Consider the following 57,671-nt stretch of genomic DNA (forward strand, 5'->3'; position numbering starts at 1 on the left):
GGAGAACCTAAATCGATATTACTCGGAAGCGGACCGGACAACCTGGAAATAGACGAAAAAGGTACCATATTCACGGTTACTCACCCTTCTGTGATGAAATTCCTAAAACATGCAAGCAATGGAGAATCACATTCTCCTACTAAAATATTTACGATTTCTCCGGACGATTCTATCAGAGAAATTTTTTCTAACTCTGGTGAATTGATCTCTGCGGGAAGTACTGCACTTTCATATAAGGAAAGGGTGTATATCGCTCAGGTATTCAACGATTTTATTTTACAATGCCAATTATAAGAACGTAATATTAGGATCGTTAGTCTAAGTTATAGATGTCGGAAGAAATCTCAAAAACACCGAAACAATCCGCCGCGGAAACCAGGCATATCGTTATGCCTGACCACACCAACCATTACGGTACCCTTTTCGGAGGGACCTTAATGTCTTGGATAGACTTGATCGCTGTCATGGTCGCTCAAAGGCATTGTGGAAGAGAGGCTGTCACTGCGAGTGTAGATAAACTGAATTTTCTTGAACCGATCTCTTTGGGTGATCATGTGATCCTAAAAGCTTCCGCGAATTATGCGGGGAGATCTTCCTTAGAGATAGGCGTGCAAGTCTCTAAGGAGAATCCGTATACCGGGATAGTGACTCGCGCAACTACCGCGTATCTCACATTTGTAGCATTGGATGAGAATAAGAAACCCTGTCCTATTCCTAAAATAAAACCGGAAACGGAAACAGAGATCAGAAGATACGAGAACGCGATCTTAAGACAAGAGGCAAATCGGAATCTTGTTAAAAAGATTAAGGATAACGGAAAAGTTTAATTATCTTCTGCGATATATCTCTGCTTCTACATTTGCTACTTTTCTAAGTGTAGAAGGTTCCGCAGTAATCCTGAATTTTCTGAATTTAGAGGAATTCTCTTCTAAATAAGCCTGAACGAATTCGTTTCTTTTCTGACGGTCCGAAAATACGAATGTATCGATTGAATCCAAGGTTTGGATAAAATCTTCTTTCGGGATAGGAAGTTCTCCAGGAATAAACTCAAGAATTTTCAGATTCGGATATTCTTTTCGAATATGGAAGTACGGATCCGGAATTGCTTGTAGATACATCTTTTTAGAACCTTTTAATTCCGGTCCCAAAACCTCATAGAATCTATCTTTTAGATCGAATTCCGGATTTCCGAATCCAATCCTTTTATAAGCATTCACTAAAATTGCTATATTGGAAAATACTAATATAGCTGCGATGAACTGAACCCTTCTGCTTCTGATCCTTTCAAAAAAGAATCCTCCCAAAGCGGACAAAGGAATACACAAATACATCACATAATAATATTCTGTGGATAAGATCAAAAAGAACAGAATGGAAACTGTCCAAGCTGAGAAAAAAAATGCCGACTTAGGTTTGTCCTTAATTTCTCCTCTTACCACCCATAACCCGTATGCAAGAGCCAGATAAAAGAATAGTCGTAATCCCGGAGATTCATATCCGCCCAATAATACTTTGATCTTCGTGATCGGAGAGAAAGACTGGAATAGGTCTTTTTTGCGTCCGAACTGTGCTCCGAACTGGTAGAAAAAAATTCCCCAGTCAGGATGGATCCAAATTCCCCAAGCGAGAATCGGCAATGCACCACCCAACCAAAACATCCAAACCTTCCATGCTTTTGCTTGGTGGATCAATAGTAATGCAGGTACTCCGAAAATCGCGCCGAATGGATGTGATAAAAATGAGATCCCTAAAAAAGATCCGGCTAAGAATGTTTCATATTGTTTGAGCGGAACTTCTCCTTTCCATCTTGCTTTTCTTGCAAGTACTAGTAAGGATAGAAGTGCCCAAAACAAACAGAGAGCTTCCATTCTCGCAGTCCAACCCACTCTTAAGAACAGTAGATCGGTGAATAATAGTAAGGAAGCGCCTAACCTTGCAATCGGAGAATAATCGAAAGTTTTTAGAATGAACCAGAAGATCCAAATACTCGCAACGGATAAGATTGCAGCGAATAATCTAAGAACTTCGAGGCCTTCTCCCCAAAATTTGACAACCAAACCGTTTAATAAAAAGAAAATCGGCGGCATCCAAAGTGTTTTGGTTTCCATTCCTTTTACTAAACCTTCTAGCACGTCTGTCCGGAAGAGTCCGTTCTTTGCAAAATCTAAGGAAGGAGAATAAAATAAAACTTCGTCAGGCCATACGGGTGGGAACTCCAACCCGGAGATCCTAAATATCAAAAGTGAAAGGATGGATAAAAAGAAAAGACCGATGAGTCCGTAAATTTCGGAAGATCGGTCTTCTGTGCTAGCGGGGGAACCCATGATACAAAGCGCCCCCGGCTGATTATTTTAAGGTAGCTAATGCTTCTTGTTCGGTTTCGTAGACTTCGAAAAGATCCAACAATTCCACAACGTCGAAAACTTTTTTAACGTTAGGAGTGATATTGCAAAGTTTAAGTTTTCGATTCTGCTTTTCTAGCTCCCGGACCATTCCAACAAAGATCCTGATTCCGGAAGAAGATATATAAGAAATATTTTGCAAGTTAATGACGATATCACCTGTTCCAGCTTGGACGTCGTCTAGAAGTTTTGCTTCTACCTCGTCCGAATGAGTGATATCCAGCCTGCCATCTAATTGAACTAGGGTATGTTTCCCTACTTTTTTCGTTTTAATTTCCAAGCTAGGCTCCGAGCGACGATCCATAAGATCAAATTCCGACAAAGAAAATTTCCTTTTTTAGTTACAAAAGGGGAACGGAAAGTTCGCCGTAGACTAAAATAGTGAGGAAATGGGGTTTTACAAGAATTTTTTCCCATCTCCTCTATTCTACTATAGTTGGAAAATCCTAAATTTTGAATATTATGCCGCTGATCCGTTAATTTCCTCCAATGGAAATTTTTTGAGCGGGACCTGCTTCGGTTTCTGCCCTAACAAATCCTTCAAGGATTTTTGGGAAGAAAGCCCCAACTGTTCCTGGATACTATCCAGGTCCCAACCCGCCTCAATCAGGTGAGAAGCTAAACTTCTCCTTAATCTAAAAACTGAAATCGAAAGACCCGTCATTTCCTCTAGCTTAGAAAACATTTTTTGAACGGTCCTGGGGCGAAGTTTGCCAATCCTACCCGAAAACAAAAAGTCCTCTCCCTGTTTGCCCTGAGAAATAAACCATAAATCCCTTCGTAATGAATACGGAATGGAAGGATTTCTGGGGTTTAAAGTTTGGGAATGATGGATCAATATTTTATGATGGGACCAATCCAAATCTTCCACTCTTAGGGAGACCAACTCGGAAAGTTGGAGCCCAAAAGAATACAACATTCTAAACCAAAGGTAATGGTTTTCGTGAGTTCTGGATGCGTTTAGAAGTAGCCGGATCTCTTCCTTACTTAAGGCTGGATTGTCCTCAAGCAGAGTTTTGGTTCTGCTTCTTTTCTCTTTTTTCATTCGAATACCCTAATGTGAACATATGATTTTTTTTCTCGGAGAATGGGATTCGTGAAAATGCCTGCAAAGTAGAATTCACCATTTCGATCGGCTAATCTGCGGAATAGTGATTACCGGGGGTTCGGAATATGGAAGGTACGGCGGAATATGGATTCCCCATTCCGCGCAAAGGGAGAAGTCTCCCGACTGTTCCCCGACTTTTCAAATCGTCATAAAATTGTTATCCGATCTTAACGATACCGGGGTTGGATACAAATATGAAATATTTCTGGAAGGCTGCCAAGTTTGCCCTTCACTGCCAATTACCCACTCCTCCTAAAGTTGCAGAAGAGGAGATCACAGTTAAAACGGATCAATTCGAAATTCCCGCAATTCTTTATACTCCGAAAGGAAAATCCTGCGGAACCATTTTAGCAGTAAATGGATTGGCCTACCTGGGAAATAAGGACCCTAGATTCGCGGCAGTTTGTAGATCCGCAGCAGCAGTGGGATATACGGTTATTTCTCCTTTGCTTGTAGAAGTTACTCAGTTCAGAATTCGAAAAGAAACTGTTGAAAAGATAAAAGATCTGATACTTCATATCTCTTCCGATAAAAAATATTGCCCGGACCAAAAACTGTCTTATATAGCTCCTTCTTTTTCGGGAAGTATGGGATTAATCGCTGCTTCCGATCCTGAAGTAGGAAAAAAGATCTCCTCAATTCTTACAATCGGTGCTTATTGTGATGTCCAATCCACTTTGGATTATGTGATGACTTCCGATGAGGGAGACGAGTATGGAAGGATGATCCTTCTTTATAATTTTGTAAAGTATGCTCTTAAATCCGAAAACCAAGAATTAGAATTCGCTCTTAAAGCATGTGTTCTGGACGGAAGTTTTTCCAGAGAGACATTGGAACTACCTACCGTTTTGGAAAACATCAGCGCTGAAAACAAAGAAGTATTTTTCAAACTTAGAGAAGATAAAAGTTTTAGAGAAAAAATCTGGAAAGAGATCGTAGCCAACGCAGGATCTCAAAGTTCATTTTTACAAGAACTTCAGGTAAAAGATAAACTTCATCTTTTAGATTGCCATGTTTCTATCGTTCACGGTTTGGGAGACAATGTGGTTCCTGCAAAAGAGGCCGTGATCTTAAAAGAAAATCTTCCTCGCAAAAAATCCAAATTGGTATTAACACCTTTGATCTCTCATGGAGATGTTGGAATTTCTTTGGCTCAGTTGCCTGCGATCTACGATCTAGTGCAGGGCTTTGCATTCTTCTTTAAGAATGCAAAAGTGAAAGAAAAAAAAGCGGCTTAATTCAAAAACTTTTCGTGTAAAAGAATTCGATCAGGTCTCGGATCTTATATGGTTTTTCGAGAAGATCATTAATCCCCAAAGCGGAAAGTTTTTCTTTAGTTTCATTTCCAAAATCTGTTCCAGAGACAAAAATTCTCAACTCCGGGCATTCTTTTTTGATCGTTTCCAAAAATTCCAAGGTTGAAAGAAATTCAAAATCCAGATCGACCACAGTTAAAACCGTAGTTGATTTGAATTTGTTTAATATTTCTCGAGCCTTTTTAGTATTATCAGCACTGATCAATCTGAATCCCAAAGATAACATTTGGTCTTGTAGGATTTCCGACAAATAAGGAGATTCTTCCACTATCAACATGATACCGGTAGAAGTTTGAGAACCTTTTCCTGTGTTTTCAACAAATCTAGAAGTTCTAGTTTTTGCTACTGGGAAAAATAATCGAATGCTAGTGCCCATTCCTAAATGAGAACTAACCTGCACCATTCCTTCATGGTTTTGCATGATCCCGTAAACCATGGACATTCCGAGTCCACTTCCTTGGGTCTTAGTCTTTGTGCTAAAGAACGGTTCAAAGATCCTTTTTCTGGTCTCTTCGCTCATTCCTTCTCCATTATCCGAAACTTCTATACAAAGATATTCTGCAGGTTCAGAAAGTGGAAAAGATTCTCTAATATTCGCACCCTGTACTTCAAATGCACGTATGGAGATTTCTCCTCCTTCCGGAAGTGCATCTCTTGCATTCAAACAAAGATTGATAAGGACTTGCTCCAACTGAGAGTAATCTCCTACGATTGTACGAAGTCCTTCTTTACATTCTTTTCTGAATTTTATTTTTTCGGAGAATGTAGGGACTAAAAGATCTACCGTTTCATTTACCAATTGGTCGGCTAGGATTGTTTTAAATCCTCCTCCTCCCTTTCTAGCTAAAGAAAGAAGTCTACGAACTATAATTGCTCCCCTTGCGGCCGCAGCATTAATAGAACGGGACATGTCCATAAGACTCGCAAATTTGGAAGACTCCAATTGCATTTTAGTCGCGTACCCTGAAATGATCTGAAGAATATTATTAAAATCGTGAGCGATCCCTCCTGCCAAAGTCCCGATTGTTTCTAATTTTTTAGATTCTATTAATTGGTCTTCCAGCTTGCGACGAAGAGTATCATCCAATAGATATCCTCGTATAGAATCTATACTTCCTGATTTATTGAATGTAGCAAAATAATTTCCAGTTGTATGGATAGGTAATCCATTCTTCTCCTGAAAAAATTCTTCATGAGTTTCTAATCTGGAGCTGATCTGTATTTTTTGTAAGAAGAAGGAATAATCATCGTAAGAAGGAAAAAGGTCCGCAAAATTTTTGAGAGAAACTTCCGTTTGTGTTTCGAAACCGAACATTTTTAGGAAAGAAGTATTGGCAGCCAGAATATTCCCGGAGCTATCAGTGATAAAGTTTGCAGAAAGATTTTCTTCGAAAAATTTTCGATATTGTTCTCGGCTCTGTAAAAGTTTACCTTCTATCCTTCTTCTTTTTTGCAGCTCCTTTCTGGAATCGCTTGTAGCCCTACCTGTGATCAAAGCAACTACGCATAATATCCCTAAGTTTACTAAGAAAATAAGTTCCTTATCATCTTTAAACCATTGGTAATGTTCGGAACGACCGAATAATACCGGAAATACCAAAGTGACGACCTGCACCCAAATATTTGCAGTCAAAGCCATTGTAATCCCGTATCTTAATGCGGCCCAAAGAACGAATAACGCGAATACGAACCAGTATTCTAAAGTAGGAATAATTGCACCGAAAACTCCGCAAAGTAAAAATACTGCGATAATTTCCGCGATCTTTCTCGGTTTTAGGTTTCTGAGTCTGCTTCTATCCCAGCTTGTTTCCCTATTTTCCCAAGCTCCTTCTGTTCTTGCCCAACCTTTGAGTTCCATCCAAGGGGTTGCCCATAACAGTATCGGAACTGAAACACTTAATGTATCGAATAACGTAGCGCTCATTCCCTGCAAAGAGGATATGAGTAACTTGTCTTGAGGAAGATCTCCGAATAATACGAGACCTTCTGCCACTAAATACCCGTTACATATTGCGGCGGGGAAGGCCACCCAAAGTAAAAAACGAACAGTCTCTCTTAGATCAGGAAGCCAAACTTTTCCTTTTCGTAATTTGATGAAGAAGAGCCAGGAAATTCCCACCGCAAGTACTTCCCAGAGACAATAGATAGGATATTTATCCACATCATGAAGTCCCCAAAGGTTAGCACTGAACAATGCGTTGGCATACATTGCGGGTAACGTGCGCGCCGGTCCCCACCAAAAACATAATATGATACCGATAGGAATAGGAAGATAAGATATGGAGATCCCTGTATCCACTTGGAAGGCTAAGGATGCCTTGGAAGCGAAATGAAATAGGATTAACGGAAGGATCCAAGTCCAATAAGGTAATGCCTTATTTTCGATATAGGGAGTTCTTCCACCGTTCTTTATGTCGGATAATAAATTCAGAACCTCGCCCCAGGTTCCAATTTTCCTTATTGTTTAAAAGGAATCCACTCTTTGCGGGAAATAGAGTCAAAATTAACGATTAGTTCCTTGAAACTTTTTGTTTCATGCAGGAAAAAAACCGCGCTATTCGTTGTTAAACGGATATTGATAGCGTCAAAGCGGAACTTAGTTCTGTTCTACAGGAGAAATGTCTATATGGATCCAATATTCGTCTCCATAATCGAAGAATAACTCTTCACCGGCTTTGATCTTACGCATTGCTTCGAATCTTGCAGTCTTCCAACGAGTGGACACCACTAATTTTACATTCGGCTTAGAACTATGATTAATATAACGAGTATAGTTGGACTCTTTACCTTCTCCATAGATCCAATGATCTTTACAGATCCAAAGTAAATATTTGGACTCACAATATTTAGCTGAGTTTGCAGACTTATCGTTAAGCACCCTACCGGTATAAAATCCGATAGTATCACCTTTGACTAAGTCTTGTGTGGAGAATAGTCCCATTCCGATTCCGGGTATCTCGGATTCCCTAATTTCGAAATCCCTCTCTGAAAATACTTGAGGTCTGCGAATTTTATATCTGACCGACATCGTAAGAAACACATCCACCTATTGGAATCGGAATATTAATCCAAAGAATCTTATGGCCTCTCTTTGTCTATCCGCAATTGATTTATCATATTTTTCTACTAAATGTATATTACTTTAGGTCCAAATTTTTTTATAGGCTTGTCTATCGGATATATGATGTAAACCTCTACTAAGATGGACAAACCGTATAGAAAGAACGTGGGAATGGTAGTCTTCAACTCTAAAGGAGAGGTTTTAGTAGGAGAAAGACTGAATTTTAAAGGCTCTTGGCAGTTTCCTCAAGGTGGAATAGATGATGGAGAAGATCCTAACTCTGCTGCTCATAGAGAACTTCTTGAAGAAGTAGGCATTCAAGACGCTGAGATCATCTATGAATATCCTAGTTGGATCAATTATGATTTCCCTGAGTCCTTACATTTAAGCTCTAATCTAAAAAAGTATAGAGGCCAAACCCAAAAATGGTATCTTCTATACTGGAACGGTAAAGCAGAAGACTGTGATCTAACGGCTCATGAGCAAGAGTTTGAAAGAGTTAGATTCATTCCATTCCAAGAATGTCTTTCGACCGTAGTCTCCTTCAAAAAAGATGTGTATCAAAAGTTAGTCCAAGAGTTCGAACCTAAGATCTTGGATTTTATGAAGAAGGGATCTTCTAGATGAGTGCAACATTTTATACTCCTCCCGGTGGACCTCCTCCTCCCAGCCCTCGTCTTAGAGAATTATTCTCAAAAGTTGGAGAAGATCCCATTAGGGAACTTGTTTCCGTTTTCTATGATCAAATAGCTGTCAGCGAAATTCGTTGGATGTTTCCGGAAAATCTAGAGGAGAGCAAAGTAAAGTCGGCTGACTTTATGGTGCAAGTTCTAGGAGGTCCGCCCTATTATGTTCAAAAATACGGGCCTCCAAAAATGAGAGCTCGACATCTTCCTTTTCCGATCGATGAAAAAGCTAGAAGAGTCTGGCTTTCCTGTTATCGCAAAGCGATAAAAGATTGGGAAGCAGATGAAGAATCTAAAGAGATACTTTGGCAGTTTTTACAGGATTTCTCCTCTTGGATGGTAAATAAGGCTTCTTCTCAAGAATGAGGGAGTATAATTTAGTTGTAGGAGTTCCAATAACTGAATGGCTGCAAAAAACGAATCTAGAGCAAAAATTAGGATCCGAGGAACCGTACAAGGAGTTGGTTTTAGATATTTTGTGCTACAAAGAGCGCAAGAATGCCGACTCAAAGGTTACACTATGAATCTTCCTACTGGTGAAGTAGAAGTAGTTGTAGAAGGAGACAAAATTTTTATCGAAGATTTGTACAAAGCAGTTCAAAGAGGCCCTTCTAAAGCAAAAGTAACGGAAGCTACAATTCAATGGGAAGATGCTAAAGGTACGTTTAGGACTTTCGAGATCAAACGTTAATCTAATATCCCCTTTGGGAAATCAATCCGGGCCGATCGGATAAATTTTACTGACGAAACCTGGATTTTTTCGGAGAATGACTGTATGCAAGCGAAGGATACATATAAAAATAAATTTCTGAACCTTGCTCTCTTCCGAATCCTCGGATCTATCTTTATCATAACTATTTTACAAAACCCTATCTTCTCAGTCACTCCTACTCCTGTTTCTTTTATGAGTCCGGTATATGCCGTTCAAGAAGACAAAGGTATCCTAAGACTTATCACTATTTCTTCTATCAACGGAAAAACAGGACTGGTTTATACGGGCACCCAAGAAAAAGGAATTCCTGTTTTTAGAAAACAGAACTATATTCTTTTTAAAACTTCCAAAGATCTGAATTTATTGAACTTAACGAACTCTAAAGTTAAGACGATCCAGGGAACAAGAGATGCATTTCCAGGTAATAGCGGATTTTTAAAAGATAAATCCATTGTGATCTTCTCCAGAAAAAATGGAGATCGATGGGAAACCGTATTATACGATTACGAAAAGGAGAAGGAGATAAAATCTCTTCCAGGTTATCAACCCTATGTTTCTCCTGATCAAAAAAATCTGGTATTGATCGGTAACGAAGTACGTTACTCCGAACATGGAGAAGATTCTCTTAGAGTTCCGATCCATAAATATTCTCTCGAAACTTCCGAATTAAAAACTCTAGCTTGGATAGAAAGTGGAAAATTACAGATCACTGATGTATATACGGTTACGGAAGATCTAGTTTTAGTACGTGTAGCAACGGAGAAGGAGAATAGGTTGTATAAACTTCCTTCTTTAACCGGAGAACTGATCAAGTTCTCGGATCCGTTTTATCCTTTTCCTGTAAACCCTCAGTCCAAAGAACCAAGAGAAAATAAAGAACAAGTAAATATCAGCTTTAGTCCCGATGGAAAAGTTTTGTCCTTCACCGAAAGAGCGGACGGAAAATTGGGAAACATAGTAGTTGTAGATCTAAAAACAAAACAAAGATATGATTCTTCCTTTGTAGGTTGTTTTCCTGTGGTTAAAAACGGATCCGTTTACTTTTTAGGGGATCCTGAACTTGTAAAACAATCGAAAGATCAGGAATACAGACCTTATAATAATTATACCTTATACGAATTAGATTATAAAAAAGATAAGATCCGCTCTATCACTCCTATTTCTGGAAAAGTAGAACTTCTAGAATAGTCCTTAGAACTTTTCACGCTCGTATTATCATTATGATGCAAACTCAGGTGTTTCTGGAAGTTTTCCTTCTTCCTTTTCAGTTGATACCGCAAAGATCCCAAGCGCAGTAATCACACATAATGCTCCTGCAAACATGAATGCAAGATCGTATTCCCCTTGTACAGTTCGGATATACCCCGCTCCGAATGCAGCAACAGCTGCTCCGATTTGATGGAAGGCAACTACCCAACCGAACATCAATCCTACTTTTTCTCTTCCGAATATTTTAGCGGTCAATGCAACCGTAGGCGGAACAGTAGCAATCCAATCTAATCCGTAAAAAACTGCAAATATAGAAAGTTTGTTCGATTCAGGATCAAATGCTTGAGGTAATAATAGTAAGGAAATCCCTCTTAATCCATAATACATAAATAACAGAATTTTGTTATTCACTCTGTCGGATAACCAACCTGATCCGACTGTTCCGATCAGATCGAAAATTCCCATCAATGCCAAAAGCCCCGCCGCTCGTACTTCTGGAATTCCATGATCAGAACATGCCGGAACTAAGTGAGTTCCAACGAGACCGTTTGTACTGGCTCCACATACAAAAAAACTTCCTGCAAGAAGCCAGAAGTTTCTGGATCTCAATCCGACTCTTAATGCGGAGATCGCTTCCATGAATGGATTTCCGGAAACAGGTAAGATCCCTTCTTCTTCACTTTTTGCCCCATAAGGTAAGAGTCCGGATTGTTTAGGAGAATCTTTCATTAAGAAGAACACAGTAGGAAGAAGTATTCCTAATATAGAAGCCACAGCATAGACTGCGTTTCTCCATCCTTCTTGTTCCGTAAGAGAAGCTAAAAATGGAAGAAAGATGATTTGCCCGGTTGCAGTGCTTGCAGTCAGAATTCCCATGAGAAGTCCTCTATGAGAAACGAACCAACGATTGACCACTGTAGCTCCTAAAACTAAAGCCGCCATTCCGGATCCAAATCCGACCATCACTCCCCAAAGAACTACTAATTCCCAGTTTGTCCGCATAATCGTTGTTAGCAGAATTCCTGAGATCAATAGTCCGAGTGCAAATACCATAATTCGTTTTATGCCAAAACGATTCATGAGCCCCGCGGCAAACGGTCCTACAAGTCCGTATAATAATAAGTTCACTGAGACCGCAAAAGAAATGGCGGATCTATTCCAACCGAATTCTTTTTCGAGAGGAACGATCAGAATTCCGGGCATGGACCTCACCCCAGCGGCAACGATCAAAGTAAAGAATGTAACGATCAAAACGATCCAAGCATAATGAAAAGAAAAACGTTTGCTCAAAGTTATGCCTCTATAAGTCAGACCGGGAGATTTTTTCGAATTCCCAGTCTATGATTGGACTATACTACTATTTAAAAGTTAAAAATTACGTTCATTCCTTTCGAGGCTTTCCAATATAAAAAAATCTTGCTCGTTCTTTCGAAAGAATTAGAACGATCCTCTCGCAGTGAAGAGGAAATCATGAAAAAAATCCTAACGTATTCTTTATCGGGAATCTTAGTAGTCGTTCTAGTTCTTGCAATATTCTATTACGCAACTTCCGGACCTGGAGAAACGATGAGTTTCCAAGATCCATATCATACGGAAAGACCTACCGCCCAAGGTTCTAAATTAATGGTAGCAAGCGGTCATCCACTGGCTACCAAAGCAGCTTTGGAAATTTTGGAGAAGGGTGGAAATGCGGCAGATGCAGGAGTGGCAGCTCTTTTAGTTCTGAATGTAACCCAAGGAGAAGAGGCGTCTTTTCCTGGCGTGGCCCCTCTACTTTACTATGACCAAGCTGATAAAAAAGTACATAGTTATATTGGAGTTGGGACTGCACCCGCAAAAGCTACGATAGAATATTTTAAATCTAGAGGGCATGAATCCATCCCAATGTTAAAATATTCTTCTCAATTGGTTCCCGCATCTCCTGATGTGATCGTTGCATTACTCAAAAAATACGGCACAAAATCTTTTGAAGAAGTTAGTAAACCGGCAATCCAAATAGCTGAAGAAGGATTTCCTGTTCATAGGATCTTAATGAGAAATCTGAACATAGGAGTTCTTAAAAGATTAGGACTTAAATTTTTACTTCCATACAATGCAAAAATTTATGTGGGAGATAAATGGTGGAAACCACTTCATCCAGGAGAAAGATTTAAGAGACCTGCGTTATCCGCCACACTAAAAGAGTTGGCAGAGACGGAAAAGGCCGCTTCTTCTTCTGGAAAAAACCGCGCTGAATCTCTGGATGCTTTGAGGGATTATTTTTATAAAGGACCGATAGCGGATAAAATCGCAAAGGCTCATGAAGAACATGATGGCACCATGGCTAAGTCCGACCTGGTAAGATACAGCGCCGACTGGGAAGTTCCATTACAAGGAAATTATGGGCCTTATACGATCTTCTCCAATCGAACTTGGAACCAAGGTGCTGTCGTTCCGATCGTTCTACAAATTTTAGAAGGTATTGATCTAAAATCAATGGGCCATAACTCTAAGGAGTATGTTCACACTGTGATCCAAGCTATCGAGTTAGCTATGGCGGATCGCGAAAAATATTTCGGAGATCCAGCTTATGTTTCCGTTCCGGAGAAGGGTTTACTCAGTAAAGAATATGCTGTAGAAAGGAGAAAACTTCTACAATCTAAAGCGTTCGGGAAAACTCCTCCATCAGGAAATCCATTCTTATTCGAATCTCCTGCAAACGCTAAAAAGATTGCGTATCAAAAAGAAAATACTCTTGCTAATAATGAAGGAGCCTTTTTTGATCTTACTCCAAGTTTTTGGGAAAGAACGGAATCGGGAAAAATAGGAAGAGATACAACTTATCTAAGTATTATCGACTCCAAGGGAAATTCTTTATCCTTAACTCCGAGCGATTTCCCTCAATCTCCAATTATAGAAGGTGATATCACATTAGGGATTAGGATGACCCAATTCCGTTTAGACCCAAATCATCCATCCGCTTTGGTTCCGGGTAAAAGACCAACAATTACGCCTAACGCGTCAATGGTATTTAAAGACGGAAAATTCTGGATGAGTTTCGGGACTCCCGGCGGAGATATGCAAACTCAGGCAGTCGTCCAAGTATTCTTAAATTTAGTCGTTTTCGGAATGGATCCGCAAGAAGCAGTGAGTGCCCCTCGTTTCCGCTCCTTAAACTGGCCAGATGCATTCTCCCCTCATAAATATTATCCGGGAAGAATAGAATTAGAAGAAGATATCTATAAAAAAGAAGGAAAAGCTCTCGAAGCTCTCGGTTACGAAGTCAAAGAAAGAGAAAAATGGGAATATGATTTTGGGGCTCCTTGTATTTCTTTAAAAGATCCTAAAACGGGGATTTTATATGGCGGAGCCGACCCAAGAAAAGAATCCTGGGCGGAAGGAAAATAAAAGAGGTAAGAATGAAAAAAAGAAGGCTTGGAAAAACGGGGATGGTCGTCTCCGAAATTTGTATGGGGACAATGACTTTCGGTTCTAGTTGTGACGAGAAGGAAGCACATCGAATTTTAAACAAAGCCTTCGATTCGGGTATAGATTTTTATGATACTGCCGAGATCTATCCTGTTCCTCCTGAAGCGGAGTATGTTCATGCTACTGAAAAAATTTTCGGCAATTGGTTGAAGACTAAAAAGAGAGAATCCATCCTGATCGCGACAAAAGTCTGCGGTCCAGGCCACGGATGGTTCACTCCTCCTGTAAGAGAAGGTAAGACTGCATTAGATCGCAGAAATATCAAAGTAGCGATCGAAGGAAGTTTAAAAAGACTCGGGACAGATTATATAGACTTATACCAAACTCATTGGCCTGATCATGATTTCGGATTCGAAGAAACATTGGAAGCTTTGACCGAATTGATAAACGAAGGTAAAGTCAGATATATAGGAAGTAGTAATGAAACTGCTTGGGGGACTATGAAAAGTTTAGAAGTTTCCCGCACGAACAAACTTGCAAGATATGAATCCATCCAAAACAATTTCAGTATCTTAAATAGAAGATTCGAAGACGCTCTTTCTGATATTTGCAGGAGAGAACAGATCAGCCTTCTTCCTTATTCCCCTTTAGCCGGTGGAGTATTGACCGGAAAATATAACGGACCAATTCCACCTGAAAATGCGAGGTTCACACGTTATTCAAAACTTCCTACAGAAAGACAAAGAAGAATGGCACATCGTTTTCTGAATGAAGGTACTCTCGCTTCTACAAAAGAACTGATAGAGATCGCTAAGGAAGCAGGAATCAGCGTGACTGCTCTTTCAGTAGCTTGGTCCAAACAGCACGATTATGTTGCTTCTACAATTATTGGAGCAAATACAGTGGAACAATTAGAAGAAAGTTTAAAGGCAACGGATCTAATCTTGTCCGACGATATTTTGAAAAAGATAGATGAGGTTTCTAAAAAAATCCCTTACCCTATGGGATGATCAATGCCCTCTCCAAACTTCTTCTTCGGAGATTATCTCATTTTTTTCTCCAACGAAATTAGGAAATGATTTAAAAAAGCCGGTGATTAGATAAGGGATCACGTCGAACATCGGCCCTGATCTACCTTCTCCTTCCACGTTTGCTTTTAAAAGAACGCTGGAAGGAAGTCCTCTATAACGTTTTCCATCATAGATCACTAGCTTAAAGATCACATCGTAAAAGTTTTCGTAATAAGGGCTTCCACCTGAAATCCTAGAATTTCCGAAATTTCCCATAAATGCAAAAGGAGAATATCCTCCTACACTTCCTAAAATAGGCACTGCAGCTAATCTACTGGAAGTCCCACCATAAGAATGATATCTCATCCCCCTTGCACTAGTCCATCCCCCGAAAGCGCCAAGGTCAGTTTTATGATCGATTACACTTCCCCTCGGAAATATTAATATATCATAATGTATTAATTGGTCTGCTCTAGAGATATCTACCTCTTTGTAACCCTTCTCCGCTAATTTTTCCCGGATCAAATCCTCGTTTTCACGAATGATAATAGGAGGAGCTTGACCGAAAAAAGGAAGAAATGCGTAGGTTTTTTCGTAGTACCGAATATGATCCGATCTTTCCACCTCTACCTGTGATTTTACTTGGAGAGGAGAGCAAAAATTGCTGCCTAATAATAGCAAAAGGATCAGAACTCTCATGGTATTATATTCTTTCGACCGGATCGAATTAGATTTTACTCCTAAATCGGATCGTTTTCATTTAAAAATCGATCGTTTTGTCTAAAAGTTTTGGAAAACGGACCTTAACGATTCCCAATCATCTGTTCTAGATCTTCCGCTTTTCCGAACAAAACTAAAATATCTCCTTCCGACAAGACTAGATTCGGAGAAGGAATTCCTAAAACTTCTTCGTCTTTTCGATCCGATTTTCTTCTGGTCTTTTTGGGCCTTTTGACTGTGATCAAATTTAAGTTCCAGTCTTCTCTCAGTTTGGCACCTTGGACTGTTTTACCTTGCATATGTTTTGGGACCGTAGCTTCTAAAATTCTATAATCCTGCCCAAGTAAGGTAACACCTTTAACGCTACTATTCGCAAGTTGTTCCGCCATAGAGTGAGCAGCTTGTTCTTCCGGGTTGAATAAGTTCTCGATCCCCAACATTTGCAGAACTCGTTTGTTCAAATCGGATTGATAACGAGCGAATATATTAATTGTACCGATCTTTTTTAAGGAGTCCGCAGTCACGATCAGATTTTCGAAATTATCTCCGATCGCTAAGACAACTGCATCCATTTCATCCAAACCATGTTCTTTCAATTCTGATTCGTCCGTGGAATCTATCGCAACGCAGTAGGTGGAAAATTCCCTGATACGATCTATTTTGTTTTTATCCTGGTCGATTGCTGTGACTTCTTGTCCGTCTTCATATAATCTTTTTACAAGTTCGATCCCGAAATCTCCGAGGCCGATGACTGCGATCCTTTTCTTTCTCATTCGAACTTTCCTTTAGCCGACCACGACATATTCTTCAGGATACCAATATCGTCTGGGTTTTGGTTTTGGGACAAAAGCCAATAATACCGTTAGAACCCCGACCCTTCCCACAAACATCACAACACATAAAAGTAATTTTCCGGGGGCCTCAAACTTAGACGTGATCCCTCTGGAAAGGCCAGTGGTCCCATAAGCGGAAACTACCTCATAACAAATATCTAAAAATGGTAAAGGTTTCTCGAAACAGATCAGAAATAGGATCCCCATAAATATTATAAACATGGAAAGTACAATCGCAACAGATGCTCTAGAAAGAGAATTTTCCGCGACTGTTCTTCCAAAAACATCCACTCTTTCTTTTCCAGTGAAAAATTGATAAAATTGTAAAACCGAGAGCGCCAATGTAGAAGTTTTAATCCCTCCTCCCGTTGAGTTAGGAGAAGCACCCACCCACATCAAAAATAAACTTACGAATACCATCGGGATCCCCATGGAAGAAATATCCAGAGTATTAAATCCTGCGGTCCTTGTGGTAACTGAATAGAATAAAGAATGAAATACTTGGTCATACCAACTCAAACCATGCAAACTAAAATTCCTTTCAAGTATCCAGTAGGATATCCAACCGAAGAGTAATAAGAATAAAGTAGTGATCAGGATCAGCTTAGAGCCCAGAGAAAAACGATGCCTAAAAGATTCCCCATCAAATCTGATCTTTTTTAAAAGCTGATTTACGGTAGGAAAACCTAGACCGCCGAATACGATCAAGATCATCAATATGGAAAGAAATGAATAAGATTCCCTAAAATAAGGTTCCGCTAATCCTTTTGGAAAAAGTGCAAAGCCCGCATTACAAAATCCTGTTATAGAATGAAACACAGATTGAAAAATAAGTTCTTTTTGGGAAAATCCAAGCTCTTTAGGAAATGTTAAGTATAGAAAGATCGAGCCGATCCCTTCTATCGCGAATGTTTGGTAGGCAACTTGTTTTAAGATGGAACCTGCCCTTCCTATAGATTCTTGGCTAAACAAATCCTTAACGATCAACTTTTCAGTAACGGAAACCTGGCCTTCTAAAACTAATGCAAAAAATACAGTCAATGTCATTAGCCCTAAACCGCCTAGTTGGACAAGAACCATCAAGATCACCTGCCCTGTTCCGGTTAAATCCTGGGAAACATCTATCGTGCTTAAACCGGTAACGCATACCGCACTTACCGCAGTAAAAAATAGATCCACTAATTGAAGCGGTCTTGCCTCAGCTCTAGGAAGGCATAATGCAGCCGTTCCCAAAAAAATCAGGATCGCAAAACTTCCTGTCATCACCAAAGAAGGAGAAATTTTTCCGAGAGAAAGTCTGGCTCTTCTTAAAAAATGCGCAAACCCACCGAATGCTAAGGTCAATTGGCTTAAGGATAAAAATAAAAGTACAACTTCTTCGGTTCTTTGTTGGGAAAGAATAGATTCTATTTTTTCTTCAAAGAAGAACTGTAAAATAACTAAGAAGACTACAAACGTTTCTATCTTGTGGAATTTTAAATAAGCCTTATACGGAGTTAATGTAAATAGAAAGCTTAAACATTCGTAAATTACTAAATACCAAACTATGGTCATTGTAACTAAACGAAGTGGATGGATCCATTCGGGTGGATAATAAAATCCGTATAGAAAGATGAGTATAAAAAGGGAGATAACTCCCAAAACACCGAATATAAATCTTAAGATAGGTTTGATATTCTCTTCGAAGAAGAGCGAGATCCTTCCCCATTCGGAAACTAATTTTGTCCGCAACGCAGGATCTAAAAAAGGATTCATGTTCTATCAGAAACGAGTATTGAAAAATTCGAATTCCATTCTATATTCGAAATTTCTGGAGTATAATCCATATCCCGGGATCGCTCTAGGATGTATCGTTTCGGAAAGTTTATCAGGTACAGTTGGATTCGGAGTAGGACTTTGAGGTTGGTTTTCCAACTTCATGCGGTCGTAATCTCTTAAATCCAACCAAGCATTTGTAAGAGCTAGGGTAGAAGCTACTCCGAATACGATCCATCCACCCTCAAACGTTTTTTGATAACCCGGTTCCGCAGCGGATAACGCACCATAAGTCACACCGGCAGCAATTGGTAATGTCATAAAAAATATAATCGAAAAACGACGAAGTCTAGATTCAGTATAAGGTTGAGGATCACTGCCGAATTCTTCTAATTTTCTTTTGCGATCTCTTGCTTGGTCCTGCTGTCTTTGTAAAGCCTCGACATTCACTTCTCCAGTGACAGGATTAAAAAGCCCATCGTCGCCCCTCCCTTGCACCGGATTAGTAGTTCTTCTGGTTCCTTGGCTTCCGGAAGAAGTAGGTAAACCTGTCTGAAAAGGAACCTGCACGTTCTTAGGACTTACTAATGTCGGTTTATCCATTTTAGGAGGAAGAGAATATTCTCTAAACCCATCCGGAGATTTTTCATCTTTATAATTTCTTAAATTATAATCGTATGGATCCGAAAAATCACTTTGGTTCTGGGAAAATATCGGAAAAGAAAATACGAAAAGTATAAGAAGAGCAAAGAGCTTGTTTAATCCGGAAAAAGATCTCATCTTTAAAGAATTGCTCCTTGTTTAAATTCTATCCTTCCCGAAAGAATCTCGGATGTATATTGAAAAGAATTCTTTCTGATCTTTTCTAAATATTCAACATCCAATCCTAAACTTTCTGCCTTATCATATTCTTCTTTAATATTAGTTCCGAAAATTCCAGGATCATCGGTAGAGATCGTAAATTTTAAATCGTTACGAGCGAATCTAACTAAAGGATGATGAGCTTTATCCCGGACCATTCCAATATACTCATTGGAACTAGGGCAGGACTCTATAACAGCATTCGTATTTTTGATCCGATCCATACAATACTCTTGAAATGCCTTTGTTTCAGAGACCAGGTTTTCAGTAACGGAAATTTCTAACTTCTCCTTATGTCGGATCGAATCCAACTCGGATTCCAGTCTTTTTTTAGGAGGTAATTCTCCGTATTTGGAAATTTCTTCCCAATGATCTAATTGGAATTTGAGAGTATCTTCTCTTTCAGAAACCGGTTCTATTACTTTTTTTCCAAGATAAGCGTTCGGATCTAAACCTACTGCAATTGCATGTCCGAGTCTATGTGCTCCCCATTCCGCAGCCTCTAAAACCCAGCGAGATGCAGATAAGAGAGTTTTGTCTAAAAAAGACTCTCCTACATGATAAAGAACGGTAAGTGCAGTAGAAGTTTCTGCAATATTATCTTTTTGCACTTCTTTCAAAAATTCTCTTTTACCTTTAGGTGGGAAACCTTCTTCAATATAACAAAAATCTAATCCGACTAGGTATTTTTTAATGATAGGATCTTTTTCCATCATTTCTTTTAACATCTCGTATTCTTTAAAAACTTCCCCATCTCTATGTAAGGAAACTACTAAGCGGGATTTTGCCTTTTGGGAAAGTTCTGATTCTGCTTCTTCAAAACCCTCACAAGCGGCTAAAGTTTTAGAATAAATCCCCTCGTAAGTATCGAGCGGAGAATACATGATACGATATTCTCCGTATACTACACCTTCTTCATATTGATCCTTAGTGATATGTTTGGAAACAAATTTGATCTCTTGTGGATCGAATTTTGAAAGCGCAATGATCAAATTAAACTTTGCTTGGAATTCAGGAAAAGGGCCTTGGTGATTGAATAAATAGATTTTTTTAAAATCTTCCAAAGATTTATAATCTTCGAAGAAGGTTCCAGTATTGATGGACTTTCCATAAAGTTCTTGGAAAGGTTTTGTAAAAATTTCCCAACGAGGAGATGGATTGCTCATTCCCATCTGCCTAAGAAGTTCAGGCTTCAGACTACCGTATAGATGATTATGAAGGTCTGCAAATCCTAGATTCGAATCCATATATTCTTCTACGCTTTTAAGTCATCCTAACTCTAACGTTACCAGGATAAACCGTTTTTCATGGAAAAAATGTTGTTTGCACAACCCTTCTTTCAAAGCTGGAAACTACTTGGCCTCTTTATATAAAAAAATACTCAAACTATATCGCCCTAGCCGATTGAACGTTAAAATCCTTTCCTTAGCATTACCTGTTGTTTTCGGAATGCTTAGCCAATCTTTGGTTTGGATTACTGATACAGTTATGGTCGGATATCTTGGCCAAAATGCAATCGCGGCAATAGGTATAGGCGGGACCAGTTATTACACTCTTGTTGCATTCCTGATCGGATTTTCAATGGGAGTTCAGATCATAGTCGCGAGAAGATTTGGAGAAGGTAAAAGATCCGAGATAGGAAAAGTAGGAGTTTCTACACTTTATCTTTCCGTATTGTTAGGATCTTTCTTATCTATATCCGGACCATGGATTTCGGAATGGATTATGTTTTGGATCGGTCCGGAAAAAACAGTCAACGCACTCGGAACTGATTATTTATATTTTAGATTTATAGGCAGTGGGTTTTATTTTTTAGGATTCTGTTTTAGAGGATTTATGGACGGTCTTGGATTAACCAAGGCAGGTTTTGTTTCCATGGCGGTGACCACTATCGCAAACATAATTTTTAATTGGATACTGATCTACGGAAACCTGGGATTCTCTCCTATGGGAATCGGAGGTGCCGGACTTGCATCTTCTATCGCAGGATTCGCAGGACTTTTAGTATTTCCTATATTCTTTTTTTATTATAAATTAGGAAAATATTTCGAAGGAGTAAACCTTCTTCCAAGCAAAGAACATATAATCGAAATTTTCAAAGTGGGAATACCTCCCGGTTTTGAAGAAGGATTAGTCAACGTTGCATTCGTAATCTTCTCCAAGATACAAGGATTGATCTCTATACTTGCAGTTGCAGCTTCCAATGTCCTATTTTCTACATTAAGTTTTGCATTCTTGCCCGGATATGCATTCGGAGTGGCGGCCACAACAATCTTAGGACAGGCAATGGGAGCTAAAAAATACAAACTAGCGTATCATTCTGCATTTCGCTCCGCATTCATCTCCGCTCACGTAATGGGATTTATAGGTTTATGTTTTATCTTCCTGGGAAAAATAATCGTGTATGCGATGACCAGAGATCAAGCCTTAGTGGAAGAATGTTATCCTGTGCTTTTATTATTAGGAGTTATCCAAATCGGAGACGCATATCATATGGTGATCGGCGCTGCCTTAAGAGGAGCAGGATTGCAGAACTATGTCTTTAGGATCTATATTTTTCTCACCTATCTAGTAATGCTTCCATTGTCTTATCTTTTCGGGATCGTATGGAAAGGTGGAACCCTTGGGATCTGGGCAGCTATATTCGTTTGGATCTCTTCACTTTCTCTAATTTTCATCTATGAATTCAGAAAGAAAAATTGGATAAAAGGGACAGTTTAAGCCCGTTGTTGGAAATCCCACAAATACTGGAATTTCAGACCAGTTTGACAATCTAATCCTTCTTGCCCCAATAACAAAGCCGGGGTTTTTGGTTCCAGAATGAAAAAGGCGCTAATTACAGGGATCACTGGACAGGATGGATCCTATCTTACCGAACTTCTTTTGGAAAAAAAATACGAAGTACACGGGATCGTCCGTAGAACCAGCTCTTTAAACCGAGATCGGATCGAACATCTAAGAGGAAACCCTCACCTTTTTCTGCATTATGGAGACTTAACCGATTCCAGTAACCTAAACAGGGTTTTGGAAAAAGTCCAACCTGATGAAATTTATAATCTTGCAGCTCAATCTCACGTAGGAGTTTCTTTCGAAGTTCCTGAATACACTGCAGAAGTTGACGCAGTCGGAACTTTAAGAATTTTAGATGCGATCAAACAAACCGGAGTAAAATCCAGATTTTACCAAGCTTCTACTTCCGAATTGTATGGAAAAGTTCAGGCAGTTCCTCAAGACGAAAAAACTCCATTCTATCCAAGATCACCTTACGCAGTCGCAAAATTATATGCATACTGGGCAGTAGTAAATTATAGAGAAGCATTCGGATTACATGCTTCTAACGGAATTTTATTCAATCACGAATCTCCAAGAAGGGGAGAAAGTTTCGTAACCAGAAAAATCACTCTGGGAGTCGCTGGACTTATTTCAGGAAAAGGTGGCCCGATCCATTTAGGAAATATAGACGCAAAAAGAGACTGGGGATATGCTCCGGATTACGTAAACATGATGTGGATGATGTTACAACAATCGGAACCGGATGATTACGTAGTTGCAACCAACGAAACGCATACAGTCAGAGAATTTATAGAAGAATCCTTTAGACATCTGGACATCCAAGTGGAATGGAAAGGAAAAGGAGACCAAGAGAAAGGTTATAATAAGAAGGACGGAAAACTTTTAATCGTAGTAGACCCTTCTTTCTATAGACCAACCGAAGTGGATCTTCTGATCGGAGATCCTGCAAAAGCAAAAGCAAAACTTGGTTGGGAACCTAAGGTCAAGTTTAAAGAACTAGTAGAGATCATGATCAAAGCGGATTGTAAAGCTGCCGGGATCAATATCTGAACTGAGTCGATCCTATAAATTTTCAACCCCAACGGAAGCTCTCCATAAGTACCAAGAAAAAATAGTACGATAAGGAGAATATCCCGAGGTGAATTCTAAAATTTCTTTTTTAGAATTCATTGGGATCCCATAATTATTCTCAATCGATTTTCTTAAGATCAAATCGTTATAAGAAAAATGATCCCAACGATCCAAAGAAAACATCAAAACCATTTCCGCAGTCCATGGTCCGATACCTTTAATGCTGCAAAGAAGATCCAAAACTTCTTGGTCATCTAATTTAGAAAGTTTTCTATCGGAAATACTTCCATCTAAATAAGCTTTAGAGATCAATTTAACGGTGTCTATCTTTGCGAAAGAAAGACCTGCCTTTCTCAACTGCGGTTCGGAAAGTTTGACAAGAATATCCGGCTTAGGGAATTGTTTTCCGTTTCCGTAATATTCTTTAACCCTATTTTCCATTGTCCTTGCAGCCTTCACGGAAAGCTGTTGGCTTATTACCGAACGGATCAAAACATAATAAGGGTTTCCCATCATCTTATGGGTACAAGGTCCTACGGTTTGTATGATCTTTTGGGTGGTCGGGTCTTTTTTCTTGAGCCAAAGGACCGCTTTACGTAAGCGAGCCTCTCGGTCTGAATTAGGCACGTTTTTTGATCTTAGCGTCTATCTGCGATTTTTTGCGGAATGCTTGTACTAATTTTTCCAACTCTACAAGATCCGTGCAGGAAATTTTTCCCTGATCCAATTTGATAAATTTGTTTTTGGAGATCAGATCCAGAACCAGGTTCTCATCCTTAGGATAAGTTAATCCAACCATCTTGATCAAGTCTTTAGTACCGATCTCGAAGTTGTAGGTGGATTTAGGAATGACTTTAACTCTATTTTTCTCCACAAGAGTGAGCAATGTATCAGCGACCCTTCCTTGAGGATCTGAAATAAGCAAGTTAGCAAGCTGTTTATAAGCGGTCCAAATCCTTTCGGAAAGAAGAGTGATCAGCCTTGTTGCCAATTGAGGTTGAGCCTTAACCATTCCCTCGAAGTTGGCTTTATTGATCGCAAGCAACTGCACTTCGCCCCAAGCAATTGCGGAAGCGGATCTAGGTTTATTATCTAAGAGCGCCATCTCTCCGAAAATATCCCCGCTTTGTAAAACTGCGAGGAGCACTTCGTTAGAGTCCACGATCTTGGTAATCTTCACTCTTCCATGTTGGATGATATATAACTCTCTTCCAGGCTCGTGCTCGCAGAAGATCATCTCGTTATCTCCGTAAGATCGGTTAAACTTTGTATAATCGATCGGAGGAGGAGCAACCGGTTGATTAACGGTTTGTAATTTCAGTTTTGCCTGAGTGGCAAATTGACCATTCGGAAGATATTGCAGATATTTTTGGAAAGCATACGCAGCGTGAAGAGTATTCTTTTGGTTAAAGTAATACTCACCGATCGCGAACAATTGATTCGGATCTTCTTCTACAGCAGTACGGAAAGACAGACGAGTGATCGTAGAGTCGAACTGTCTGAGTTTCATGGAGAAATAGCGAATGATCTTCATCGCTACCGGAGTATTTTTTTGGATCAGAGTTCCGAACTGATCGTAGCTAACCTGAATTAAGGAAACATCAGTAAGAGCTATAGCGGATTCGATCTGAGCGTGCTGACTCATCGCAGCAACCACTCCGAAAAAATCCCCAGGTCCCAAAAGTTGATTCGGGTCCTCACCTACTACTTGGTTTTCGCGGGTGACCCTGACCTTGCCTTGTCGGATGATAAAGAAATTATGGGCTTCTTTCTTGCCTTCGACGATGACATAGGACCCTTTCGGGTAATTCACGATTTGAAAGAAGCCGTTGGACATACTTACCAGAGATTAAAAAATTCTTCCGTGGGAATTCAACTATAAACTAGTATCGGCTCGCAATGAGGGAATTCGGACTTAAATCCGAGTATTTCCTTATTTTTCGCGACAAGATTCCCCTTCCGGAGAAGATTCTTCCCCATCCGAAAGTAGATCGATACCGGAAAATTCCAGGGCGGCTTTTTCTGCCATAGCTCTGGAGTAAGATTGTCTACAAATTGAGGAGAAAATCTGCTTCGCCTGGTCGATTTCTCCCATCTTAGCCAGTAGGCGCCCGGCTTCCAAGTAGGATTCTAGTCCAAATTCTCCAGTCGGTTCCATTTTATAAAGGTCCAGACTCACTTCTAAGGCTTTCTCAGGACGATCCAACTTTAGAAAACAATCTCTGAGAAGGCCAAGTACCCTGTTTTTTTTAGGATTCCCGGGATAGAGAACCAGGAAGTTGCGAAGACTTTCCGCTGCTTTGTAAAAGCGACGGTCCTTATATGCTTCTTCGGCGATCCTAAACAAAATATCAGGATCAGAAGGTCCTTGTTTGGAATGATTTTCCCCTTGGCCGAATGCGGAGAAGGAGAATGAAAAAAGTAGAAGGAATAAGACTAGGATTCGGGAGAAACCAAACACTTTTGAAGAAGCGTTTGAGGAAAAGGGAAAATGTGTGCCCTTAAAATAAAATCCGGAAAACAAGAGTACCTACCAGAGCTAAGCTCTATATAGATTATCAGTCATTTTCCGGATTTTATGAATTACTTTTTTTTATCTATTTTCTTCCGGTGGAATTCGCAGAGGCGATACAACCTGCCAGTAGACGGATTTTTTTTACCTACTTTAGTGCCGCAGACGATACAAAGACCTTCTTTCCTTCTCCTCTGGTAAAGGAGCTGAACCCTCTCCGCCCCAGACAGGTTGTATTTACTAACCTGAATGCGAAATCCTTTATAGAGGTAATTACCGATCGCTTCAACAGCTTGAGTTTTTACCCCGGCGATGATCTTTTCCAAATCATCGTTAGTGACTTTCTTTGGTTTCATAAATGTTAACTGACGTAACAACAGTTATATTCTTACAAAGATAGTAAAGTGTTTTTAATTTTCCGTATAACACAGCATAAAATTTTTTGACAAAACTTGTATTAGGTTACTGTTTTTTTAATAAATTTCTTCGTCTTAGGGAGCCTCTGTTTCGGCTAACGATTAACAATTAAAATAATCGATTATTTCGCCCGGGGCAACGTTAAGTCGTTTTACACCAATTCTCAATAAATGTGGAAATTTATTTCCAAAGCTCTGACATATAACGGATGTTCCATTAGACGATTGCAGCGAAACAAAAAGACTTAAGCTAACGTTGAAAAGCCGAGCCTTAAGGGATAAAGAAAGGGTTATTATAACTATCCAAAAAATCGTTACACGAAGGCTCGAACGCCAAAATTGCATTTTTTAACGATAGATTTTTTTCGGAAAATAAGTCATATTATATGGCAGATCGGTCTTGGAATTACTATGAAAACAAATGTTCATATATTGATGATCTTTCTGGCCTTCTTCCAACTAATATCTTGTTCCAAATCGCCTCAAGAAAAAGTAAAAACTATACTTTCAGATGCGCAGTTAAACGAAGAAGAAAAGATCAAAATGGCTGCGTTCGCATTATTCGGCGAAAGATTGAAAGAAATTGATCTAGTCAAAGTCCAGGACGAGAAAGGGGCTAAATTCGAAGTCTATTTAGGATTCGGCGGAACTTCTGCACTTACCTTCCTGGGTTCGGAAAAATATTCGGATCATATGAAATTGGAATTAGCTCTCGGAGCTTATAAATTCCTGCAATCTTTGCAGGGATTTCGTTTCGGAAAATATAGAATGAGCCTGATCAAACCATTCTTCATCAAAAATGGAGAAGCAAGAGGCGCAGAAGAATTCGAGATCTATAGATTCAGAGCGGAAGGAGAAGATCTGAAAAATGTGGCCGGTTTCAAAGAGACTGACGCATTCTCTTCCGATAATTACGATGTTCCTTCTGAAAAGGTAATAACAGTTTTAAAAAATATGATAGATCATTGGCAGGTAGAATTGGACCAATTTGCAAGAGTGGAGATCAAGTAAGCAAGGATCTCATTCTTTTAGGATAATTCGTAAAGATCCCATCCACTCCCAAATCGATTCCGAACTTTAATTCTTCTTCCGTATTCAAAGTATAAACTAAAACCTTAAATCCTTCTTTCTGGATCTTGGAAACTGTTTCCTTATCCAAACCCTTTGCAGAAAGATTCAAACTGAATGCATTTAATCTAAAACCTAGATCCAATGCTTCCATCCAAGAGGAAGTTTCTTCTCCGATCAAGATGCCGAGTTTTGCCTCTATCGATAATTCTCTAAGCCTCACTAAAGAATCCCAACAGAAAGAAGAGAATAATGTTTTATAAAAGAGAGAATTTCGTTTTGTATAGTCGATCAATTCTTGTTCGATAGGAGTTTCGATCGGGATCTCTTCATAAGCGCCGGATTTGATCTCCACATTTAAGCCGATATTTTTGGACTTTAAATAATCCCAGACTTCCCAAAGATCCGGGATCTTCTCCCCTTTAAACCTTGGATCTTTCCAAGAGCCCGCATCCGCCTTGCGGATCATATTGAATGGAAGTAGTTTCACTTCTCCCTTATGATCTGTGGTTCTATCTAATGTATCGTCATGAATGACTACTATTTTTCCGTCAGCAGAATGAATGATGTCCAGCTCTATCCAATCCGCCTTAAGCTCCCAGGCATTTCGGAAAGAACTCATCGTATTTTCAGGATATTCTCCACTATCTCCTCTATGAGCAATTACCCAAGGTTTAGGAAGAAGGAAAGGATCCGAATTCATCAGAAGGCCCAGCCCACAAAAAGATTCAAACCGAAGCTAGAGCCAGGTAATCTTTCCGAATTCTGATAAGCATACTTTCTATATAATAGATCTCCTATACTTGCAGTCCTATCAGAATAATAGAGATCTGAAACGGAGAATGAATTATGATAAGGAGCATACCAATTCCATACACCTTCCCATCCGAAAAATAGACCCGATGTAGTTTGGAATCTGAATCCTACACCAAATCCCGCATAATTCCTTGGACCGGAACTATAAGAATCTTTTTCAAAACGATATGTATTTCCCGCTGATTCCCAATAAAGAGCAGTTTGGTTCTTTTGGTAATGTTCTCTTCCTAACCAAAGGGAAACAAAAAAAGGAGAATCCGAAATGAACCTTTGGACGAATAGCGCACCTCCCCAGTACTTCTCTTGGTGATTTCTCAACCTTCCATAAAAATCATGAGGCGGGAGAAAATAAGAATAAGCAGTATCATTATCAAAACGATTCACATAATTGTTAGTGTAACCGTTGAGCCCGATTGCCCATTGAGAATCCAACATCCTAGCGAATTGCAAAGAGTAATACTTTTCGGAGCGTCCGAATCCAAAACCACCGATCTGATTCTTGAATTTTTCCCTAAGTTCCGCCTGGCTTGGTCCGGAAGGAGTTTTTTCGGGAGGAAGTCCATTCATAGGACTGGGCTTTTGTTCTATAGTTTTATCCGGAGAAGGTTCCGTAGTTTGGGACCAGCCCTGAGAAGAAACGATACACAGAAGAAGAATAGATAAGATCTGAAAAAAAGACGATGCCGATTTTGGACGGAAGAACATCCCTAGCAAAGACACCCGAAAAAAGAAAATGTCAAGCAGTGGAAAATGAGGAAGGGGAAGAAATTAGCAGGCGAGGTTTCCCTTCGCCCGCTCGATCGGAAATTAAACTTTTCCTTTAGCAGTAGCTTTGATTGTTTCAGCTACTTCAGTCAATTTTGCTTTTACAGCTTCTAATTGTCCTTCTGGAACGCGTTTTTTGATCTCTTCGGAGATTTGGTTGTACTTCTCAACGATCTTACCACGAGTTTCTTCGTAGTTTTTGCCAGCAACAGTGGAAACTTCTTTGATTTCATTCAAAAGTTTATCCACAGACTCGCGAATTTTTACAGAACCTTCAGAATTGTCTGCAGCACCTTTAGCTACTAGTTCTCCATAGGTTTTTTCTAAATCCACTTTCGCTTTGTCTAATCCTTCTTGTCCAGATTTCAAAAGTCCGATTCCAGCATTAAGAATGTCCAACAGTTGTTTTTCCATTTTTCTCTCCTTTTCCGCCACATTTTTGGTGCAGCGCACAATCCATTCGTATTGCACCGCACTATAGAGGTCAACCCCTAAATTACAAAAATTTAGAAAAAATTGAAAAAGAAAACTGGGTCAAATTTCGCCCGGTTGGACTTCCAGCTTCGGATATTTGAGATCCATATCTTCCAATTCCTTGCAAACTGACTTTGCAATCAGATAATCCCTATACCATTTTTTGTCGGAAGGAACGATCACCCAAGGAAAACGATCCTTTGAATGGGAAAATATCCATTCATAGGCATTCAGATACTTTTTAAAATTTTTATGAGCTTCTAGATCGCTTGGATCGAACTTCCAATTCTTTTCAGGATTAGATAATCTCTCTTCTATCCTTTTAATCTGCTCTTCTTCGGAGATATGTAAGAAAAATTTTAGGATATGAGTATGGTTTTCTTTGGATACGAATTCCTCGAAAGAATCAATAAACTCTAATCTTTCCTTCAGCCTATCCTTAGATAAACTTTCGTAAACGAAAGGAACCAGAATATCCTCGTAATGAGAACGATTGAAAATCTGGATCCAACCCTTCCCGGGAAGTTCTTTATGAATTCTCCATAAGAAGTCACGGCTCAACTCTTCTTGTGTAGGGGCCTTCCAAGCCTTGCATGTACAACCCAAAGGATTTAAAGCGGAGAAAAGTTTTTTGACGGTCCCATCTTTTCCGGACGCGTCCACACCCTGCAGAATAATCAGAAGTGATTTCTTTTTGCCTGCAAATAAACGGATCTGCAGTTCTTCTATCTTTTCCAATTCCTTGAGACGAAGTTCTTCCGCTTTCTCTTTGGAAATATCCTCGTCAGGTTCTGTGGAATATTCGGAAAGTTTGATCATTCTAACCTACCAGCGAGCGATATGATCTTCTGCCCAGCCCTGTCCGCTTTCAATCCTAAATTCACTTTTGCCGATCCGGAAAACACCGTCAAAACTTCCGATCATCTGATTCACTTTAGAAGCAATTAAACCCATATTAGAATATGCCTTTCTGTGAAAATCAGGAGTAAATACAAGTTCCACTGCTTTACTTTCCTTGGAATAGATCATCCAAGGTTTTTTAGGATCTTTTTTATCGAATTCAAAAGCAATCACGGAAGGAATTTTGTAAATTCTACCATTGATCAGAAGAGCATTTTCGGTGGTCCCTGTTCCATCTGTCCAGCCCCCACCTAGGTTCATTCCATACACTTCATTCCCACCAGGACGGTAAGACATAGAGGCCCAGTTCCATTTACTGAAATAAGGCCAGACCCCTCTTCCATAATCCAGAACTCCGAAAGAGGTTTTAGGTTGGAATTCATAAGATTTAGAGGCAGTAGTAACTTTTCCTTTTGCGCCTAATCCGAATAATTTATGAGTGAATTGAAAACGATTTCGATCCCAAGGAACCACAACATTTAAACTTTCCCATTGATTAGGAACTTCTAATATAAGATCGGCTTGGATCGACTTGTTTGTTCCTTTTAGGAAATCCACTTTGATCTTGTAATTTCCATCTTCGTCGATTTGGAAATCCAAAAACCCTTCTTTACCTTCGTAACGAGCATTGCTAGAAACAGTTTGCCCAAGTAAAGTTCCCTTGCCAAAAGGAGTGATTACAGTTGCTTCCTGGAATTCTCCGGTCCTTCTATCCAACCAATAACAAAAGATCACACCCGCGTAATCAATATCCGAAACAGTAAAGGAAGCCAAAAAGTTTTGGTCGTAAAAACACCAGTAATTCCATTTTTTCTTACGAAACCAGTGGCCTTTTACATTACATCTATGTAAGGGAGTTTTGGACCAGCCGATCGCATTCCGATTCACTTTACCGGAAGGATCACATAAAATGGTAGGTTGTTGGATTTCTGTTTCTAAGTTCATGCTCTCAAAGGACAATACCGGAAGCCTGTACTGACCCACAATCTAAATTTCTTTTGCGATTTTTCCGAGAGTCTGGATAGCGGAGATCACCTTAGGGCCCATTAAAACTCCTGCATTAATTCTGAAATTGTTCACATACTTACCTGAAAGTGAGAAAAGATTTCCCGGGACCAAACTAATCTTCTTCTTAGCAGCTTGGAATCTAAGAACTCTGGAATCTTTTCCTTTAGGAAGTTCTATCCAAAGAAGAAAACCTCCTTTCGGAACGGCAACTTTGGTCCCTTTCGGAAAATATTCTAAAAAAGAATCCGCATAAGAAAGTACCAAACCTCCCAACCTTCGTCTAAATTCTCTCAAATGTCTTTCATGAGCGAGAGACCCTATAAAATAAGAAGAAGCAAGTTGAGGGATCGCAGGCAAAGAAATTGCCTCTGCCAAACGAAGTCGTCTAGCATTCTCCACTTTTGTTTGATCACTGATCATCCAACCGATCCTAAGACCTGGATTTACTGATTTAGAAAGTGAAGAAACCTGAGTCACAATTCCTTCCGTATCTAAAGATAATAAAGAAGAAGGACGAATACCTCCGTTATGCTGCAAGTCTCCGTAAATATCGTCCTCAAGAATTTTCACACCATACTTAGAAGAAATTTTCAAAAGTTCTTTTTTAGATTCCAAAGGCATAAGACTTCCCGTAGGATTCGAAAAAGTAGGAATAGTAATCAAGAACTTAGGAGACTCTTTCTTTATTACGGAAATATAAGATTGAAGATCCAACCCTGTAATAGGATCCGTCGGGATCTCGATCGCTTTTAGTTTTAATTCGGAAAGGATTTGATACAAAACAAAGTGAAGAGGACTTTCTACCGCTACCTTATCACCGGGTTTTGCAGAAAGGCTAAGTGCTAAAAACGCAGCCTCCGAACAACCTAGTGTGATAAACACTTCTTCCGAACGGATCCTTCTTTCTTTACCGGAAGAACGGATCGCGATCTTCTTCCTGAGTTCTAAAATGCCGGCAGCATCGGAATATTTATAAACCTGAGAATCCTTTAAGGATTTTTTATATGATTTCTGCAAAGAAGAATATGGCAAAAACTGAGGATCAGGCACTGCCGCACCGAAAGGAATAAACCCAGGGTCCGCAAGTTCGGACATCAAAGAACTTACTTCTTCAGGAACGGAAGGATTCGGAATTCTTACGGGTTTTTCTAATTTATATTTAGGATAAAGTTCAGGCCTAGGAAGAACAAAATAACCGGATCTTTCTCTTCCGCTTATAAAACCTCTTTCTTGGAGAATCCCAAAAGCCTCCACAGCAGTAGAAAGATTACACTCTTCAAATAAACAGATTTTTCTAAGAGAAGGTAATTTAGAACCGGGAGGAAATTCTCCAGATTCAATCCTTCCTATTAAAGAATTTGCGATCTTAGAATATTTAGTAAGAAGTCTATCTGTATTGGTCATAAAATCGATTTCTGTATCTGTATGGTAATCTCAATATAATGTATAAACCAAATAAGAAGATGGGCAAGTTAATTCTAGAAAATGGATCCGAAATTTTCAGACCTTCCGCAAGGGCTGAAAAAACTCCTGCATCCGTTACCAGAGATATATTAAAAGTGATCGATACACCGGGAATGATCTCATTCGCAGGCGGACTTCCAGATGATTCTTTATTTCCTATCCAAGATTTAAGAAATATTTTCGAAAATTCCGTTTCTAAAAAAGGAGCGAAACTATTCCAATACGCGGACACTCAGGGACATTCCGACTTACGTGCTTGGATCTCTGATCGATATTATCCCGGCTCTTCCGCAGAAGAAATTCTTTTGACCTCGGGTTCCCAACAAGCGTTGGATCTACTCAGTCGTTATTTTATTGAAGAAGGTTCCACGATACTTTTAGAGAGACCAAGCTATTTAGGCGCCATCCAAGTGTTCTCTTCTTATGCACCATCTTTCCTAGGGATCAATTATGGAGAAGAAGGTCCGGATATGGAAGAATTAAAGTATGCTCTGGCTACTTCTTCCGGAAAACCCAAATTTTTTTACTGCATTCCTGATTTTCAAAATCCTTCTGCGTATTCCTATTCTTTAGAGATCAGAAATTCTATCTCAAAACTACTCTTAGAGAATGGAGTTCCGATCTTAGAAGATACCGCTTATAGAGAATTGTACTTCGAGGAGCAACTTCCGACTTCTTTATGCGAACTAGGTCCGGATCACACAATCTCTATCGGAACATTCTCAAAAACACTTGCACCTGGATTGAGAGTTGGATGGATCAAGGCACCTAAAAAGATCCTAAAAGATCTGATCATACAAAAACAATCCATGGATCTACATTCACCTAGTTTAAACCAAGAATTAGTTTATGGATTCGTATCTTCTTCCAAATATGAAGAACATCTATCTTTGATCCGGAAAACCTACCAAAACAAATCAAAACATACATTTGATTGTTTGCAGAAAAATTTTGGAGATTCCATTCCTTTACAAATTTCTAAAGGAGGACTGTTCTATTGGTTGGAATTCCCACAAGAGATCAATACGGATCTACTTTTCCAAAAATGTTTGGAAAAGGGACTCGCTGCAGTCCCAGGATCTTCCTTTTTCGTAGGCAAACCGGAAAGAAATCATTTACGCTGGAATTTCTCAAATGCTTCCGAAGAAGAAACAAAACTCGGAGTGGAAAGATTATTCGAAGTTTATACTGAGATACGGAGTATATTTTAGCTTTCTTCGAAAAAATACGAATCTAGTAGGAGATAGATAAGATTTCCGTAAACTTTAAATTATAACCACCAAGGTTCCCAGTCGGATTCCTTATCACATTTTTGGTCATCATACGTCGTCGCCAAAATTATACATTCCGAGAATTGTCGATTTTGCTCTTCAGTCGGTTCGTCGGACACCAAATATAAAGAACATATAAATTGAGAGTCGCTATGTATTTTTTCGGAATCACATACGTATCTTTTACTAACACCTGGACCATAACAGGAAAATAAAAAAAGTAAGTTCGCGCAGAGAAGGACAATCTTAGAAGAATAAGGTCTGGAGCTATATTTTTCTTTTATAATTCGATTCACTTTATATTCAAATAAAGTGTAACATGAAAAATAGAAGTTATTTTCGGGAAAGAAGAGGAAAAAATTTTCGGCGGGAGGAATCCCCCGCCGATATGGAGGTTCAAAAGGCTTTGATTAAGCAGTTTTTTTAGTTGGAGCAGCAGTCTTTTTAACTGTCTCAGTAACTTCGCTAAATTTTGCCTTGATAGCTTCGATTTGTTCAGCAGGAACTAATTTCTTAGCTTCTTCTGCAATCTGGTTATAAACTTCAAGTGCCTTAGCGCGAGAATCTTCGTAAGTTTTAGTAGCAGCAGTAGATAATTCTTTAGCTTCGTTTAAGAATTTGTCTACGAACTCGCGAACACGAACAGATGCTTCGGAATTGTCGGAAGCGCCTTTAGCTGCGAGTTGTTCAAAACTCTTAGTAAATTCTGCTTTCGCTTTATCCAGACCTTCTTGTCCACTTTTAACCAAACCAAGACCTGCGTTCAGTACATCTAGAATTTGTTTTTCCATTTTTAGCTCCTTGGCGCACCGTTGTGCGGCGCACAATCCATTTATAGTGCGTAGCACAAATAGAGTCAACCAAAAAACGAAAAAAAGTTTCAAAGGCGGATTTTTAGTCTACTTACGCAATAAAACGCCATTATAGCATATTTTTACTAAGATTTGGATAAAATCCGTTGTGCAAGGCGGATTTGCGCGGGGTTATTTACAGGTTATGCACATTTGCTAACCTCCGAATCTACTCTTTGCAGAAAACATAGCTGATCTTATTTCCTCACTTTGGAAAATTGTGCCCAGATAAAATGAGAAGATCCCTATTTTACTTATTAATACTTTTCTGTTTTTCGTCCTGCTTTCTTCACCATGTAAATATTGAAGGAGATATCTATGGGGCAAAATCCATTTTTCATAGTACTCCTTCAAACAAAGAGATCCTTCCAGTCAGACTCGATTTTAACCCTCCTACAAAAGAAGAGGTTATTAAAATGCTGCATGACAAAGGATCGAATCAAACTCCGACAGATGAATTTGACGGATACCTTTCGACGGAGATTATCTCAAAATTCCAAAAAAGCCAAAAGTTCCTAATATCATCAAATTCTAATATAAAAATCAAGATCGTTCCCATGGTGGATGATGTAAAACCTCCATTATTGACTATGATCGGTTTTTTCTTCACTATAGGAGCGTTTCCTGCAATTTATAGGACTTACGGATCGGTCTCTTTCGAATTGTATGATCAGGAAAAACATAAGACTATAAGAACATACAAGTATTCCGTAAACCATAGAATAATTTTCGGTTTAGCTCCCATACTATTGGGTCCCATTCTTTCAACGTTTACGGATAGATTCGATCACTCTACATCGGATAAAACCTATTCGATCATGAGAGTCGTATTTGCTCAGTTCGAATATGATCTATTCAAGGACATTCGAGAATCGAAAGAACTTGCTTCCCGCTTTTTTTCGACGAACGAGTATAATCACGCTCTAATCGTCACTTCAAAATCCGTTAAAGATGAGCCGATTATTTCCAGCATTTATTCCGAACTAAATAAGAATTTCATAAAATATGGAATTTCAATATTGGAAAGGAGAAGGTTGGATCAAGTTATAAATGAAATCCAGCTTTCCTTGACCGGAATAACGCAAGGACGTGATTATTCAAAACTGGGAAAACTTTTACAAGCCGATCGGTTAATTTTAGTCGAAGATCTGAATATAACTTCCGCAACCACCGACGTTTCAGGAAGAATAAATTTTAGCATCCGTTGTGTGGATTCCGATACCGGAAAAGTTATTTGGTCGGAAAAAATAGCCGAAAGTATACTTCTTTCCGATACGGTAGATACGGTAGTGAGTAATGTTGCTCGCAAATTAGTGCAAAAATTAAAACAAAGTGGCGAAATATAATTTTATACTAAAAAACGCCTCACAGCCTTACTGATCAGCTGTAGATTCATTTCCGTACTCTTTTTTAATCCGGAATAAAGTAGAAGACTCTTTTTTGCGACCGCAAGTCTTTCATTCTTCTTCTCTTCTAATGTAAGTTCAGTGTCGTAACCTTCCGTAATCGCTAAGATCACTCTTTGTAAGCTGATCCCTAAAAATTCTGTGAGTCCTTTTTTAGAACTGATCCGATCGTCTATTACAGAAATCTCATGTAATGCTTTTCGAATAGACTCTTTATCCTTTTCCCCGTTTTGGATGAGGTCATAAATTTTTTCGGAAAGAACTTCTCCTGTAGAAACTTGTACTCTGAATTCCTTTAACTCGGTGCGGATTTTGTTTAATTCTTCCGATACTTTTTTGCCGTCGATCTTAGAAGATAGAAGGACCAGGATCTTCTCTTTGATCTCAAAAACCTCTTTTGTATTCGAAGGATTTTGTTGAAACCATTCTTTAAATGTAATATTCTTGATACCTTCGAGCTTGGCTCCGTCTTTTCCCAGATTGGCCCAAGGGCGATCTTTTTGTCTTTCTTCGAACCATTTTTTGAAGATTAGAAGTTTCTCATTGGTCCTAAGTTTTTTCCCTTCCACAGATTCGATCCACTTAGGGGGTAAAGCGGTCATTTGTTTATAATTATGATGCTCTCTTCTTTGGGTTCTGGATTCCAAAAAATTCAATCTTTCTTCTAAGATCGCTCCTTTACAATGTGCCTGAGAACCGGGAAAAGAAAGGTCTTGCCCCAAAAGTAAAATGGATCTCGCATCCATCTTCTCCGCAAGACTAGCTGCATTTGTAGAAACGGAACCTCCGAAATCCACTGCCCCCAACCCATTTTCGGAAGCATTCTCTAAAAGTTTGATCCAGGGAAAAGGGGAAGAAGTCAGAAAATGATTTTTACCTATATAAGGCATTCTTAATGAATGATAGGAGGTAGTGGGATCGAATATAAATTTTGTATTTCCGGAATATCCTTCTAGATATTTCGAATTTAAGGGTTGAGGATCCACACTAAATACAAGATCCGGATCTATTCCCGATTTTTGTAGGATAAGAAGTGCCGTATCTACTGCGATCAATAGAAAATTTTCTCTATATTCTTTCAGTTCTTGTAAGGATAGATAGAGAGAAGGCCCAGCACCACAAACAACTATATCCACCTTAGATTTGCATAAATCGAATAATCCGTTTATAGGCTGCATATCCACAAGTTCAGGAAGATTCCGGATAAAATTCCCGGTCCAGACCTTCTCGAATCTGGTTAATGTAGCAGTGTTTACGTCTTTTTTATGAAAGAATGTCTCGGCTAAAAATCTAAGTTCTTGGTATTCTTCCTTCTTCCATTGTAAACTTCCTCTATGAGGAATAAAACTTACGGGATAACCTGAGATCCCCTTAAAACCTTCGTAAAATGCGGATTCTTCGTATGGAGGAAGAAATATCCTTAACTTCCCGGAAAGGATCATGGGAGAAAAATCGAAAAGCGAAAATGCCGCCTTGATAATCTCCGGAAAAGGTTCCATCCATACGCATATTATTTTATCAAATCCTAATGTATATTGTATGGAATAACCGAGACCTGCTCCGAAAAACAGAAACGCTCTTTCTTCGTCACCTTTTTTCAGATCCACAAGTTGCCTTTCAGCTTCCTTACGCGGATCCATAGAACTATGCAAAAGGACATTACCGATCTTTAAACTAGGATCTTCCGTTTTTGTAGGAACAATCTCAAAATCGATCCGGGAAGATCCAATCCTCTCAGAGGCTTCCGGCGCGAAGCTGCGGAGTGAGGCCAAATTTTTTTCAAGTAAATCCGACCTAAATTCTTTCATTGGAAGAATACGTTTATCCTTTTACCTTCATAAGATGAACCAGGAGAAGGATCTTGTTCATAGCAGAAGCCGCTTCCGTGAAGTTTATAAGGAACTCCCAAAGGAGCTAATAATTCCACTACTTCTCTTTTACTTCTTCCAACCAGATCAGGTATACGTTCTGATTTTGCAGTAAGAGGTTTTCGTTCCAACTTAGGAAGATTAACATTAACCGTTCTTTCTCCCTGTTCTATGATCGGTATAATATTCTCCACCACTTCCCTGAATACTGGAGCTGCGAGTCCTCCTCCAGTATGGCTATCTCCTTTAGGTTCGTCAAAAAGGATTAACCCGACCACTTTAGGTTTGTCTGCGGGGAAAAATCCCAAAAAGGAAGCGGACCATAATCCATCTTGGTAACCTCGGCCGGAAACTGCCTTTTGTCCCGTTCCTGTTTTTCCTGCGATGGAATATTCTTGTATGTACGCATTTTTTCCTGTTCCGGCTTGTACAACTCTAGTCATTGCTTTCAATAATCTTTCGGTGGAATATTCTTTGATACCTACCGGAGTTTCTTCGGATTGGAATTCTTGTAGGACTTCTCCATAAGAATCAGTGATATGGGAAACTACTCTAGGCGTGATGAATCTTCCTCCGTTTACGATGGAAGCTGCAGATGCGACTAACTGGATCGGAGTTACTGAAATTCCTTGCCCGATCGCCATGAACATCGGAGTAGTCGGAGTCCATTTGTTTAAGATAGGCATATACCCGACGGATTCGTTCGGTAGAAGTCCGGCTCTATCTCCGAAACGGAATCGTTTCATATATTCATAAAGTACGTCGTTCGGTATCTTTGCGGCCGCTTTGATAATTCCTGCATTACATGAATATTGTAATATCTCTTCGAGATTCACTTTTCCGTGAACATGGGTACACTTGATCCTTGTCTTTCCATAATCCACATATCCCGGACAATCGAATTTTTCGTTGGGGTGTATTAAGTTTTCGTTAAGAAGAATACTTGCCAGGAAAATTTTCATGGTCGATCCGGGTTCATATACATGCCGGATCGCCCAATTTGTGTGGGAATATTCTTCGAAAGATGAATAACGGTTCGGATCAAAAGAAGGAAAACTGGCCATTGCCAATATTCTTCCGGTATGGATCTCCATCAGAAGTCCTACTGCTCTTTTTGCTCCTGCTTCTTCGAATCTTTTTCCTAAAGATTTTTCTAATTTGAATTGGATAAGTCCATCCAGAGTCAAATGTACATTCGCACCTCTTGCAGAATCTGCTTCAGTAGGTGTCATCAATTCTTGATTATAATAATATTCTAGACCGGAGAGAGCTTTATCATCGTCCATCCCAGTAAAGCCGACAAGACTTGCGGCTAAACTTCCGTGAGGATAAACTCTTTTAAATTCCCTTTCCCTTCTCACTCCAGGAAGGGCCATCTCCATGATACGACTTGCAGTTGTATCATCTATCTCCCTTTTCAAAAGAAAATATCTGCTTTTTTCTCTGATCAGCGACTCTATCTTCTCGGGAGGAATATCTAGATAAGGAGAAATTTGAACCGCAGTGAAATTCGGATCATAAACATTTCCAGGATAGATCCCGATGGTAGAAGAATCAATGGACAATGCCAATTCAATCCCTCTTCTATCATAGATAGCTCCTCTTAAGATCCTTTCTCCATTCTTGAATGCGATCTCTCTATCGTTAAAAAATACTAGATAACCTACTCTGACTAAAAGCCCGGAGAAGAATACACATAGTAGAACGAATAAGATGGTGAATCTTTTTCGATTGAGAAGGTTATAATCCATCAATGAATGAGCCGCTTTTATAAATTTCGGTCTTTTTCAGAATGATTAAAGAGCTTTTCTAGTACAAGTGAAATCCGAGGTGGAATAATGGTTTAAAAGCTGGAGATTACCTTCCCTCTCAACTTTTTGAAAGGAATTAGGCCATAATTTCTGGAATCTGTGGAGAATTCTCGGTTATCTCCCAAGACCAAAACGTAACCCGGTGGGATCCTACCTGAGTCTCCTATACCTATATTTCCAGAGACTCCGATCACGGGTAGAATAGATGCAGAAGGAGCTTGGGTCTTATAGCCTGAATTCAAGAAGGGTTCTTCTAAAGAAGAGTCATTTATCAAAATTCTACCTTCTGAAAATCTGAAAAAATCTCCGGGAAGTCCTACTACTCTTTTTAAACTTAGTTCTGCTCCAATCCCATCCAAAACTAATACATCAAATCTATCTACATCAGGCTCTAGAATATATAAAACCCAAGGACCGATCTGAGCAGGAAAACCCCACTTTTTGACCAAGACCCAATCGTTTTCTTTATAACTAGGCATCATACTTGTGCCGCTGATCAGGTAGAATTGGATCACAAAAATCCTAAAATATAATATGAAGAATATTGCAAATAAGATCGGAAAAGAAAGTTTGATCCAACGAAATACGGAATGCCTGATCGAACGGATTATATCTGAATCAAATTTCATTGTACTATTTCGTATTTATTGGACGAGACTATACAGTCTTAGCCTCGTTCTTATTTTCCAAAACTTTCGGTTTTTCTTTCCACCAGATAAAAGGTTGCTCTATCAGTAAAAAAATCGGCCAAGAAACCAAGATCGCAAAACCAAAACAGATGATAAAAAGTTTAGGAAGCACACTCAAGGTAATTATTGTTTCTCCCCTGAGAGCCCATCCGGTCGCAACCCCCATCAAAGGTATATTCCAAAGATAAACCGTAAATGTTATCCTAGATAATGGGCGAAAGATAGGTAATCCTAAGATAGTTTTAAATATACCTTCTTTCTGGATTGCCAGGAAGATAATTAAAGCCAAGGCGATATTGAAAAAATTATTAGCAAGAGTCAATCGAATGATATGATCCCAATCGAAAGAATAAGAGATCAATATAAACACGATCGCAGTGATTCCGATTATAGAATATTTAAGTTTTCCTAAACTTTCTCCTATCGGTTTATAATCCACATATTCCGCTAAAAGCATCCCGGCGATCATTGAATCGAATCTGTTCTCGGTCCAAAAGAGAGCCTCAGCATTCATTTGACCTTTGGAATATAGATAACATCTAGATAAGAAAGGGATAATATATATCATAGATAATATGATCACTCTGACTTTTCTAGTCTTAGAGAACAAGAAGAAAGGGCCCAAAACTACCATCAAAAAGTAGACCTGCTGCTCTAAGGAAATGTACCAACCAACATCCAAAACTCTGGGAAAGAAGTTGGATAAGAAGATACCGTCAGCCCAAACATAATCCAGCGCCTTCTGCCCTTTCGTTATCAGCCAAAGCAAGTCCGGACTAGGATTTTGTATATGTTTTAGGTTTTCCGATTGTTTATAAAAATAATAATAAGAAAAAGCTAATGCTACGTAATAAGCGGGAAGTATTCGTAAAGAACGGTTGATGATAAACTTTCGATAAGGAAAACTATTTTCTTTTTTATAAGATTGGAGTATACCTCCGTAATTCAGAAAGCCTCCCAATACAAAAAATACATCCACAATAGTGGTTTGGTTTTCCGCAAACCAAGATAACCAAAAAGGCATTTCTCCCATTGCTTTCCGTGAGAAAACCCAAAGATGGTTGGTCATTACCATCAAAATCCCGATTGCTCTGATTCCATTTAATGATTCTATTTCCCCTTTTTTAGAAGCAAAGATGGACAGTATATAGGATTTCATAATGAAGAGATTCTATTTCCTGAATTGAATTAAAAACTATTCAGGTATCTGCTAGCAAGAAATAAATCCGGAGAACTAAAGACCTCAAGTTACGATTTCATGGATATGATACGAAAAGAGAAGTATTTGTCTTGCTTGCGAAGAAAATCCGGATCATTCTTCTGTACATGACTTCTAACAGCCCGATCTCACAATATGTTTCCAGATTCAAAGCGGAGAAAGGAAAGATCTTATCCTTTCTTTCTGCGTTTCCTTTTTATGGAGAAGTCTTAAAGAACCATCAATATTACGAAACGGATAGGATGGCTCGAAATGAATTGTCCAAAAAATTGGATTCTCTCAAGGAACCTATTCGCAGGATCGAAGAAAATTTCGTCCGAGAAAGAAGAATGGACCTAATCGGTTCTACAGAGGTCTTACTTTCTGTCTTAGAAAGGCTCAAAAACGAAATTATTGGAGCAAGTTACGGTTTAAACGGATTAGGTGCCGGTTTCAAAGCGACCGAATCAGAGTTGGAAGCTTTGGCAGAATGGGATTATTCATTGATCCATCATGCAGAAGAATTATCCACAAAAGTAAAATCTCCGAACTTCCCTCCGGAAGTTTCAGTAGACACAGTCCGGGACTGGGTTAGTAGTTTTAGATCCGAATTGGATGAGTTCGATTCCGCCTTAAAAAGTAGAAAGGATGTCTTCTTAAAACGATAATCGAATTTTTGATTTGCCGAATGTTGAGTAGTGAATAATATATTTCCAAGGAGTTCTTATGGCATTAATAGACGTAATAAAATACGAAGGAAAACCGGGAGAGATCGTATGGAAGTTTCCCCGTAACGATATCAGTACCTTCGGACAGTTGGTAGTGAACGAAAGCCAGGAAGCTATCTTTTTTAAAGAAGGTAAGGCTCTGGATATTTTCGGACCTGGAACTCATACTTTAAAAACAGGAAACGTTCCTATCTTAGAAAACTTAGTGAACCTTCCTTTCGGAGGCCAAACTCCTTTTACTGCAGAAGTAGTTTATGTCAATAAGGCTCTTATCCAATTAAAATGGGGAACTCCTGCGCCCATCCAAGTAGAAGATCCTAAATACACGATCACACTTGGAGTAAGAGCAAACGGTGCTTATAATATCAAGATCGTGGACTCCAAAGCATTTGCGGTAGGAGTAGTCGGTGCAAGAGGAGCTTATTCACAAGACGAGGTGGATAGTTTCTTAAGACCAATGATCATCACTAGACTAAGCGATTTCTTGGCAGAAGTCGTTTTAAAATCCGGAGAACCGATCACTCGTCTTAACCAACATTTAGAAGAAGCTTCTTCCGCAGGAAAGACAAAGATCCAACCCGACTTCTCCAAGTACGGGATAGAAGTTTTAGATTTTTTTGTTCAATCCATCAATTTCGATCAGAACGATCCGAATTTCCAAAAGATCCAGAAAATTCTCACAGAGAAATTCGAGATCGATGCTCTGGGCGGAATGTACCAACAAAAAAGAATGTTGGATATAGGCGAAGCTGCAGCCAAGAACGAAGGTGGAAACGCAGGCCAAGGTATGTCCGCAGGTATGGGACTCGGAATGGGAATGAATATGGGGAATATGATGGCCGGTATGATGGGACAAAACAATGCCGGTGGGAATTCCAACCAGAACGATGCAACCGCGAGGCTCACAAAACTCAAGAGTATGTTGGACCAGGGCCTGATTTCTCAGGAAGAATTTGATGCCAAAAAAAAGGACATTCTAAATTCTATCTAAAGTATGAGCCTTACCTTCACCAAGTTGAAAGCGGAATTTCGCTGTATCAACGATTCTTGCGGAGCAACTTACGATCTGAATGATATCGTATACGAATGTCGTAAATGCGGAAGCCTTCTTCAGGTTTCCCATGATATGGGAGCTCTTAAAGAAAAATCAGGTAAGGAATGGAAGGACCTATTCGATTCCAGATTGGGTTCGGTAAAATTTCCGAACAGTTCAGGTATCTGGAACAAAAGAGAATGGGTTCTTCCTCATGTAGAAGACTCGGAGATAGTAAGCTCGGGCGAAGGTCTTTCTCATCTATTTAATTCTGAAAGACTTACAAAACATTTCGGCCTAGGCGGTCTCTGGATCAAACAATGTGGGATCTCCCACACAGGTTCTTTTAAGGACCTAGGCATGACGGTCCTTCTCTCTCAAGTAAAACATATGTTGAATAAGGGAGCCAAGATCAAAGCAGTAGCTTGTGCAAGCTCCGGAGATACTTCTGCGGCTCTTGCTTCTTATGCTGCTAAGGCCGGGATCCCTGCGATCATTTTCCTTCCTGCCGGAAAAGTTTCCCAAGCACAATTGATCCAACCTGTTTCAAACGGCGCAAAAGTAATCGCATTGGAAACGGACTTTGACGGTTGTATGAAGATCGTTAAAGAAGTTACCAAAGAAGCCGGTATCTATCTTGCAAACTCGATGAACAGTCTTCGTATCGAAGGCCAAAAAACAATCGCACCTGAGATCGTTCAACAATTGGAATGGAAAGTTCCTGACTGGATCATTATTCCAGGAGGAAATTTAGGAAACGTATCCGCACTCGGAGCAGGTTTCGAGATGGCAAAAGAATTAGGACTGATAGATAAACTTCCTAGGATCGTTTTGGCACAGGCAGAGAATGCAAATCCTCTCTATCTTTCTTATCTGAAAAACTTTGAAGAGTTCAGTCCAGTTGATGCGAAGCCTACTCTTGCTTCTGCAATACAGATCGGAAATCCTGTATCAGTCCAAAAAGCAATTCGTACATTAAGAAAATTCAATGGGGTTGTGGAACAAGCAAGTGAAGCTGAACTTTCAGAAGCTTCTGCCAAAACCGATCTATTCGGATTATATAATGACCCTCATACGGGAGTGGCAATTGCCGCTTTATACAAACTTATGGGCAAGGGAATTATAGCAAAAGGTGATCAGGTGGTCGTAATCTCTACTGCTCACGGTTTAAAATTCACAGAATTTAAACTCAAATTCCATGAAGGAAAAATCCCGGGAACCGATCAGAAATTGGTTAACGTTATTCGATCCTGTAAGCCTGAGGTAGGAGCCGTCATGGACGAAATCAGCGGTTTCCTACAATTGAAAGGTTAAAATTTTTCATTTTCCGCTGGAAATTCCCGTTCTTTTTTCCTGGGCGTTTTTCGTTTTTTTCTCGTAAGCCCGCCGGGGTCCATATAATCGAGAATCCAAATGTACGAGGGAATCGAGGAACTTCCTCAAGAATTCCTCTTCGAGGTCGAGACGGCCGTAAAAAAAGAAGAGCCAATTTCTATCATTACCTACGTCCTCAGTACCAGGGGCGAAAATAAGCTCAAACATATCATCCAAACCGTCCTTTCTAAATACAAAAGAGAGGATCTGACCGAACTTATATTTACTTCCGCAAAAGAGCTGATCGTAAATGCGACCAAAGCAGCAATTAAACGAGTTCTATTTAAAGAACTAGGTCTGAATATCGCGGACCCTTCCCAATACGATCTAGGAATGGAGTCTTTTAAGGAAAATCTAGTCAGTAGAAAATTTCCCTACTATCGTAGGAAAATGAAAGAGCACGGTCTATTTGTTAAAGTTACTCTGAGCTTCAGTTCGGACCGTATCATTCTATTCGTACAAAATAATTTCACTCTCGCAGTCCGTGAAGAGAAAAGGATCCGAGAGAAGTTCGTTCATTCTAAAGAATTTGACAATCTATTCGAATACTATATGAAATATGGTGATACCACGGAAGGTGCAGGTATGGGTATCACAATGGTGGAAATTTTGGTAGCCCAAAGCGGCTATGACCGCCATTTGTTTACGATCTATAGTCGCCAGGACGAAAATAGAACAGTGGCTAGAGTCGAAATCCCCTTGGATCAGAATTATGTGCCCAGAAGGCAAAGATACCAAAAATGGTTACAAGAAAAGGCTAGCGGCTTAACATGACCTAAAGTTCTCCTTACTTCAGTTAGGTCTTTAGCAATATGGAACAGAATCCTCAGACAAGTAAACTCCAAGAGCAGGCAAATCAAATGAACCTTGCCTTGGAATCCGTGCATACCGAAGAGCAAGCGATCGAACTTATCCAAGGAAAAATCAAAGACGCCTATCTTCTAAAATTAAGGATCGATGTAGAGAACAAAGCCGGCGTTGTTTTAGGATTATTATCCAGATATAAAAACGAATTTTTAGAATTATATTCCTTATTCTCCAACTCTTCCGTAATCAGAAAGATCAGAACCTTCGAAGATTTCGGCCAGATCTCTCATGATATCGCTGAAGCAGCTAGACAAGAAGCTCCCGATCCAGGTCTGTCCGACGCGATAGGAAGAATTCTTCATACTAAATTAACAAAACAAATATTAGAACAATATTATCCAATGTGGGATCGTAATGATACCGCAGCTCTAGTGAATATGCTGGAGAATCAGATCAAGACTACTATGAAGATCAATATGATACGTGTCCAAGCAGATGTGGAATACGTATCTAGTTTGAAATGTAGAGGCAAAAGTTTTTTTGCAGGTATTATCCAATCCATTCCTAAACCACCAGAAGAACCTGCTGAAGGTGCTGCTCCTGTAGAAAATTTAGATCCGGAAAAAGCCGCAGTCATGCGCCAGATCGAAACTATTCGAAAAGGTTTTGGAAGAGTTGTATTAGCTAAAACGATCTTATCCCCGGTTAACGGAATAGATTTCGATGATCTAAACGAAGGAGACAAGATCCTACTACAACTTCCTTCCGTTTCGCCCGAAGAAAAAGCTTTAGCCAAAACTTTAGGTGCTATGGACAAAGATGGAAACGTAAAACCCGTAATCGGTTCTTTCGTAGCGATCGCTTCCGGTAAAAACGAATATCATATTTTTGCAAAAGGTCCTGCAGGAGTTCTTTTACAAGCATTCGAAGAAAGACCAGTTCGTCTTGCCAGACCTAAAACTGCTGCGAATGCTCCTCGCCCTGCAGGTATGGGTGCAAAACAATCCGAAAGTAATAATACCCTCAACTATGCGATTTTGGTTGGAGTAGTTCTACTAGTCGGGCTACTTGCGTTTATTCTTCTTAAATAAACTGCGCGATCTGGATCAGATTCCCACAAGTATCATTTAAGACTGCGAGTTTTACAGGCCCCATTTGTGTCGGTTTCATCGTAAACTCAACTCCGAGTTTATTCAGCCTTTCATACTCTTTCTCTACATCATCTACACCGAAAGAAGTCCAAGGAATTCCTGCTTCCTTTAAAGCCTTTTGAAACGGTTTTGCCGGAGCGAAACCCATAGGCTCTAACAATAATTCCACTCCATCTCTTTGTTCAGGCGAAACAAGAGTGAGCCATCTACCTTCTTCCATTGGAATATCAGTTTTCTTTTCGAACCCTAAAACTTGTGTATAAAATTGAAGAGCCTTTTCTTGGTCATCCACCATCACGCTCATTACTGTAATTTTCATTCTGCATATCTTAAGGATATTGCAGAAATTAGGTCAATTTTTATGAAGAAGGTTTACTTCTCCAAAATTGCTTTTTTGTATTTGGATCGAAAGGAAGAAGGACTCAAACCGGTGAATTTTTTGAATAATCCTGCAAAAGAACTAGGACTTTCAAAACCTACTCCTTCACAAACATCTGAAACCGAAACATCTTTCAAAAGTAATTCTTTTGCATTTTTCAATCGAACGGAAATAAGATATTGGTGAGGCGTTATTCCGTAACAGGATTTAAACAATCGGATATAATGGAACTTGGATAAAAATGTTTTTCCTACAACAGAATCCAGATCCAACTTTGTATGAAAGTTTTGATCCATAAATTGTTTGGATCCGATTACCCTGTTGATAATCTCTTTTCTAGGATATAATTTCCGATCTAATCTTTGAACTTCTTGATTATAGAAAAGTTCAGATCCCATTATCCAACTACTAGATTCACCAGTTTTCCAGGAACATAGATCTCTTTTCGGATCTGTTTTCCGTCCAAGAAAACTTGTACCTTATCCAAAGATTTTGCAATCTTGATCGCTTCGTCCCCGGCAATCTCTTTTGCAGCCTTGAATTCTGCTCTTAACTTTCCGTTTACCTGTACCACGATCATTATCTCATCGTCAGTCAGATACTTCTCCTCGTAACCTGGGAAAGTATGGTAAGTTAAAGAATTTGATTTTCCCGCTAAAGACCAAAGTTCTTCCGCTAAGTGAGGAGCAAATGGAGCGATCAACAGTAAGAACGGTTCCAGGATCTTACGAGGTCTACGTTGGCTTGGAGTTAACTCGTTTACAAAGATCATCAACTGAGAAATGGCAGTGTTGAATGAGAAATTATTAATATCATCATCCACTTTTTTGATGGTTCTATGGAGTATTTTCAATTCATCTTCATTCGGTTCGATATCTTCCAAACGGAAAGATTCTTCTGCACCTGAATGATATAATCTCCAAACACGATTTAAGAAACGGAATACACCTTCTACACCTCTTGTGCTCCAAGGTTTTACCATTTCGAACGGTCCCATGAACATTTCAAAAAGACGTAAACTATCTGCTCCGAAATTCGTAACCACCTCGTCGGGATTGATCACATTTCCTAAAGACTTGGACATTTTTCTTTTGTCCTCACCTAAGATCAAACCTTGGTGAACCAATTTTTTGAAAGGTTCAGGAGTAGTTACATAACCTAGATCGAATAATACCTTATGCCAAAAGCGTGAATAGAGTAAGTGAAGAACTGCATGTTCCGCTCCACCCACATATAGATCCACAGGCATCCAAGCTTTTTCCAGATTCGGATCTACAAACTTGTCCGGGTTTTCCGGATCGATATAACGTAGATAATACCAACAAGAACCTGCCCATTGAGGCATAGTATTTGTTTCTCTGGTCCCGATCTCACCCGTTTCAGGATCTTTATGCTTCAACCAATCTCCCGCTAAAGCAAGAGGAGATTCTCCTGTTCCGGAAGGTTTAAATTCTGATAAATTAGGAAGTTCTAATGGAAGTTCAGATTCCGGAATTACCTTTGTAACTCCGGAAGGATAATGGACCAAAGGAATAGGTTCTCCCCAATATCTTTGGCGGGCAAATAACCAATCTCTGAGTTTGAATTGGGTCTTTCTTCTTCCTATCCCTTTTTTCTCCGCCCAATCAGCAGTTTTCGAGAATGCTTCCTTATATTTCAGACCATTAATAGAAACTTCGGAAGAAGAAGAATTGATACAAACCGATTCTTTAGAATCGAAAGCACCTTGGGAAAGATCTCCTTCAATGACAGGTAGGATATCCAACCCGAAAGCTTTTGCAAATTCGTAGTCTCTTTGGTCATGAGCAGGCACCGCCATGATAGCACCGGTTCCATAACCGTATAAAACATAATCACCAATCCATACCGGGATCTTTTTAGAAGGATCTGCAGGGTTTAGTACGTAAGCTCCGGTGAATACACCTGATTTCTCTTTAGAAAGTTCAGTTCTATCCAGATCACTTTTTAAAGCGGAAACCTTTTTGTATTCCTGTACCTTCTCCCATTGTTCTTTCGTGGTAATTGAGTCCACCAAAGGATGTTCAGGAGCAAGCACCATATAACTTACCCCAAATACGGTATCAGGACGAGTAGTATACACTTTGATCCCGTTTTGCGGAGAAGAAGGATCAAAAGGAAATATTAACTCCAAACCTTCACTCTTTCCGATCCAGTTTTTCTGCATTTCAAGAGTGGAACCCGGCCAAGAAACCAAAGACAGATCCTCTAAGAGTCTTTCCGCGTATGCAGTGATACGCATCATATACTGTCTCATCGGTTTACGAACTACTTCGTAACCCTTTCCAACCCATTCTTCTACTTCTTCATTTGCTAAAACTGTTCCAAGGCCTGGGCACCAGTTTACCGGGATTTCTGCCTGATATACTAAGCGAAATCCAGAAAGAATGGTTTCTTTCTTTGCGTTTGAAAATTCTTTCCAATCTTTAGCGGAGAAGGTCTCGAGGTCCTCAAATCCTTCTGAACCCTTGGATTCGAGCCTTTGGATCAATTCAGAGATTGGTTTTGCTTTAGAAGCCTGGAAATCATACCAGGAATCGTATAATTTTAGGAAGATCCACTGGGTAAATTTGTAATATTTCGGGTCTGTGGTCGAGATTTCCCTGTCCCAATCATAGGAAAGACCGATCAATTTGATCTGCCTTCTGAAATTGTCCACATTCTGTTTTGTAGTAATAGCAGGATGGATTCCAGTCTGCATTGCATATCTTTCTGCAGGGAGACCGAATGCATCCCAACCCATTGGATGCAAAACTTCAAAACCCTTCATTCTCTTATAACGAGAAATAATGTCTGTGGCAGTATAACCTTCAGGGTGACCGACATGCAATCCCGCACCCGAGGGATAAGGGAACATATCTAAACAATAGAACTTCGGTTTAGAAGAGCGTAGATCCGTTCGAAAGGAAGAATTCTTTTCCCAATAATCTTGCCATTTTGATTCAATTTTCCGAAACGGATAGTCCATACCGTGAAGTTTTTTCCTCCGGCCTAGAATCCAATTCTTTTTTGTTATACTGGAAGGCGATTAAAGAGCTGAAAATCTAGAACAAAAGGCCTTTCTTTCTTTTTAAGAAGAAAAAAGGCATTATAAATTGTTACTAGAAGAAGTGTTTTTAAATTATAGGGAACCAAAGAGTTAGATTTGGGTCCGAAATGAAGAAAGCCGGAGGGATACCGGCTTTCTCTGGGAGTAAAATTCTAAGCTCTTGCTTAGAAAACGGACAAAAATATTGGATAAGAATCTGACTTATTTACGTACTGAGTCAATAACCTTGATAAGTCGACGAAATGTTAAGTTCAAACAATCTCGACAGAGGTCGTACTGAAAGAGATTCGGTGTTTCTTTACCGCATCCTTTACATGTATATTGCTTACTTTGCGCTTGTGTAAGTTCCGCTTCTTCTTCGTTCAAATCCGTCACTGCTAATAATTGCATTTTGCTCCCAGAAAATTCCATCGATTGTCTTTTTATTTACGGAGTGTAAATAAGTCCGAAGATTGATTCTTGCTTTCGGAACTTCTCTCCGTACGTCGAGAGTTACTTTATAAAATCGGCTCACTCTAGAGTCAAAAAAAATTAGGTTGGAAGTTTGTGAAAATGACTGCAATTTTTTTGAAAAAAATTCTAAGCGCGGTTTTATTTGGAATAGATTTTCAAGTGCGGTTTTTTTCAGGTAAAAATTAATTTCCTGTCAAGTGCCGAGTTTAGGTCAGTCAAAACGAAAGGAAGGTGATAATTTGTTATCTATATCAGGCTTAAACAAGTCTTACACAGTTGCAGACCAAACATTTAACGTATTAAAAGATGTTTCATTCCAGGTAAAGTCCGGTGAATTCGTTGCTGTGATTGGGCCATCCGGCTCAGGAAAGTCTACGTTACTCGCTGTTTCAGCCGGATTAGATAAAGCTGATTCAGGAACAGTACTTTTGGATGGGATCTCCTTATTTGATAAGTCAGAGGACGAATTAGCAAAGATCAGAGGAGAACAAATAGGTTTTGTATTCCAAAATTTCCAACTGATCAAGACATTAAACGCTTTAGAGAATGTTTCCCTACCTCTTGCTTTGACGACAAACCTTTCGGAAAAAGTGATACATGAAAAAGCTATGTATTGGTTGGAGAAGGTCGGCATCGCACATAGAGCCCATAACTTCCCAAGCCAACTTTCAGGTGGAGAAGAACAAAGAGTAGCGATAGCTCGTTCTTTTATACATGACCCTAAACTCCTTTTTGCGGATGAGCCCACTGCAAACCTAGATAAGAAGAATGGCGAGAATATCATGTCTCTTCTGAAACAATTGAATAGAGACCGTAAATCCACTTTATTAGTTGTTACTCATGATCCTAAGGTTGCTTCGATGGCGGATAGGATCTTAGAAATGAGAGATGGGGTCATCTTAAGCGGTGCAAAACCTAAAGCTGCCGCTAAGAAGACAGTATCTAGGAAGAAAAAATGAATATTAGATTCTTTCTACGGGTAATGTTCAGAGAAATCTTTTCTAAAAAGACTTCTTCCTTACAGATTATCTTAGCGATCACAATCGGAACCGGTGCAGTTCTCGCAGTCCATTCGTATAGGGATCAATTTACTTCTTCTATTATCAGAGAAGCCAAAAACATTATGGGTTCGGATCTTGTGGTTACGAGCCCTTCTCCGCTAACCTCTGAACAAACAGCGTTTCTTTCGAAGGAATTGCCAAAAGGAAGCAAATTATCCGAATTAGTGCAGTTCCCTTCTATGCTTCGCAACCCGAATTCACAAGATTCTAGCTTATCTTTGATCAAGGCAATCCAAGGTGATTATCCGTATTTTGGAGAGTTAGAAACAGAACCTAAAGGACTTTTCCGCAAATTAAAACCGGGTGAGATACTCCTAGAAAGCGGACTGATCAAAAATTTAAAACTTAAGATAGGTTCTAAAGTTCAACTGGGGGAAAGTAACTTTGTATTAAGAGGAAGTATCTTAAAAGAGCCGGGAATGGCAGGAAACTTTCTCTCCATGGCACCAAGCTCCATTATAAAAAAAGAATCTTTAGCAGAAACAGGATTAGAACAAAGAGGCTCTCGGATCAGCTACCAAGTCCCCATCCTTCTTCCTAACGGAACGGATGCGAATGTTTTCAAAAAAAGTAAATTTTCAGAATTCGCTAAAAACGATCTTATCTTATACGAAAGCACGGAAGCAAACTCCGGATCCCAAAAATTCCTTACCAACACGTTGGATTTCTTTTCCTTATTGGCATTATGTGCATTCTTCTTGGGAGGGATCTCTATCCTTCTCACCAGCAGAGCGGTCGTAAGATCAAAATCCACTACATTCGCCGTTTATAAATGTTTAGGAGCAGGACCGAACTTAGTTTTGGGCCTTGTACTTTCCGAACTTCTAATATTATCCACGATTGGCGCTTTATTAGGATTTTTATTCGGAAGTTTTTTACAAACTCAAATCCCGAATATGGCGGATAAAGAATTCCTTTTCGAACCAAAATTGATCCCGGATCTAAAAGCATTTTTCTGGGCATTCGTTTTAGCTTGGGTAGTCCCCTTAGTTTCCGCATGGGAAAGTCTTTCCACTACTCGAAACTTAAGCCCGATGTATGCTCTTAAATCCGATTTTGCAAATGAACTTTCTTCTGTTCCAAAACTAAAATTAAAACAGTCGATCTCATTTATAGCGGTCTTCGGATTGTTTTTCGCATTAGCTTGGTGGGAAACTGGAGATTGGATCAAAGGATTAATGTTATGTGCGACCCTACTCTTCCTGCCTGTGGTTGTGTATCTTGGAATTTTAGGAATTCGTTTTGCGATTAGATTTCTTTTACAAAGATCTGAGTTTTCCGCAAGTGTAAGAATGGCATTAAGAAAACTAGATAGACCTAGAACAGGGCTTTCATGGGTTTCTGTAGGACTCGGTTCTTCAGTTTTCGTTCTATTACTTAGTATTTTTCTGAGTGATAGCCTATTAGAATATAGCGGCGCAAAAGACAAGGAAAGAAGACCCAATATGTTCGTATTGGATATACGACCAGAACAACTGGAAAGTTTCCAACAAACGGCAGAAAAGTATAAAGTCGAAAAACTTTTAACTGCTCCTGTAATCGGAGCAAGACTCACTCATGTAAACGGAGAGCTTGTTAAAAAAGAAGATATGGAACTTTCCGCACTCAGAAGAGATTGGAGATCCACGGCAAGGACCAGAGAATATTTCTTATCTTATCGAGAGAATTTATATCCTACTGAAAAAGTCACCGATGGTGATTTTTGGAGAAAAGGAGAAGAAGACCAGATCTCAGTCGAAAAAGAATTTTCTAAAAATTTAAAAGTGGATTTAGGAGATAAACTTTCCTTCTCCATCGGCGGGGTAGAAGTTACCGGAACCATCCGAAATTTCAGGACCGTCAACTGGTCCGACATGAGACCGAACTTTGTGGTCCTATTCTCAAAAGGGATCTTAGAAAAGGCTCCTAAGTTTTATCTGAGTTCTTTTTTGTTGGAATCTTCCGATTCCAGATATTCTCTTCAAAAAGAATTATCGAATGAATTTCCGAACCTTACGATCGTAGACACTGAAAAGGCAGTTCAGTCTTTTTTAGGAATTTTAGAAAAGATGTCTTTTGCGATCCGTTGGATGACAGGACTGATCGTTTTATCTTCACTATTATTGATACTTTCTTCTTTGGAGTTGAGTAGAAAGGAAAGATTGGAAGAAACCTCCCTTTTGCGAATCATAGGTGGAACCAAAACATTCTTACGAAAATACTTTTTGGTGGAATCCTTGCTTCTCGCTAATTTATCTTTCGCTTTAGCTTTTGTTTTAGTCTGGGGAGTTTCTTCTTATATGTCTGAGATCATATTTGAGATACAAGCGAGTGTTCCTTGGTTGGAAATAGGTATCTTTTATATTTCTCTGAATATTGCAGTGGTAGGAATGTATTTCGGTGCCTTAAGGAACGAGTGGAAAAGAAGCCCTACTTTGTATCTGAAAGAAGTTTAAATTAGGATGGGAAGTAATCTGAGGAATGTCCAACGCTTGAGTAGATGAAGAACTTTAAGGCGTCCGTAGGATGAAATAAATTATTTCGGCCTGGTCATACGGGCCAAAAGATCTTCCGGCTTAGAATCCAATCTCACTGAGCAAACCTTATAATTGGAAGCGGTCGGACAGGCCGCGGTTCCAGTGATCTTACATCCTTTAGTTTCACAACGTTTCCTGGTATCGAAAGAATCGGATCCGGAAAATCTACAATAATCCCTACAAGCGTCTGAACTATTTACGGAACAAAGATAACAACCGTCGGCAGAAAGGTTTTGAACAAGTCCCAAAAATGCAAAAAACAATATGATAGAAAGTGAATATAGAATCTTTTTCAAATAAAACTCCTATCTTTTGGAAGAAGGATCGTCGGACTTCTTCTCCACTTTATCTTCCAGAAATTCCGCAAATTCTATCTGGCCTTGGATAAAATTCAAATTATAACGGCTTTCGTACAGCAAAAGACTACTTGCGATAAACAAAAAAATTCCGCCTACCAATGCAAGTCCGGTAGCAATCCAAGAAGCAGGACTTGATATCGCTACGATAATCCCCAAACTTAAGCTGGAAGAAACAAAGAACAAAGTCGCAGTATAAAGCGCTGCCATAGATCTTTGGATCAGATTTGCTCTTTTCTTTTGGATCTTTAATTGTCTTCTGAGATATGCTTGTCGTTCTTCCGGAAAAGAAAGTTTTCCGTCCACGACACCTTCTATCTCATTTTTAAGTAAATTAACTCGATCGAATATTCTACCTAAACGATTCGCGGTAGAAAAAATCAAACTAGCACTGGCCGAGATCAAAACGGCCGGAGTAATCATACCAGCTAAAATTTCCGTTCCGATCAAAGAAGAAAGCATAGATCTAGTTTAACATTGGATCTTTTGTATGTTCCACGAAATACTTATACAATCCACCTTTGCTTTTTAAGGCTTCTTGCCAAGTTGTTTCAGGATCTTCTGTAAAGATCCACTCTGCATTCGGATCGTGAACCACCCAAGATTTACGTTCCATCTCACCTTCTAATTGGGCAGCTCCCCAACCGGAATATCCTTGGTATACGTTAAACTTTGTTTTATCAGGATGTTCTAATAATTCCACCAGGGCTTCGAAACTTCTGGCAAGAAACACACCAGGGATAACTTCAATCCCAGGCTGTTTTAATTTAGGATTATCATGAAGAATGGAAACAAATGTAGGATCTACAGGACCTCCGGAATAGATCGGAGACGAACCGTCTATTCCTTCCGGAATTCCTTGGATCACTTCGCTTAATGCAACATCCATTTTTTTATTCAGTACAAGACCGAATGCACCTGATTGATCGTGTTCCACCATTAGGATCACTGTACGATTAAAATAATCCGTAACGATAGATGAATTAGAGATTAATACTTTTCCGCTGAATCCGTTTTCCATACTACCCGATCAGTTTTTATGTATCTCTTTCAAAATTCTGTACGCGATTTCCAGAGTTTGGATATCGGATCTTCCATCCACTAAAGGTTCCGTTTCTTTCAAGATACATTTTACAAAATGTTCATGTTCTTGTTTTAAAGGGTTATCCTTGTGAACAAAGATCTTCTCAACGATTGATTCTTGGCGATATTTGATCTCTCCGGTCCTAAGTAGAATGTCCGAAGTTGCCTGTCTATGAAGCTCGATCTCTTGGTCGCTAAAATCCAATGTGATGTACACGTCTTTTTGAGTGATATTCAGGGTCCGAATTTTAGATTGTGTATTTCTGCTGGCGGAAATATTCGCGATCGCGCCGTTCTCAAAATGAAGAATAACGGATGCAATATCTTCGTGAGCTGAAACCACTTTGGTCCCCACTGCACTTAGATATTTGACGGGAGATTTTACAAGATTCAAAACGATATCTATATCGTGGATCATCATATCCAGAACTACTCCCACATCCTTAATTCTAGGATTAAAAGGGGCTAATCTTCTGGATTCGATCAATAGAGGTTCAGTAACGATCTTTCCGAGTTCAAGAACCGCTCCGTTAAAACGTTCAACGTGACCAACTTGTAAGACCAAATTGTTTTTAGAAGCAAGGTCCACTAGCTCTTTTGCTTGTTCTAAAGTTTCTGCGATCGGTTTCTCTACCAAAACATGTTTGCCGGCGAGAAGTGCCTTCTTACCTATTTCATGATGTAAGAATGTAGGCACTGCGATGATCACAGAATCGGTATGTTTGATCAGATCGTCTACAGTAGAGAAGGCGGAAGTTTTATGTTTTTCCGCCATCTGAGATGCTCTTTCGGAATCGGAGTCGTAAATACCGATCAACTCCGCATCGCTTAATGTTTTCGCCACGTTAACGTGGTATTGGCCCATATGGCCTGTCCCGATTACCCCGATCTTGACTTTGTTAGTCATGAAACTTCCTTTTTGTGGATATTACTTATTCGTAAAAATTTTACCCTTAGAACCGGAAACAGATTCTCCGGACTCACGGGCAAATTCTTCGATCAATTCTCTTTGTCGTCTAGTCAGTTTTTTCGGGATCTCAATGCGAACGATCACATGCTGGTCCCCTTTTCCATATCCGCCTAGATACGGAATACCATGACCTTTCAAACGGAACACTTGGCCTGACTCGGTTCCTTCCGGAATTTTCATCTTAACCTTTTTGCCGTCTATGGTTGGAACTTCAATGTCTCCACCTAAAATAGCTTGTGTAAGGCTGATCTTTTTATTCAAGATCAAGTCGTTTGCCTGGCGTTCGAATAATTCATGTTTCTTAATATGTGTTACCACATATAGATCTCCATGAGGACCACCGTTAGGCCCTGCTTCCCCTTCTCCGGAAACTTTTAATCTGCTGCCGGATTCGATACCAGGAGGGATCTTAATATTGATAGTACGTCTTTTTTCTACCAGACCTTGTCCATGACAGGTCTTGCATGGATTGGAAATGATTGTACCTTTTCCACGACAAGTACCACAAGTAGTCGCAACGGAGAAGAAACCCTGAGATCTACGAATCTGTCCTGAACCTCCGCAGTCCGGACAAGTAGCAGGAGTGCTTCCTTTGTTTGCGCCGGAGCCTCCGCAATCTACGCAGGTTTCTAGTCTTGGAATTTCGATTTTATATTCCCTGCCTAGAGCAGCGTCTTCGAGGGAAACTTCTAGATTATAACGAAGATCTGAACCGCGTTGAGGACCGGATCTGCGGCCACCGCCACCAGCTCCTCTTCCTCCTCCGAAGAAGTCGCCGAAAATATCTCCAAAATCACCGAAGATATCGGAGAAGTCAGTATATGCTCCTCCTCCAAATCCACCTTGAGCGCCTGCACCCACTCCGGCCTTGCCGTACTGGTCGTACATGCGACGTTTATTGGCGTCTCTTAAAACTTCGTAGGCCTCGGTAGCTTCCTTAAATTTATCTTCAGCAGCTTTATCACCCTGATTCTTATCAGGGTGATATTTGATAGCTAACTTCCGATACGCGGACTTGATTTCTTCATCAGTCGCGGATTTGGAAACTCCGAGGATATCGTAGTAACTTTTGTCACTCATGTCTTAGTTACTTTTTCTCATCGTCCACTACGGTATAGTCGGCGTCCACGACCTTTTCTCCCTTAGCTTGGGAATTGTCTGCGCCTTCTCCAGGTCCGGCATCGTTAGGTCCTGGGCCTGCTTCCTGACCCGGAGCGCCTTGGGAATAAAT

58 protein-coding genes (2 of these 58 cut by a window edge) are annotated in these 57,671 nt (G+C 39.6%); 21 read left to right on the plus strand and 37 right to left on the minus strand.

Translation table 11 applies throughout. The features are described 5' to 3' along the window. Together EHO58_RS06970 and EHO58_RS06975 are read left to right on the plus strand one after the other, a co-directional pair. Positions 1-294, plus strand: the final stretch of a protein-coding gene (locus EHO58_RS06970; RefSeq protein ID WP_135679453.1) for an SMP-30/gluconolactonase/LRE family protein. It extends 747 nt beyond the left edge of the window; the window shows 294 of its 1,041 coding nt (coding positions 748-1,041); its start codon lies beyond the left edge, outside the window; its stop codon occupies positions 292-294. 35 nt (positions 295-329) lie between these two features. Further along, a complete protein-coding gene (locus EHO58_RS06975; protein ID WP_135628215.1) occupies positions 330-827 on the plus strand; it encodes an acyl-CoA thioesterase in 498 nt (165 codons plus the stop codon). Here the strand turns inward: EHO58_RS06975 and EHO58_RS06980 are convergent, their stop codons facing one another. The 3 genes from EHO58_RS06980 to EHO58_RS06990 all read right to left on the minus strand — a co-directional run bounded on the left by EHO58_RS06980 (position 828) and on the right by EHO58_RS06990 (position 3,447). Beyond that, positions 828-2,324, minus strand: a complete 1,497-nt coding sequence (locus EHO58_RS06980; RefSeq protein ID WP_135679454.1) for an ArnT family glycosyltransferase — start codon at positions 2,322-2,324, stop codon at positions 828-830. A gap of 22 nt (positions 2,325-2,346) precedes the next feature. Beyond that, positions 2,347-2,682 carry an STAS domain-containing protein gene (locus tag EHO58_RS06985; RefSeq protein WP_020769420.1) on the minus strand — a complete coding sequence of 112 codons (336 nt, stop codon included), beginning with the start codon at positions 2,680-2,682 and terminating at the stop codon, positions 2,347-2,349. Between the two features lie 180 nt (positions 2,683-2,862). Next, positions 2,863-3,447 carry a tyrosine-type recombinase/integrase gene (locus EHO58_RS06990; protein WP_135679455.1) on the minus strand — a complete coding sequence of 195 codons (585 nt, stop codon included), beginning with the start codon at positions 3,445-3,447 and terminating at the stop codon, positions 2,863-2,865. 257 nt (positions 3,448-3,704) lie between these two features. Between EHO58_RS06990 and EHO58_RS07000 the strand changes: the two genes are divergently transcribed. After that, positions 3,705-4,748 (plus strand): alpha/beta hydrolase, encoded by a 1,044-nt coding sequence (locus EHO58_RS07000; protein ID WP_135628212.1) that lies wholly within the window; start codon positions 3,705-3,707, stop codon positions 4,746-4,748. A 1-nt stretch (position 4,749) separates the two neighbouring features. Here EHO58_RS07000 and EHO58_RS07005 read toward each other — a convergent pair whose 3' ends face one another. Continuing rightward, positions 4,750-7,125: an ATP-binding protein gene (locus EHO58_RS07005; protein ID WP_244241090.1), complete on the minus strand. Its 2,376-nt coding sequence runs from the start codon at positions 7,123-7,125 to the stop codon at positions 4,750-4,752. Between the two features lie 297 nt (positions 7,126-7,422). Continuing rightward, the gene (locus EHO58_RS07010) at positions 7,423-7,854 is read right to left on the minus strand and encodes an SET domain-containing protein (protein ID WP_135628211.1); all 432 of its coding nucleotides are present in this window, start codon (positions 7,852-7,854) and stop codon (positions 7,423-7,425) included. Positions 7,855-8,028: 174 nt separating this feature from the next. On the opposite strand from EHO58_RS07010, the gene EHO58_RS07015 reads away from it, so the two are divergent. From EHO58_RS07015 to EHO58_RS07030, 4 genes are all read left to right on the plus strand, one after another. Continuing rightward, positions 8,029-8,514, plus strand: coding sequence for an RNA pyrophosphohydrolase (locus EHO58_RS07015; RefSeq protein WP_135679456.1), 486 nt, complete (start codon positions 8,029-8,031; stop codon positions 8,512-8,514). Then, positions 8,511-8,939: a globin domain-containing protein gene (locus tag EHO58_RS07020; RefSeq protein WP_135628209.1), complete on the plus strand. Its 429-nt coding sequence runs from the start codon at positions 8,511-8,513 to the stop codon at positions 8,937-8,939. Before EHO58_RS07015 ends, EHO58_RS07020 begins: the two co-directional genes overlap by 4 nt. Before the next feature lie 37 nt (positions 8,940-8,976). Beyond that, positions 8,977-9,264, plus strand: coding sequence for an acylphosphatase (locus EHO58_RS07025; RefSeq protein ID WP_100722065.1), 288 nt, complete (start codon positions 8,977-8,979; stop codon positions 9,262-9,264). An 84-nt stretch (positions 9,265-9,348) separates the two neighbouring features. Further along, positions 9,349-10,473, plus strand: coding sequence for a TolB-like translocation protein (locus EHO58_RS07030; protein WP_135679457.1), 1,125 nt, complete (start codon positions 9,349-9,351; stop codon positions 10,471-10,473). Positions 10,474-10,503: 30 nt separating this feature from the next. Here the strand turns inward: EHO58_RS07030 and EHO58_RS07035 are convergent, their stop codons facing one another. Then, positions 10,504-11,784 carry an MFS transporter gene (locus EHO58_RS07035; RefSeq protein ID WP_135679458.1) on the minus strand — a complete coding sequence of 427 codons (1,281 nt, stop codon included), beginning with the start codon at positions 11,782-11,784 and terminating at the stop codon, positions 10,504-10,506. A 180-nt stretch (positions 11,785-11,964) separates the two neighbouring features. Between EHO58_RS07035 and EHO58_RS07040 the strand changes: the two genes are divergently transcribed. Together EHO58_RS07040 and EHO58_RS07045 are read left to right on the plus strand one after the other, a co-directional pair. Further along, positions 11,965-13,881 (plus strand): gamma-glutamyltransferase family protein, encoded by a 1,917-nt coding sequence (locus EHO58_RS07040; RefSeq protein WP_135679459.1) that lies wholly within the window; start codon positions 11,965-11,967, stop codon positions 13,879-13,881. A gap of 11 nt (positions 13,882-13,892) precedes the next feature. After that, positions 13,893-14,912 (plus strand): aldo/keto reductase, encoded by a 1,020-nt coding sequence (locus tag EHO58_RS07045; protein WP_135679460.1) that lies wholly within the window; start codon positions 13,893-13,895, stop codon positions 14,910-14,912. Here EHO58_RS07045 and EHO58_RS07050 read toward each other — a convergent pair whose 3' ends face one another. The 5 genes from EHO58_RS07050 to EHO58_RS07070 form a co-directional block, all read right to left on the minus strand. Further along, entirely contained in the window at positions 14,913-15,611 is a 699-nt protein-coding gene (locus EHO58_RS07050) for a DUF4136 domain-containing protein (RefSeq protein WP_135679461.1), read from the minus strand. Positions 15,612-15,715: 104 nt separating this feature from the next. Beyond that, positions 15,716-16,405, minus strand: a complete 690-nt coding sequence (locus tag EHO58_RS07055) for a potassium channel family protein (protein ID WP_135679462.1) — start codon at positions 16,403-16,405, stop codon at positions 15,716-15,718. Positions 16,406-16,417: 12 nt separating this feature from the next. Beyond that, positions 16,418-18,220: a TrkH family potassium uptake protein gene (locus EHO58_RS07060; RefSeq protein ID WP_135679463.1), complete on the minus strand. Its 1,803-nt coding sequence runs from the start codon at positions 18,218-18,220 to the stop codon at positions 16,418-16,420. Positions 18,221-18,226: 6 nt separating this feature from the next. Then, complete coding sequence (locus tag EHO58_RS07065) at positions 18,227-19,000, minus strand: hypothetical protein (protein WP_135679464.1); 774 nt, start codon at positions 18,998-19,000, stop codon at positions 18,227-18,229. A 2-nt stretch (positions 19,001-19,002) separates the two neighbouring features. After that, positions 19,003-20,328 (minus strand): amidohydrolase family protein, encoded by a 1,326-nt coding sequence (locus EHO58_RS07070; RefSeq protein WP_135679465.1) that lies wholly within the window; start codon positions 20,326-20,328, stop codon positions 19,003-19,005. A 109-nt stretch (positions 20,329-20,437) separates the two neighbouring features. Between EHO58_RS07070 and EHO58_RS07075 the strand changes: the two genes are divergently transcribed. Then, entirely contained in the window at positions 20,438-21,802 is a 1,365-nt protein-coding gene (locus EHO58_RS07075) for an MATE family efflux transporter (RefSeq protein WP_208728731.1), read from the plus strand. 99 nt (positions 21,803-21,901) lie between these two features. Continuing rightward, positions 21,902-22,924 carry a GDP-mannose 4,6-dehydratase gene (gene gmd, locus EHO58_RS07080; protein WP_135679467.1) on the plus strand — a complete coding sequence of 341 codons (1,023 nt, stop codon included), beginning with the start codon at positions 21,902-21,904 and terminating at the stop codon, positions 22,922-22,924. A gap of 12 nt (positions 22,925-22,936) precedes the next feature. Here the strand turns inward: gmd and EHO58_RS07085 are convergent, their stop codons facing one another. The 4 genes from EHO58_RS07085 to EHO58_RS07100 form a co-directional block, all read right to left on the minus strand. Beyond that, positions 22,937-23,572: a DNA-3-methyladenine glycosylase family protein gene (locus EHO58_RS07085; RefSeq protein ID WP_135679468.1), complete on the minus strand. Its 636-nt coding sequence runs from the start codon at positions 23,570-23,572 to the stop codon at positions 22,937-22,939. Then, on the minus strand, positions 23,565-24,782 hold the full coding sequence (locus tag EHO58_RS07090; protein ID WP_100705154.1) for a Crp/Fnr family transcriptional regulator: 1,218 nt from the start codon (positions 24,780-24,782) through the stop codon (positions 23,565-23,567). Before EHO58_RS07090 ends, EHO58_RS07085 begins: the two co-directional genes overlap by 8 nt. Positions 24,783-24,878: 96 nt before the next feature. Further along, positions 24,879-25,406 (minus strand): tetratricopeptide repeat protein, encoded by a 528-nt coding sequence (locus EHO58_RS07095; RefSeq protein ID WP_244241091.1) that lies wholly within the window; start codon positions 25,404-25,406, stop codon positions 24,879-24,881. A gap of 122 nt (positions 25,407-25,528) precedes the next feature. Next, a complete protein-coding gene (locus tag EHO58_RS07100) occupies positions 25,529-25,813 on the minus strand; it encodes an LIC10235 family protein (protein WP_010513869.1) in 285 nt (94 codons plus the stop codon). 471 nt (positions 25,814-26,284) lie between these two features. Between EHO58_RS07100 and EHO58_RS07105 the strand changes: the two genes are divergently transcribed. Further along, complete coding sequence (locus tag EHO58_RS07105) at positions 26,285-26,884, plus strand: hypothetical protein (protein WP_135679470.1); 600 nt, start codon at positions 26,285-26,287, stop codon at positions 26,882-26,884. Here EHO58_RS07105 and EHO58_RS07110 read toward each other — a convergent pair. The 6 genes from EHO58_RS07110 to EHO58_RS07135 form a co-directional block, all read right to left on the minus strand. Further along, the gene (locus tag EHO58_RS07110) at positions 26,877-27,644 is read right to left on the minus strand and encodes a glycerophosphodiester phosphodiesterase (protein WP_135679471.1); all 768 of its coding nucleotides are present in this window, start codon (positions 27,642-27,644) and stop codon (positions 26,877-26,879) included. The two genes, EHO58_RS07105 and EHO58_RS07110, sit on opposite strands and share 8 nt — an antisense overlap. Next, on the minus strand, positions 27,644-28,462 hold the full coding sequence (locus EHO58_RS07115; protein WP_135628192.1) for a hypothetical protein: 819 nt from the start codon (positions 28,460-28,462) through the stop codon (positions 27,644-27,646). Before EHO58_RS07115 ends, EHO58_RS07110 begins: the two co-directional genes overlap by 1 nt. A 102-nt stretch (positions 28,463-28,564) precedes the next feature. Continuing rightward, on the minus strand, positions 28,565-28,936 hold the full coding sequence (locus tag EHO58_RS07120) for a phasin-related domain-containing protein (RefSeq protein ID WP_135628191.1): 372 nt from the start codon (positions 28,934-28,936) through the stop codon (positions 28,565-28,567). 120 nt (positions 28,937-29,056) lie between these two features. Next, positions 29,057-29,815 carry a PPK2 family polyphosphate kinase gene (locus EHO58_RS07125; protein WP_135679472.1) on the minus strand — a complete coding sequence of 253 codons (759 nt, stop codon included), beginning with the start codon at positions 29,813-29,815 and terminating at the stop codon, positions 29,057-29,059. A 6-nt stretch (positions 29,816-29,821) separates the two neighbouring features. Continuing rightward, a complete protein-coding gene (locus EHO58_RS07130) occupies positions 29,822-30,841 on the minus strand; it encodes a DUF2804 domain-containing protein (RefSeq protein WP_135679473.1) in 1,020 nt (339 codons plus the stop codon). Positions 30,842-30,883: 42 nt separating this feature from the next. Next, entirely contained in the window at positions 30,884-32,308 is a 1,425-nt protein-coding gene (locus tag EHO58_RS07135; RefSeq protein ID WP_135679474.1) for an aminotransferase-like domain-containing protein, read from the minus strand. 59 nt (positions 32,309-32,367) lie between these two features. Here EHO58_RS07135 and EHO58_RS07140 point away from each other — a divergent pair, with 59 nt between their 5' ends. After that, on the plus strand, positions 32,368-33,579 hold the full coding sequence (locus EHO58_RS07140) for an aminotransferase-like domain-containing protein (RefSeq protein WP_244241092.1): 1,212 nt from the start codon (positions 32,368-32,370) through the stop codon (positions 33,577-33,579). 59 nt (positions 33,580-33,638) lie between these two features. Here the strand turns inward: EHO58_RS07140 and EHO58_RS07145 are convergent, their stop codons facing one another. Next, complete coding sequence (locus EHO58_RS07145; protein WP_135679476.1) at positions 33,639-33,935, minus strand: hypothetical protein; 297 nt, start codon at positions 33,933-33,935, stop codon at positions 33,639-33,641. A 114-nt stretch (positions 33,936-34,049) separates the two neighbouring features. Next, on the minus strand, positions 34,050-34,430 hold the full coding sequence (locus tag EHO58_RS07150; RefSeq protein ID WP_100708913.1) for a phasin-related domain-containing protein: 381 nt from the start codon (positions 34,428-34,430) through the stop codon (positions 34,050-34,052). Positions 34,431-34,723: 293 nt separating this feature from the next. Here EHO58_RS07150 and EHO58_RS07155 point away from each other — a divergent pair, with 293 nt between their 5' ends. Then, positions 34,724-35,836: a hypothetical protein gene (locus tag EHO58_RS07155; RefSeq protein ID WP_135679477.1), complete on the plus strand. Its 1,113-nt coding sequence runs from the start codon at positions 34,724-34,726 to the stop codon at positions 35,834-35,836. 2 nt (positions 35,837-35,838) lie between these two features. Here the strand turns inward: EHO58_RS07155 and EHO58_RS07160 are convergent, their stop codons facing one another. The 4 genes from EHO58_RS07160 to EHO58_RS07175 all read right to left on the minus strand — a co-directional run bounded on the left by EHO58_RS07160 (position 35,839) and on the right by EHO58_RS07175 (position 41,423). After that, positions 35,839-37,704: a motility associated factor glycosyltransferase family protein gene (locus EHO58_RS07160; RefSeq protein ID WP_135679478.1), complete on the minus strand. Its 1,866-nt coding sequence runs from the start codon at positions 37,702-37,704 to the stop codon at positions 35,839-35,841. Next, complete coding sequence (locus EHO58_RS07165; protein ID WP_135679479.1) at positions 37,701-39,515, minus strand: penicillin-binding protein; 1,815 nt, start codon at positions 39,513-39,515, stop codon at positions 37,701-37,703. The genes EHO58_RS07160 and EHO58_RS07165 overlap by 4 nt, the downstream gene beginning before the upstream one ends. Positions 39,516-39,607: 92 nt before the next feature. Further along, complete coding sequence (lepB, locus tag EHO58_RS07170; protein WP_135628183.1) at positions 39,608-40,204, minus strand: signal peptidase I; 597 nt, start codon at positions 40,202-40,204, stop codon at positions 39,608-39,610. A gap of 28 nt (positions 40,205-40,232) precedes the next feature. Further along, entirely contained in the window at positions 40,233-41,423 is a 1,191-nt protein-coding gene (locus EHO58_RS07175) for an acyltransferase family protein (protein WP_135679480.1), read from the minus strand. Between the two features lie 167 nt (positions 41,424-41,590). On the opposite strand from EHO58_RS07175, the gene EHO58_RS07180 reads away from it, so the two are divergent. The 5 genes from EHO58_RS07180 to EHO58_RS07200 all read left to right on the plus strand — a co-directional run bounded on the left by EHO58_RS07180 (position 41,591) and on the right by EHO58_RS07200 (position 46,495). After that, positions 41,591-42,130 (plus strand): LIMLP_15305 family protein, encoded by a 540-nt coding sequence (locus EHO58_RS07180; protein ID WP_135628181.1) that lies wholly within the window; start codon positions 41,591-41,593, stop codon positions 42,128-42,130. 58 nt (positions 42,131-42,188) lie between these two features. Beyond that, positions 42,189-43,181: an SPFH domain-containing protein gene (locus EHO58_RS07185; RefSeq protein ID WP_135679481.1), complete on the plus strand. Its 993-nt coding sequence runs from the start codon at positions 42,189-42,191 to the stop codon at positions 43,179-43,181. 3 nt (positions 43,182-43,184) lie between these two features. Beyond that, complete coding sequence (thrC, locus tag EHO58_RS07190) at positions 43,185-44,537, plus strand: threonine synthase (protein WP_135679482.1); 1,353 nt, start codon at positions 43,185-43,187, stop codon at positions 44,535-44,537. Between the two features lie 99 nt (positions 44,538-44,636). Continuing rightward, on the plus strand, positions 44,637-45,371 hold the full coding sequence (locus tag EHO58_RS07195) for a hypothetical protein (protein WP_135628178.1): 735 nt from the start codon (positions 44,637-44,639) through the stop codon (positions 45,369-45,371). 38 nt (positions 45,372-45,409) lie between these two features. Beyond that, the gene (locus EHO58_RS07200) at positions 45,410-46,495 is read left to right on the plus strand and encodes an LIC10486 family protein (RefSeq protein ID WP_135679483.1); all 1,086 of its coding nucleotides are present in this window, start codon (positions 45,410-45,412) and stop codon (positions 46,493-46,495) included. Here the strand turns inward: EHO58_RS07200 and EHO58_RS07205 are convergent. The 4 genes from EHO58_RS07205 to EHO58_RS07220 all read right to left on the minus strand — a co-directional run bounded on the left by EHO58_RS07205 (position 46,488) and on the right by EHO58_RS07220 (position 50,391). Beyond that, positions 46,488-46,874, minus strand: coding sequence for a VOC family protein (locus tag EHO58_RS07205; protein WP_135679484.1), 387 nt, complete (start codon positions 46,872-46,874; stop codon positions 46,488-46,490). The genes EHO58_RS07200 and EHO58_RS07205 overlap by 8 nt on opposite strands. 53 nt (positions 46,875-46,927) lie before the next feature. Further along, complete coding sequence (locus EHO58_RS07210; protein ID WP_135679485.1) at positions 46,928-47,332, minus strand: helix-turn-helix domain-containing protein; 405 nt, start codon at positions 47,330-47,332, stop codon at positions 46,928-46,930. After that, positions 47,332-49,920, minus strand: a complete 2,589-nt coding sequence (gene leuS, locus EHO58_RS07215; protein WP_135679486.1) for a leucine--tRNA ligase — start codon at positions 49,918-49,920, stop codon at positions 47,332-47,334. Before leuS ends, EHO58_RS07210 begins: the two co-directional genes overlap by 1 nt. 282 nt (positions 49,921-50,202) lie before the next feature. Continuing rightward, positions 50,203-50,391: a PIN domain-containing protein gene (locus EHO58_RS07220; RefSeq protein WP_423789901.1), complete on the minus strand. Its 189-nt coding sequence runs from the start codon at positions 50,389-50,391 to the stop codon at positions 50,203-50,205. Between the two features lie 302 nt (positions 50,392-50,693). Here EHO58_RS07220 and EHO58_RS07225 point away from each other — a divergent pair, with 302 nt between their 5' ends. Further along, entirely contained in the window at positions 50,694-51,413 is a 720-nt protein-coding gene (locus EHO58_RS07225) for an ABC transporter ATP-binding protein (RefSeq protein ID WP_135679487.1), read from the plus strand. Then, positions 51,410-53,950 (plus strand): ABC transporter permease, encoded by a 2,541-nt coding sequence (locus EHO58_RS07230; protein ID WP_135679488.1) that lies wholly within the window; start codon positions 51,410-51,412, stop codon positions 53,948-53,950. The genes EHO58_RS07225 and EHO58_RS07230 overlap by 4 nt, the downstream gene beginning before the upstream one ends. A gap of 80 nt (positions 53,951-54,030) precedes the next feature. Here EHO58_RS07230 and EHO58_RS07235 read toward each other — a convergent pair whose 3' ends face one another. The 6 genes in view from EHO58_RS07235 to dnaK are tightly spaced (at most 21 nt apart) and all read right to left on the minus strand, a layout consistent with a single transcriptional unit that may run on beyond the window. Further along, positions 54,031-54,327 (minus strand): hypothetical protein, encoded by a 297-nt coding sequence (locus tag EHO58_RS07235; RefSeq protein ID WP_135628171.1) that lies wholly within the window; start codon positions 54,325-54,327, stop codon positions 54,031-54,033. A gap of 9 nt (positions 54,328-54,336) precedes the next feature. Further along, positions 54,337-54,849, minus strand: coding sequence for a DUF2721 domain-containing protein (locus EHO58_RS07240; protein WP_135628170.1), 513 nt, complete (start codon positions 54,847-54,849; stop codon positions 54,337-54,339). A 4-nt stretch (positions 54,850-54,853) separates the two neighbouring features. After that, positions 54,854-55,408 (minus strand): YqgE/AlgH family protein, encoded by a 555-nt coding sequence (locus tag EHO58_RS07245; protein ID WP_135628169.1) that lies wholly within the window; start codon positions 55,406-55,408, stop codon positions 54,854-54,856. A gap of 9 nt (positions 55,409-55,417) precedes the next feature. Continuing rightward, positions 55,418-56,377, minus strand: a complete 960-nt coding sequence (locus EHO58_RS07250) for a Gfo/Idh/MocA family protein (RefSeq protein ID WP_135628168.1) — start codon at positions 56,375-56,377, stop codon at positions 55,418-55,420. Positions 56,378-56,398: 21 nt separating this feature from the next. Then, positions 56,399-57,520 (minus strand): molecular chaperone DnaJ, encoded by a 1,122-nt coding sequence (dnaJ, locus tag EHO58_RS07255; protein ID WP_135628167.1) that lies wholly within the window; start codon positions 57,518-57,520, stop codon positions 56,399-56,401. A 7-nt stretch (positions 57,521-57,527) separates the two neighbouring features. Continuing rightward, positions 57,528-57,671, minus strand: partial view of a molecular chaperone DnaK gene (dnaK, locus tag EHO58_RS07260; RefSeq protein ID WP_135679599.1) — the 3' end only. Its footprint extends 1,791 nt past the window's final position; only the last 144 of its 1,935 coding nucleotides appear in the window; its start codon lies beyond the right edge, outside the window — the gene reads right to left on this strand; it ends in the stop codon at positions 57,528-57,530.

The organism is Leptospira selangorensis, from assembly GCF_004769405.1.
Taxonomy (GTDB): domain Bacteria; phylum Spirochaetota; class Leptospiria; order Leptospirales; family Leptospiraceae; genus Leptospira_B; species Leptospira_B selangorensis.

Bases quoted from the DNA above. Each gene is read 5' to 3' on its own strand.
- EHO58_RS06975 (WP_135628215.1), top strand. From the start codon at position 330: ATGTCGGAAGAAATCTCAAAAACACCGAAACAATCCGCCGCGGAAACC.
- EHO58_RS06980 (WP_135679454.1), bottom strand. From the start codon at position 2,324: ATGGGTTCCCCCGCTAGCACAGAAGACCGATCTTCCGAAATTTACGGA.
- EHO58_RS06990 (WP_135679455.1), bottom strand. From the start codon at position 3,447: ATGAAAAAAGAGAAAAGAAGCAGAACCAAAACTCTGCTTGAGGACAAT.
- EHO58_RS07000 (WP_135628212.1), top strand. From the start codon at position 3,705: ATGAAATATTTCTGGAAGGCTGCCAAGTTTGCCCTTCACTGCCAATTA.
- EHO58_RS07010 (WP_135628211.1), bottom strand. From the start codon at position 7,854: ATGTCGGTCAGATATAAAATTCGCAGACCTCAAGTATTTTCAGAGAGG.
- EHO58_RS07015 (WP_135679456.1), top strand. From the start codon at position 8,029: ATGGACAAACCGTATAGAAAGAACGTGGGAATGGTAGTCTTCAACTCT.
- EHO58_RS07020 (WP_135628209.1), top strand. From the start codon at position 8,511: ATGAGTGCAACATTTTATACTCCTCCCGGTGGACCTCCTCCTCCCAGC.
- EHO58_RS07025 (WP_100722065.1), top strand. From the start codon at position 8,977: ATGGCTGCAAAAAACGAATCTAGAGCAAAAATTAGGATCCGAGGAACC.
- EHO58_RS07030 (WP_135679457.1), top strand. From the start codon at position 9,349: ATGCAAGCGAAGGATACATATAAAAATAAATTTCTGAACCTTGCTCTC.
- EHO58_RS07040 (WP_135679459.1), top strand. From the start codon at position 11,965: ATGAAAAAAATCCTAACGTATTCTTTATCGGGAATCTTAGTAGTCGTT.
- EHO58_RS07045 (WP_135679460.1), top strand. From the start codon at position 13,893: ATGAAAAAAAGAAGGCTTGGAAAAACGGGGATGGTCGTCTCCGAAATT.
- EHO58_RS07050 (WP_135679461.1), bottom strand. From the start codon at position 15,611: ATGAGAGTTCTGATCCTTTTGCTATTATTAGGCAGCAATTTTTGCTCT.
- EHO58_RS07055 (WP_135679462.1), bottom strand. From the start codon at position 16,405: ATGAGAAAGAAAAGGATCGCAGTCATCGGCCTCGGAGATTTCGGGATC.
- EHO58_RS07060 (WP_135679463.1), bottom strand. From the start codon at position 18,220: ATGAATCCTTTTTTAGATCCTGCGTTGCGGACAAAATTAGTTTCCGAA.
- EHO58_RS07065 (WP_135679464.1), bottom strand. From the start codon at position 19,000: ATGAGATCTTTTTCCGGATTAAACAAGCTCTTTGCTCTTCTTATACTT.
- EHO58_RS07070 (WP_135679465.1), bottom strand. From the start codon at position 20,328: ATGGATTCGAATCTAGGATTTGCAGACCTTCATAATCATCTATACGGT.
- gmd (WP_135679467.1), top strand. From the start codon at position 21,902: ATGAAAAAGGCGCTAATTACAGGGATCACTGGACAGGATGGATCCTAT.
- EHO58_RS07090 (WP_100705154.1), bottom strand. From the start codon at position 24,782: ATGTCCAACGGCTTCTTTCAAATCGTGAATTACCCGAAAGGGTCCTAT.
- EHO58_RS07100 (WP_010513869.1), bottom strand. From the start codon at position 25,813: ATGAAACCAAAGAAAGTCACTAACGATGATTTGGAAAAGATCATCGCC.
- EHO58_RS07105 (WP_135679470.1), top strand. From the start codon at position 26,285: ATGAAAACAAATGTTCATATATTGATGATCTTTCTGGCCTTCTTCCAA.
- EHO58_RS07110 (WP_135679471.1), bottom strand. From the start codon at position 27,644: ATGAATTCGGATCCTTTCCTTCTTCCTAAACCTTGGGTAATTGCTCAT.
- EHO58_RS07115 (WP_135628192.1), bottom strand. From the start codon at position 28,462: ATGTTCTTCCGTCCAAAATCGGCATCGTCTTTTTTTCAGATCTTATCT.
- EHO58_RS07120 (WP_135628191.1), bottom strand. From the start codon at position 28,936: ATGGAAAAACAACTGTTGGACATTCTTAATGCTGGAATCGGACTTTTG.
- EHO58_RS07125 (WP_135679472.1), bottom strand. From the start codon at position 29,815: ATGATCAAACTTTCCGAATATTCCACAGAACCTGACGAGGATATTTCC.
- EHO58_RS07130 (WP_135679473.1), bottom strand. From the start codon at position 30,841: ATGAACTTAGAAACAGAAATCCAACAACCTACCATTTTATGTGATCCT.
- EHO58_RS07135 (WP_135679474.1), bottom strand. From the start codon at position 32,308: ATGACCAATACAGATAGACTTCTTACTAAATATTCTAAGATCGCAAAT.
- EHO58_RS07140 (WP_244241092.1), top strand. From the start codon at position 32,368: ATGGGCAAGTTAATTCTAGAAAATGGATCCGAAATTTTCAGACCTTCC.
- EHO58_RS07150 (WP_100708913.1), bottom strand. From the start codon at position 34,430: ATGGAAAAACAAATTCTAGATGTACTGAACGCAGGTCTTGGTTTGGTT.
- EHO58_RS07155 (WP_135679477.1), top strand. From the start codon at position 34,724: ATGAGAAGATCCCTATTTTACTTATTAATACTTTTCTGTTTTTCGTCC.
- EHO58_RS07160 (WP_135679478.1), bottom strand. From the start codon at position 37,704: ATGAAAGAATTTAGGTCGGATTTACTTGAAAAAAATTTGGCCTCACTC.
- EHO58_RS07165 (WP_135679479.1), bottom strand. From the start codon at position 39,515: ATGGATTATAACCTTCTCAATCGAAAAAGATTCACCATCTTATTCGTT.
- lepB (WP_135628183.1), bottom strand. From the start codon at position 40,204: ATGAAATTTGATTCAGATATAATCCGTTCGATCAGGCATTCCGTATTT.
- EHO58_RS07175 (WP_135679480.1), bottom strand. From the start codon at position 41,423: ATGAAATCCTATATACTGTCCATCTTTGCTTCTAAAAAAGGGGAAATA.
- EHO58_RS07180 (WP_135628181.1), top strand. From the start codon at position 41,591: ATGACTTCTAACAGCCCGATCTCACAATATGTTTCCAGATTCAAAGCG.
- EHO58_RS07185 (WP_135679481.1), top strand. From the start codon at position 42,189: ATGGCATTAATAGACGTAATAAAATACGAAGGAAAACCGGGAGAGATC.
- thrC (WP_135679482.1), top strand. From the start codon at position 43,185: ATGAGCCTTACCTTCACCAAGTTGAAAGCGGAATTTCGCTGTATCAAC.
- EHO58_RS07195 (WP_135628178.1), top strand. From the start codon at position 44,637: ATGTACGAGGGAATCGAGGAACTTCCTCAAGAATTCCTCTTCGAGGTC.
- EHO58_RS07200 (WP_135679483.1), top strand. From the start codon at position 45,410: ATGGAACAGAATCCTCAGACAAGTAAACTCCAAGAGCAGGCAAATCAA.
- EHO58_RS07205 (WP_135679484.1), bottom strand. From the start codon at position 46,874: ATGAAAATTACAGTAATGAGCGTGATGGTGGATGACCAAGAAAAGGCT.
- EHO58_RS07210 (WP_135679485.1), bottom strand. From the start codon at position 47,332: ATGGGATCTGAACTTTTCTATAATCAAGAAGTTCAAAGATTAGATCGG.
- leuS (WP_135679486.1), bottom strand. From the start codon at position 49,920: ATGGACTATCCGTTTCGGAAAATTGAATCAAAATGGCAAGATTATTGG.
- EHO58_RS07220 (WP_423789901.1), bottom strand. From the start codon at position 50,391: ATGCAATTATTAGCAGTGACGGATTTGAACGAAGAAGAAGCGGAACTT.
- EHO58_RS07230 (WP_135679488.1), top strand. From the start codon at position 51,410: ATGAATATTAGATTCTTTCTACGGGTAATGTTCAGAGAAATCTTTTCT.
- EHO58_RS07240 (WP_135628170.1), bottom strand. From the start codon at position 54,849: ATGCTTTCTTCTTTGATCGGAACGGAAATTTTAGCTGGTATGATTACT.
- EHO58_RS07245 (WP_135628169.1), bottom strand. From the start codon at position 55,408: ATGGAAAACGGATTCAGCGGAAAAGTATTAATCTCTAATTCATCTATC.
- EHO58_RS07250 (WP_135628168.1), bottom strand. From the start codon at position 56,377: ATGACTAACAAAGTCAAGATCGGGGTAATCGGGACAGGCCATATGGGC.
- dnaJ (WP_135628167.1), bottom strand. From the start codon at position 57,520: ATGAGTGACAAAAGTTACTACGATATCCTCGGAGTTTCCAAATCCGCG.